This window comes from Streptomyces sp. NPDC001100, assembly GCF_053598575.1.
Window position 1 is genome coordinate 1 of record NZ_JBSFKO010000044.1, and the last position, 57,671, is coordinate 57,671.

44 protein-coding genes, 1 pseudogene and 1 riboswitch (1 of these 46 running past the window's edge) are annotated in these 57,671 nt (G+C 70.3%); of the genes and pseudogenes, 28 read left to right on the plus strand and 17 right to left on the minus strand.

Features of this window, described 5'->3' with window-relative positions:
• The coding region (locus ACWDEW_RS41345) for an SDR family NAD(P)-dependent oxidoreductase (RefSeq protein WP_450520362.1) at window positions 1-5,168 on the plus strand (5,168 nt) is incomplete at its 5' end.
• Between the two features lie 119 nt (window positions 5,169-5,287).
• Here the strand turns inward: ACWDEW_RS41345 and ACWDEW_RS41350 are convergent.
• From ACWDEW_RS41350 to ACWDEW_RS41385, 8 genes are all read right to left on the minus strand, one after another.
• On the minus strand, window positions 5,288-9,955 hold the full coding sequence (locus tag ACWDEW_RS41350) for a type I polyketide synthase (RefSeq protein WP_450520476.1): 4,668 nt from the start codon (window positions 9,953-9,955) through the stop codon (window positions 5,288-5,290).
• A 144-nt stretch (window positions 9,956-10,099) separates the two neighbouring features.
• Entirely contained in the window at window positions 10,100-10,873 is a 774-nt protein-coding gene (locus ACWDEW_RS41355; protein ID WP_450520364.1) for a thioesterase II family protein, read from the minus strand.
• Window positions 10,870-11,103 (minus strand): phosphopantetheine-binding protein, encoded by a 234-nt coding sequence (locus ACWDEW_RS41360; protein ID WP_450520366.1) that lies wholly within the window; start codon window positions 11,101-11,103, stop codon window positions 10,870-10,872. Before ACWDEW_RS41360 ends, ACWDEW_RS41355 begins: the two co-directional genes overlap by 4 nt.
• A complete protein-coding gene (locus ACWDEW_RS41365) occupies window positions 11,100-13,070 on the minus strand; it encodes an HAD-IIIC family phosphatase (RefSeq protein ID WP_450520368.1) in 1,971 nt (656 codons plus the stop codon). Before ACWDEW_RS41365 ends, ACWDEW_RS41360 begins: the two co-directional genes overlap by 4 nt.
• A gap of 5 nt (window positions 13,071-13,075) precedes the next feature.
• The gene (locus ACWDEW_RS41370) at window positions 13,076-14,101 is read right to left on the minus strand and encodes a 3-oxoacyl-ACP synthase III family protein (RefSeq protein WP_450520370.1); all 1,026 of its coding nucleotides are present in this window, start codon (window positions 14,099-14,101) and stop codon (window positions 13,076-13,078) included.
• Window positions 14,102-14,127: 26 nt separating this feature from the next.
• Window positions 14,128-15,180 carry an alpha/beta hydrolase gene (locus ACWDEW_RS41375; protein ID WP_450520372.1) on the minus strand — a complete coding sequence of 351 codons (1,053 nt, stop codon included), beginning with the start codon at window positions 15,178-15,180 and terminating at the stop codon, window positions 14,128-14,130.
• A complete protein-coding gene (locus ACWDEW_RS41380; RefSeq protein WP_450520374.1) occupies window positions 15,177-16,022 on the minus strand; it encodes a 2-oxo acid dehydrogenase subunit E2 in 846 nt (281 codons plus the stop codon). The genes ACWDEW_RS41375 and ACWDEW_RS41380 overlap by 4 nt, the downstream gene beginning before the upstream one ends.
• A 967-nt stretch (window positions 16,023-16,989) precedes the next feature.
• The gene (locus tag ACWDEW_RS41385) at window positions 16,990-17,649 is read right to left on the minus strand and encodes a double zinc ribbon domain-containing protein (RefSeq protein WP_450520376.1); all 660 of its coding nucleotides are present in this window, start codon (window positions 17,647-17,649) and stop codon (window positions 16,990-16,992) included.
• Between the two features lie 162 nt (window positions 17,650-17,811).
• On the opposite strand from ACWDEW_RS41385, the gene ACWDEW_RS41390 reads away from it, so the two are divergent.
• The 7 genes from ACWDEW_RS41390 (at window position 17,812) to ACWDEW_RS41420 (ending at window position 27,633) form a co-directional block, all read left to right on the plus strand.
• Window positions 17,812-18,477 (plus strand): lytic transglycosylase domain-containing protein, encoded by a 666-nt coding sequence (locus ACWDEW_RS41390; RefSeq protein ID WP_450520378.1) that lies wholly within the window; start codon window positions 17,812-17,814, stop codon window positions 18,475-18,477.
• Window positions 18,478-18,708: 231 nt separating this feature from the next.
• The gene (locus ACWDEW_RS41395; RefSeq protein ID WP_450520380.1) at window positions 18,709-20,418 is read left to right on the plus strand and encodes an LCP family protein; all 1,710 of its coding nucleotides are present in this window, start codon (window positions 18,709-18,711) and stop codon (window positions 20,416-20,418) included.
• A 64-nt stretch (window positions 20,419-20,482) separates the two neighbouring features.
• Window positions 20,483-20,749, plus strand: a complete 267-nt coding sequence (locus ACWDEW_RS41400) for a hypothetical protein (protein ID WP_450520382.1) — start codon at window positions 20,483-20,485, stop codon at window positions 20,747-20,749.
• Window positions 20,750-20,915: 166 nt separating this feature from the next.
• Complete coding sequence (locus ACWDEW_RS41405; protein WP_450520384.1) at window positions 20,916-21,638, plus strand: hypothetical protein; 723 nt, start codon at window positions 20,916-20,918, stop codon at window positions 21,636-21,638.
• An 8-nt stretch (window positions 21,639-21,646) separates the two neighbouring features.
• Window positions 21,647-21,793, plus strand: a complete 147-nt coding sequence (locus ACWDEW_RS41410; protein WP_450520385.1) for a hypothetical protein — start codon at window positions 21,647-21,649, stop codon at window positions 21,791-21,793.
• A 243-nt stretch (window positions 21,794-22,036) separates the two neighbouring features.
• On the plus strand, window positions 22,037-25,597 hold the full coding sequence (locus tag ACWDEW_RS41415; protein ID WP_450520387.1) for a choice-of-anchor D domain-containing protein: 3,561 nt from the start codon (window positions 22,037-22,039) through the stop codon (window positions 25,595-25,597).
• A gap of 71 nt (window positions 25,598-25,668) precedes the next feature.
• Window positions 25,669-27,633 (plus strand): galactose-binding domain-containing protein, encoded by a 1,965-nt coding sequence (locus ACWDEW_RS41420; RefSeq protein WP_450520389.1) that lies wholly within the window; start codon window positions 25,669-25,671, stop codon window positions 27,631-27,633.
• A gap of 22 nt (window positions 27,634-27,655) precedes the next feature.
• On the opposite strand, the gene ACWDEW_RS41425 is transcribed toward ACWDEW_RS41420, so the two are convergent.
• Together ACWDEW_RS41425 and ACWDEW_RS41430 are read right to left on the minus strand one after the other, a co-directional pair.
• Window positions 27,656-27,970 carry an ArsR/SmtB family transcription factor gene (locus ACWDEW_RS41425; protein WP_450520478.1) on the minus strand — a complete coding sequence of 105 codons (315 nt, stop codon included), beginning with the start codon at window positions 27,968-27,970 and terminating at the stop codon, window positions 27,656-27,658.
• A pseudogene (locus tag ACWDEW_RS41430) lies at window positions 27,962-28,069 on the minus strand (DUF5937 family protein); the annotation flags it as partial. The pseudogene ACWDEW_RS41430 and the gene ACWDEW_RS41425, both read right to left, overlap by 9 nt.
• A gap of 181 nt (window positions 28,070-28,250) precedes the next feature.
• Here ACWDEW_RS41430 and ACWDEW_RS41435 point away from each other — a divergent pair.
• Window positions 28,251-29,120, plus strand: coding sequence for a CapA family protein (locus tag ACWDEW_RS41435; protein ID WP_450520391.1), 870 nt, complete (start codon window positions 28,251-28,253; stop codon window positions 29,118-29,120).
• 24 nt (window positions 29,121-29,144) lie between these two features.
• On the opposite strand, the gene ACWDEW_RS41440 is transcribed toward ACWDEW_RS41435, so the two are convergent.
• Window positions 29,145-30,170, minus strand: coding sequence for a glycoside hydrolase family 43 protein (locus ACWDEW_RS41440; RefSeq protein ID WP_450520393.1), 1,026 nt, complete (start codon window positions 30,168-30,170; stop codon window positions 29,145-29,147).
• Window positions 30,171-30,313: 143 nt separating this feature from the next.
• Here ACWDEW_RS41440 and ACWDEW_RS41445 point away from each other — a divergent pair, with 143 nt between their 5' ends.
• The 18 genes from ACWDEW_RS41445 (at window position 30,314) to ACWDEW_RS41530 (ending at window position 52,257) form a co-directional block, all read left to right on the plus strand.
• Window positions 30,314-32,131, plus strand: coding sequence for an ABC transporter ATP-binding protein (locus tag ACWDEW_RS41445; protein WP_450520395.1), 1,818 nt, complete (start codon window positions 30,314-30,316; stop codon window positions 32,129-32,131).
• 201 nt (window positions 32,132-32,332) lie between these two features.
• On the plus strand, window positions 32,333-33,682 hold the full coding sequence (locus ACWDEW_RS41450; protein WP_450520397.1) for an extracellular solute-binding protein: 1,350 nt from the start codon (window positions 32,333-32,335) through the stop codon (window positions 33,680-33,682).
• Window positions 33,679-34,680 carry a carbohydrate ABC transporter permease gene (locus ACWDEW_RS41455; protein ID WP_450520399.1) on the plus strand — a complete coding sequence of 334 codons (1,002 nt, stop codon included), beginning with the start codon at window positions 33,679-33,681 and terminating at the stop codon, window positions 34,678-34,680. The genes ACWDEW_RS41450 and ACWDEW_RS41455 overlap by 4 nt, the downstream gene beginning before the upstream one ends.
• Window positions 34,677-35,540: a carbohydrate ABC transporter permease gene (locus ACWDEW_RS41460; protein WP_450520401.1), complete on the plus strand. Its 864-nt coding sequence runs from the start codon at window positions 34,677-34,679 to the stop codon at window positions 35,538-35,540. Before ACWDEW_RS41455 ends, ACWDEW_RS41460 begins: the two co-directional genes overlap by 4 nt.
• 32 nt (window positions 35,541-35,572) lie before the next feature.
• On the plus strand, window positions 35,573-37,102 hold the full coding sequence (locus ACWDEW_RS41465) for a glycosyl hydrolase family 28 protein (protein WP_450520403.1): 1,530 nt from the start codon (window positions 35,573-35,575) through the stop codon (window positions 37,100-37,102).
• Between the two features lie 122 nt (window positions 37,103-37,224).
• On the plus strand, window positions 37,225-40,557 hold the full coding sequence (locus tag ACWDEW_RS41470) for an alginate lyase family protein (RefSeq protein ID WP_450520404.1): 3,333 nt from the start codon (window positions 37,225-37,227) through the stop codon (window positions 40,555-40,557).
• Window positions 40,558-40,584: 27 nt separating this feature from the next.
• The gene (locus ACWDEW_RS41475; protein WP_450520406.1) at window positions 40,585-41,835 is read left to right on the plus strand and encodes an alginate lyase family protein; all 1,251 of its coding nucleotides are present in this window, start codon (window positions 40,585-40,587) and stop codon (window positions 41,833-41,835) included.
• Between the two features lie 115 nt (window positions 41,836-41,950).
• A complete protein-coding gene (locus tag ACWDEW_RS41480; protein ID WP_317880146.1) occupies window positions 41,951-42,064 on the plus strand; it encodes a putative leader peptide in 114 nt (37 codons plus the stop codon).
• Window positions 42,065-42,130: 66 nt separating this feature from the next.
• Complete coding sequence (locus tag ACWDEW_RS41485) at window positions 42,131-43,015, plus strand: glutathione S-transferase C-terminal domain-containing protein (protein WP_450520409.1); 885 nt, start codon at window positions 42,131-42,133, stop codon at window positions 43,013-43,015.
• Window positions 43,016-43,091: 76 nt separating this feature from the next.
• A riboswitch (SAM riboswitch) is annotated at window positions 43,092-43,200 on the plus strand.
• 334 nt (window positions 43,201-43,534) lie between these two features.
• On the plus strand, window positions 43,535-44,515 hold the full coding sequence (locus ACWDEW_RS41490) for an amino acid ABC transporter permease (RefSeq protein ID WP_450520411.1): 981 nt from the start codon (window positions 43,535-43,537) through the stop codon (window positions 44,513-44,515).
• The gene (locus tag ACWDEW_RS41495; RefSeq protein ID WP_450520413.1) at window positions 44,512-45,309 is read left to right on the plus strand and encodes an amino acid ABC transporter ATP-binding protein; all 798 of its coding nucleotides are present in this window, start codon (window positions 44,512-44,514) and stop codon (window positions 45,307-45,309) included. The genes ACWDEW_RS41490 and ACWDEW_RS41495 overlap by 4 nt, the downstream gene beginning before the upstream one ends.
• A 58-nt stretch (window positions 45,310-45,367) precedes the next feature.
• The gene (locus ACWDEW_RS41500; protein WP_450520415.1) at window positions 45,368-46,396 is read left to right on the plus strand and encodes an ABC transporter substrate-binding protein; all 1,029 of its coding nucleotides are present in this window, start codon (window positions 45,368-45,370) and stop codon (window positions 46,394-46,396) included.
• 80 nt (window positions 46,397-46,476) lie between these two features.
• A complete protein-coding gene (locus ACWDEW_RS41505) occupies window positions 46,477-47,214 on the plus strand; it encodes a GNAT family N-acetyltransferase (RefSeq protein WP_450520417.1) in 738 nt (245 codons plus the stop codon).
• Window positions 47,215-47,261: 47 nt separating this feature from the next.
• On the plus strand, window positions 47,262-47,351 hold the full coding sequence (locus tag ACWDEW_RS41510) for a putative leader peptide (RefSeq protein WP_353963778.1): 90 nt from the start codon (window positions 47,262-47,264) through the stop codon (window positions 47,349-47,351).
• A gap of 75 nt (window positions 47,352-47,426) precedes the next feature.
• Window positions 47,427-48,647, plus strand: a complete 1,221-nt coding sequence (locus ACWDEW_RS41515) for an LLM class flavin-dependent oxidoreductase (RefSeq protein WP_450520419.1) — start codon at window positions 47,427-47,429, stop codon at window positions 48,645-48,647.
• Between the two features lie 19 nt (window positions 48,648-48,666).
• On the plus strand, window positions 48,667-50,040 hold the full coding sequence (locus ACWDEW_RS41520) for an NtaA/DmoA family FMN-dependent monooxygenase (protein ID WP_450520421.1): 1,374 nt from the start codon (window positions 48,667-48,669) through the stop codon (window positions 50,038-50,040).
• On the plus strand, window positions 50,037-51,128 hold the full coding sequence (locus ACWDEW_RS41525; protein ID WP_450520423.1) for an LLM class flavin-dependent oxidoreductase: 1,092 nt from the start codon (window positions 50,037-50,039) through the stop codon (window positions 51,126-51,128). Before ACWDEW_RS41520 ends, ACWDEW_RS41525 begins: the two co-directional genes overlap by 4 nt.
• Window positions 51,121-52,257 (plus strand): LLM class flavin-dependent oxidoreductase, encoded by a 1,137-nt coding sequence (locus ACWDEW_RS41530; RefSeq protein ID WP_450520425.1) that lies wholly within the window; start codon window positions 51,121-51,123, stop codon window positions 52,255-52,257. Before ACWDEW_RS41525 ends, ACWDEW_RS41530 begins: the two co-directional genes overlap by 8 nt.
• On the opposite strand, the gene ACWDEW_RS41535 is transcribed toward ACWDEW_RS41530, so the two are convergent.
• Complete coding sequence (locus tag ACWDEW_RS41535) at window positions 52,236-52,610, minus strand: hypothetical protein (protein ID WP_450520427.1); 375 nt, start codon at window positions 52,608-52,610, stop codon at window positions 52,236-52,238. The genes ACWDEW_RS41530 and ACWDEW_RS41535 overlap by 22 nt on opposite strands.
• 49 nt (window positions 52,611-52,659) lie before the next feature.
• On the opposite strand from ACWDEW_RS41535, the gene ACWDEW_RS41540 reads away from it, so the two are divergent.
• Window positions 52,660-53,109, plus strand: coding sequence for an N-acetyltransferase family protein (locus ACWDEW_RS41540; protein WP_450520480.1), 450 nt, complete (start codon window positions 52,660-52,662; stop codon window positions 53,107-53,109).
• Here the strand turns inward: ACWDEW_RS41540 and ACWDEW_RS41545 are convergent.
• The 5 genes from ACWDEW_RS41545 to ACWDEW_RS41565 form a co-directional block, all read right to left on the minus strand.
• Window positions 53,084-54,169, minus strand: a complete 1,086-nt coding sequence (locus tag ACWDEW_RS41545) for a phosphotransferase enzyme family protein (RefSeq protein ID WP_450520429.1) — start codon at window positions 54,167-54,169, stop codon at window positions 53,084-53,086. The two genes, ACWDEW_RS41540 and ACWDEW_RS41545, sit on opposite strands and share 26 nt — an antisense overlap.
• Window positions 54,166-54,927, minus strand: coding sequence for an ABC transporter ATP-binding protein (locus tag ACWDEW_RS41550; protein WP_450520431.1), 762 nt, complete (start codon window positions 54,925-54,927; stop codon window positions 54,166-54,168). The genes ACWDEW_RS41545 and ACWDEW_RS41550 overlap by 4 nt, the downstream gene beginning before the upstream one ends.
• Window positions 54,924-55,697 carry an ABC transporter permease gene (locus ACWDEW_RS41555; protein WP_450520433.1) on the minus strand — a complete coding sequence of 258 codons (774 nt, stop codon included), beginning with the start codon at window positions 55,695-55,697 and terminating at the stop codon, window positions 54,924-54,926. The genes ACWDEW_RS41550 and ACWDEW_RS41555 overlap by 4 nt, the downstream gene beginning before the upstream one ends.
• On the minus strand, window positions 55,694-56,722 hold the full coding sequence (locus ACWDEW_RS41560) for an ABC transporter substrate-binding protein (RefSeq protein WP_450520435.1): 1,029 nt from the start codon (window positions 56,720-56,722) through the stop codon (window positions 55,694-55,696). Before ACWDEW_RS41560 ends, ACWDEW_RS41555 begins: the two co-directional genes overlap by 4 nt.
• Window positions 56,723-56,851: 129 nt before the next feature.
• Window positions 56,852-57,671, minus strand: partial view of an ABC transporter substrate-binding protein gene (locus ACWDEW_RS41565; protein ID WP_450520437.1) — the 3' portion only. Its footprint extends 101 nt past the window's final position; the window shows 820 of its 921 coding nt (coding positions 102-921); its start codon lies off the right edge, out of view; its stop codon occupies window positions 56,852-56,854.

Consider the following 57,671-nt stretch of genomic DNA (forward strand, 5'->3'; position numbering starts at 1 on the left):
TGATGTACGACGACTACGCCTCCCGGCTCCACCAGGCCCCCGAAGGCCTTGAGGGCTACATGATCAACGGCAGTGCGGGCAGTGTCGCGTCCGGTCGGATGGCTTACACCTTCGGTTTTGAGGGTCCGGCGGTGACGGTGGATACGGCGTGCTCGTCGTCGTTGGTCGCGTTGCATCTCGCGGCGCAGGCGTTGCGGCAGGGCGAGTGCTCGTTGGCGTTGGCGGGTGGGGTCACGGTGATGGCGACTCCGGGGATCTTCGTGGAGTTCAGCAGGCAGCGAGGTATGGCGCCCGACGGCCGGTGCAAGGCGTTCTCCGCTGCGGCCGACGGCGCCGGCTGGGCCGAGGGCGTCGGCATGCTTCTGCTGGAGCGGCTCTCCGACGCCCGGCGCAATGGCCATCCGGTGCTCGCCGTGCTGCGCGGTTCCGCCGTCAATCAGGACGGTGCCAGCAACGGGCTCACCGCGCCGAACGGTCCGTCGCAGCAGCGGGTGATCCGCCAGGCGCTGTCCAACGCCGGGCTGAGTGCCGCCGAGGTGGACGCGGTCGAGGCGCACGGGACCGGCACCAGGCTGGGCGACCCGATCGAGGCGCAGGCGCTGCTGGCCACCTACGGTCAGGAGCACTCGCCCGAACAGCCCGTATGGCTGGGCTCGCTGAAGTCCAACATCGGACATGCCCAGGCGGCGGCCGGAGTCGGCGGCGTCATCAAGATGGTCATGGCGATGCGCGAGGGTGTGCTGCCGCGTACGTTGCACGCCGATGAGCCGTCGCCGCACGTCGACTGGTCGTCGGGTGCGGTGTCGCTGCTCAACGAGGAACGTTCGTGGCCCGAGGCGGATCGTCCGCGCCGTGCTGCCGTCTCCTCGTTCGGGATCAGCGGTACCAACGCGCACGTCATCCTCGAACAGCCCGAGCCCGAAGGGGAGACGGCCACCGACGACATCGTTGAGCCGGTCGGTCCGGTCGCCTGGCCGCTTTCCGCCCGCACTCCGGCGGCCTTGCGGGAGCAGGCCGAACGGCTGCTGGCCCAGGTCGAGGAAGCGGAGCAGTCACCGATCACCGACATCGCCGCCGTACTCGCCGCGAACCGGGCTTCCTTCGACCACAGGGCCGTCGTCATCGGCGCCGACCGCGCTGATCTCGTCACGGGTCTGTCGGCCCTGGCCCATGGGGACAGCGTGCCCGGGGTCGTACGGGGCACGGCCGTGAACGCGGGTGGCACAGCGGTGCTGTTCACGGGGCAGGGGAGCCAACGCCCCGGTATGGGACGGGAGTTGTACGAGACCTACCCTGTCTTCGCGGCGGCGTTCGACGCGGTGTGCGAGCAACTGGACCCGCACCTGGGACGGTCGTTGCGCGAGACAGTGTTCTCCGCGCCGGACAGCCCGGAGTCGGAGTTGCTGGACCGTACGGTCTTCACCCAGGCGGCGATGTTCGCCGTCGAAACGGCCCTGTTCCGGCTGGCCGAGTCCTTCGGCGTCACTCCCGACTACCTGATGGGGCACTCCATCGGCGAGCTGACCGCCGCACATGTCGCCGGGGTGCTGTCACTGGCGGACGCGTGCGCGTTGGTCGCGGCGCGGGGCCGGCTGATGCAGAGCGCCCCCGAGGGCGGCGCGATGGTCGCCGTCGCGGCGGCCGAGGACGAAGTGCTGCCCCACCTGGAGGAGTTCGCGGACCTGGTGAGTCTGGCCGCGGTCAACGGACCGCACGCCGTGGTCGTCTCCGGCGACGCCGGGGCGGCGTCCACCGTCGCGGACCGGTTCCGGGAGCTGGGGGTCAAGACCAAGCGGCTACGGGTCAGCCATGCCTTCCACTCCCCGCACATGGACGGAGTACTGGAGGAGTTCCGACGCGTGGCGGAGACGCTGGAGTTCCACGCGCCGGTCATTCCGGTGATCTCGAACGTGACCGGGCAGGTGGCCACCGCCGAGGAGCTGATGTCGCCCGACTACTGGACCCGCCACATCCGCGCGGGCGTGCGGTTCCACGACGGCGTACGGGCGCTGCGTGAGCGATCCGTCACCACGTTCCTCGAACTCGGCCCCGACCCGGTGCTCACCGCCATGGTCCACAACGCGCTGGGCGACACCGCCGAAGACCTGACGGTCGCCGCGGTCCTGCGGGCGGGCCGTCCTGAAGGGATGACGCTGACCACCGCGCTCGCCGCCGCGTACACGGGCGGAGCAGCTGTCACCTGGCCCGTTGTCGGTGGCGTGCGTCCCGAGACCTTCGCCCTGCTCCCGACCTACGCGTTCCAGCGCACCCGTTACTGGCTCGACGCCCCGGCCCCCGTGGCCGACGCCCTGTCCGCCGGGCAGGACGTCGCCGGTCACCCCCTGCTGGGGGCGGTCGTCGAAATGGCCGACGAGGGCGGTGTCCTGCTCACCGGCCGGCTCGGCATCACGGCCCAGCCCTGGCTCGCCGACCATGTCGTCGCGGGCAGTGTGCTGATGCCCGGCGCCGCGCTGCTCGACCTGGCGCTGCGGGCCGGCGACAGCGTGGGCCGTGACCGGGTGGACGAACTTACCCTGCACACCCCGTTGGTACTGCCCGAGCGCGGCGCGCTGCGGCTGCAGGTGGCGGTGAAGGCGGACGACGGCACCGGCCGCCGCCCCTTCACCGTGCACACCCGGCCGGAGGGCGGCGAACCGGGCGACGAGACGCCGTGGACCCGGCACGCGAGCGGTCTGCTGGCGTCCCGCGAGCCGGGCGCGCCGGACCCGGCGGACGATCTTCTGGTCTGGCCGCCGGCCGGCGCGGACCCCGTGGACATCGGCGAGCTGGACGAGCGGCTCACCGGGGCGGGGCTTGAGTACGGCCCCGCCTTCCAGGGGCTGCGGGCCGCCTGGCGGCAGGGACAGGTGATCTACGCCGACGTGAGCATGCCGGAGGAGACCGCCGCCGAGGCCGGCGCGTACCTCATCCACCCGGCGTTGCTCGACAGCGCGATGCGTCCCATCGCGCTCCTCAGCGCCGAGGACCGGCCCACGCTCCCGTTCTCCTGGAGCGGAGTCACCCTGTACGCGAGCGGGGCGGCGGCGGCCCGGGTTCGCATCACGCCCACCGGCGACAGTACGTACCGTCTCCGGATCACCGACGCGGGTGGCGGACTCGTCGCGGACGTCGACGAGTTGACAGTTCGTGAGCTGCCCGACGAACAGCTCCGCGCGGCCCGGCTCGCGATCTCCGGGGGTGGGCTCCACCGGGTCGACTGGACCGAGCCGCCCGCCGGTGTACCGGTCCAGCCCGATGGGCAGCTCTGGGCGGTGATCGGCGCGTCATTGTCGACGTACGAGCGGTACTGGCCCCGGTACACCGACCTCGCCGACCTGACCTCGGGCCTTGTCGCCGGGCACGCGGTGCCCGACATCCTGGCGATCGACACGGCCCAGCTGCCGGACGTCGCGCACACTACGAATCAGGGGGTGAGTCAGGGAAGCGACCCGCTCGCCGAGGTGCGCAGCGCCACCGGCGGTGTGCTGAGGCTGCTGCAAGGCTGGCTCGGTGACACGGCGTTGGCCGACACGCACCTGGTCGTCCTCACCCACGGCGGCGCCGCCGTGCTCCCGGACGACGTACCCCACCTCGCGGCCTCCGCCGTGCGGGGGCTGGTGCGCAGCGCCCAGGCGGAGCACCCGGGCCGGATCACGCTGGTCGATCTCGACGGCGAGGAGACGTCCGGGCGTTCCCTGTACGCCGCGGTGGCGCTCGGCGAGCCCGAGGTCGCCCTCCGGGAGGGCACCGCGTATGTGCCCAGGCTGGAGACCGTGCCCCGGGACATCGGCCCAACGGCCGCCGCTCCGTCGCTCGACCCGGCCGGCACCGTCCTTGTCACGGGTGCCACCGGACTGCTGGGCGCGCTCGTCGCCCGGCACCTGGTCGCCGAGCACGGTGCACGGCGTCTGCTGCTGACCAGCCGCCGTGGGCCCGACGCACCCGGAGCGGGCGCGCTGACCGCCGAACTGGCGGCGGCGGGGGCCGAAGTGACGCTGCTGGCCTGCGACGCGGCGGACCCCGACGCGCTCGCCGCACTGCTCGCGACCGTGCCCGCCGACCGTCCGCTGACAGCCGTCGTGCATGTCGCGGGCGCACTTGACGACGGCGTCGTCACCCGGCTCGGCCCCGAACAGTTCGACACGGTGCTGCGTCCGAAGGCCGATGCCGCGTGGCATCTGCACGAACTCACCCGGGACCTGGATCTGTCGGCCTTCGTGCTCTTCTCCTCCGTCGCGGCCACCGTCGGCGCCCCCGGACAGGCCAACTACGCGGCGGCGAACGCCTTCCTCGACGCACTCGCACAGCGAAGGAGTGCCGAGGGACTGCCGGCCGTATCGCTCGGCTGGGGCCTGTGGGGCGAGAACAGCGGCATGACCGGCGCCCTGCGGGACGCCGACCGTGCCCGCTTCGCCCGCTCGGGCATCGCGCCGATGGCCACCGCGGACGCCCTGGCGCTGCTCGACGCCGCACTCGGCGCCGGAGAGCCGGCCCTCGTACCGGTCCGGCTGGACACCGCCGCGCTCCGGGCCCGGGCGGCCGACGGATCGCTGCCGCCGCTGCTGCGCGCGCTGGTGCGCACCCCGGTCCGTACGACCGTCTCCGGGGCCCTGGGACTGTCCGGGAACGCCGCGGAGACGCTGGCGGACCGGCTCGCCGGGCTCGCGGCCGACGCACGGGAGGAGGTACTGCTCGACCTGGTCAGGACCGCCGTGGCAGGCGTGCTCGGCCACCCGGACGCCCGGGCCGTCGAGGTCCACCGGGGCCTCCAGGACATGGGGTTCGACTCCCTGACCGCTGTCGAGCTGCGCAACCGTCTGGGCGGGGAGGTCGGCCTGCGGCTGCCGACGACGCTCGCCTTCGACTATCCGACGGCTGCCGCGCTCGCCGCGTACCTCGGGGAGCGGCTGGCGCCGAAGGACGACCGGCCCGTCGCCGGGGCCATGGCCTCGGAACTCGACCGGCTGGCGGCGGTGCTCGCGGCCGGGGCCACCGGGCCCGAGCAGCACGCGGAGGTCGGGGCACGGCTCACGGAACTGCTGCGGACATGGCGGGACGCGGGACGCGGCGACGGCTACGGCGACCCGGAGGACGATCTGGAATCGGCCACCGACGAGGAGCTCTTCGACGCTCTGGACGACGAATTGGGCATGTCGCCGGTGGAGTGAGACCTGTGCGGGTGCAGCCCGCACAGCAGCACAAGGAGAAGGGCCCCACGGTGACGGTGGGGCCCTTCTCGGGTTTTCCGGGTCCGAGTCCGGATTCGGACTCGGACCCGGGTATCGCGCTAGCGGGACAGTTCGGCGGTGAGTTCGGTGAGGAGCAGCCGGGCGAGATCCGCCGGCGTGGGGTGGTCGAAGACCGCGGTGACCGGAAGGTCGAGCCCGGTCACCGTGCTCAGCTCGTTGCGCAGCTGCAGCGCGGTGAAGGAGGAGAACCCCATGTCGAGGAAGCGTTCGCCGACACCGACGGCCTCGTCCGCCGCCAGCGCGAGGATGGTCGCGGTCCGGTCGCGGACCAGGTGCAGCAGAAGCCCCTCGTGATCGGCGACGGGCGTTTCTGCCAGGTGCCGTCGCAGCGCCGACGGGTCGAGGCCCGGGGCGGACAGCGACGGGCCCTGCGTGTCGGCGCCCCCGCCCGTACCGGCCGGGCGGCCGGTGACGAACGGCTCGGCCTCGGGCAGCCGCCGCAGCAGCGCCGCCTGGCCGGCCGCCGTGAGACGCCGGGCGACCGGCGCCCAGTCCGCGTCCACGGCGATGAGCGCCGGAGCGTCATGGGCGGCCGTCCGGCCGAGTGCGCCCGTGACGAGCGGCAGGTCGAGCGGGCGGGCACCCGTCGTCTCCGGCGACGCGGGGGTGTCGTCCCCGCCCGTCCACGGACCGATGGTGACGGAGCTGCCGGGCAGGCCGTCGGCGCGACGTCGTTGGACGAGGGCGTCGAAGAAGGCCGCCGCGGCGGCGTCGACGGCGCGGCCCGCCGCCCCGGGTCCCGTGGGCGCGGGGGACAGCAGGAACAGTGTGGCGACGGTGCCGTCCTGGGCGGGCCGCCCGGAGAGTTCGTGGAGTACGAGGGCCGCCGCGCCGTCCTCGTCGAGAACACGGGCGGTCGCCACCGGGTCGATCGAGTCCACCGGAACGGGAGCCCGGCTGCTCGTCCCCCTGGCGTGGACGATCGCGGTGAGCGGCCGGTCCGGCGGCAGCCCTGCCACGAGCGCGGTCAGCGCGCCGAGATCGTGGACGTCGTGCTCGGCCACCGTCACATCCACGCCCAGGGCGAGCAGTTCGGCCTCCGCCTGGGTCGCGGCGACGAGATCCGCGCTCGGCGCACAGAGCAGGACGAGGTGCTGGGCACCGCCGCGTGCCAGACTGCGTGCCGCCTCCAGGGCAAGGGTCCCGGCCGCGCCGGTGCCGAGGGTGACCAGCACGGTGCCGGTCGCCTGCCGGGGGCCCGGGTCGGGGGCCGGGGCGAGGGCCGTGTGCAGCAGCCGCCGTGCGTGCCTGCCGGACGAACGGACCGCGACCTGGTTCTCGCCGTCGTTCCCGGTGAGCGCGGCGGCGAACCTGTCGGCGCAGCGTGCGTCGAGGGCACGCGGCACCCCGGGGCCCGGCAGGTCGATCAAACCGCCCCAGCGCAGGGGGTGTTCCTCCGCGACGGCTTGGCCCAGTCCCCACAGCCGGGCCTGCGCCGGATCGGCGCCCGGGTCGGAACCGTCCACGCACACGGCGCCCCTGGTCACGATCCACAGCTTCGCCGAGGGGGCCGCTTCTCCTGTCGCCCGCAGGAGCGCGAGGGTGGGGCCGATGTCGGGCAGCAGCGACAGTACGGCGTCGAAGCCGCCCTCCCCGAGGGTCTCGACGACCTCGGCCCCGCCGCCCTCGACGACCGAGGCCTTGGCACCGGCCCGTTCCAGGGCCGCGGCGGCCCAGGCGGCGGTGTCCGTCTGCCCGGGCGCGCCGACCACCAGCCAACTGCCGGTCAGTGCGGGTGCCCCGGAGTCCGGCAGCGGTTCCCAGCCGGTGCGGTACCACCAGCGTGTGCTGCGCCGCCAGGCGGACAGCCTGGGCAGCACGGCCCGCAGCGCGGGGCTCGCGTCGGCGTCCAGCGCGAGCGTTTCCGTCAGGGTGTCGAGGTCGGCTTCCGCGATCGCTTCCCAGAAGGCGTCCTCGGCCGTTCCCCCCGCAGGGCGGGCGCCATTGCCCGGGGTCGAGGGGGAGTCCAGCCAGTGGCGGCGCCGTTGGAACGGGTAGGTGGGCAGTTCGACATGGCCGGCGGGCGCGCCGTCGAGTACGGACTCCCAGTCGACGGCCGTGCCGGCCGTGTGCAGGTGGGCGACGGCGGTCAGCAGGACCTCGGGTTCCGTCCGGTCGCGCCGCAGCGCGGGGACGAACACACCCGGCGTCGTGGCGGATCCGTCGGCCGCCGCGCTCTGCGCGAGCGGGGTGAGCACGGCGTCGGGTCCGAGTTCCAGGTGGACGCCGACGCCCTCCGCGGCCAGGGTCCTTACGCCGTCCAGGAAGCGGACCGTACCCCGCACGTGCCGTACCCAGTAGTCGGGGTCGGTCAGTTCGCCGGGCCCGGCCAGCGAGCCGCTGAGGTTGGAGACGACGGGAAGGTCCGGCTCGCGGTAGGAGACCGAGGCGGCGACCCGCCGGAAGTCCTCCAGCATCGGGTCCATCAACGGTGAGTGGAAGGCGTGACTGACTTGGAGCCGCTTGGTCTTGCGGCCCTGCTTGCGCAGCAGCCCGGTGAGCCGCCGCAGTGCGTCGGCGTCCCCGGACAGCACGGTCGCGGTGGGCCCGTTCACCGCCGCGACATCGATCTCCCCGTCGTGCTTCTCCAGCAGGGGCAGCAGTTCGTCCTCCGGCGCCTGCACGGCGAGCATGGTTCCGCCCGGCGGGAGTTCGCGCATGAGCCGGCCACGGGCCGCGACGAGGGCGGCGGCGTCGGGGAGGGAGAAGACCCCGGCGACGTGGGCGGCGGCGATCTCGCCGATGGAGTGCCCGATGAGGTGGCTCGGGCGGATCCCCCATCCGTCCACCACGAGCCGGTACAGGGCGACTTCCAGCGCGAAGAGAGCGGGCTGGGTCCAGGCGGTGTCGTGCAGCAGCTCCGCTTCGGGGGTGCCGGGAGCGGCGAACATGATGTCGCGCAGCGGGCGTTCCAGATGTGGATCGAGGGCGGCGAACGTCTCGTCGAGGGCACGGGCGAAGCGCGGCACCCCCTCGTAGAGCCCGCGGCCCATGCCGGGCCGCTGCGAGCCCTGGCCGGTGAAGAGGATCGCGGGGCGGGCCGCGTCGGCGGGCCCCGCGGTGCCCCGTACGACGCCCGCGGCGTTCTCGCCGGAGGCGAGTGCCGCCAGTCCGGCCCGGAGCGCGTCCAGGTCCTGGCCGACGACAACGGCGCGGTGGTCGAAGGCGGTTCGCGTCGTGGCCAGCGCCCGGGCGACGGCGGCCGGGTGCGCCGGCTCGACACCGTCCTCGCGTTCGCCGGTACGTTCCAGCAGCCGGGCCGCCTGTGCGCGCACCGCCTCCGGGGACCGGCCCGACAGCAGCCAGGGCAGCGTGCCCGGCGGCCCGGCGGGCAGAGCGGCGGGCGGTTCGGGGGCCTGCTCCAGGATGACGTGCGCGTTGGTGCCGCTGATCCCGAACGACGAGACCCCGGCCCGGCGAGGCCGGTCACCGTCGCGTTCCCACGGCCGGGCCTCGGCCAGCAGCACCACGTTCCCGGCCGACCAGTCGACGTGCGGCGACGGATCGGCGGCGTAGAGGCTGCGTGGCAGCACACCGTGGCGCATGGCCATCACCGTCTTGATCACACCGCCCACACCGGCGGCGGCCTGCGCGTGCCCGATGTTCGACTTGAGCGAGCCGAGCCACAACGGCCGGTCGGCCGGGCGGTCCTGGCCGTAGGTGGCGATGAGCGCCTGCGCCTCGATCGGGTCACCGAGCGTGGTGCCCGTACCGTGTCCCTCGACGGCGTCGATCCGGTCGGCGGTGAGCCCGCTGTCCGCGAGAGCCTGCCGGATGACACGTTCCTGGGAGGGGCCGTTGGGCGCGGTGAGCCCGTTGCTGGCACCGTCCTGGTTGACGGCGGTGCCGCGTACGACGGCCAGCACCGGGTGGCCCAGCCGCTGGGCGTCCGAGAGCCGCTCGACGAGCAGCATGCCCGCGCCCTCGCTCCAGCCCGCGCCGTCCGCCTCGGCGGAGAACGCCTTGCAGCGCCCGTCCGGTGACATGCCCCGCTGTCGGCTGAACTCGACGAAGATGCCCGGCGTGGACATCACGCAGACCCCGCCCGCCAGGGCCAGCGAGCACTCGCCCGCGCGCAGCGCGCCCACCGCCAGGTGCAGCGCGGTCAGCGAGGACGAGCAGGCGGTGTCGACGGAGACGGCGGGGCCTTCGAGACCGAGGGTGTACGAGATACGGCCGGAGGCCACGCTGCCCGCGCTGCCGCTGCCGAGGTAGCCCTCGTAGCCGTCGGGGGCGGGGTTCAGCCGGGACGCGTAGTCGTCGTACATGATGCCGGCGTAGACGCCCGTCGCGGTCGAGCGCAGCGCGGCCGGGGTGAGCCCGGCGCTCTCGATGGCCTCCCAGGCCGTTTCCAGGAGCAGCCGCTGCTGCGGATCGGTGGCCGCCGCCTCGCGCGGGCTGAGGCCGAAGAAGGTGCTGTCGAAGTCGGCGGCGTCGTAGAGGAATCCACCCTGTCGTGTGTACGACTTGCCGACCGCGTCGGGGTCGGGGTCGTAGAGCTCCGTGACGTCCCAGCCGCGGTCGGTGGGGAACGGGCCGACCGCGTCGACTCCGCCCGCGACGAGCTTCCACAGCTCCTCGGGAGTGTCGGCACCGCCGGGGAAGCGGCAGGCCATACCGATGATGGCGATCGGTTCCCGGCGCCGGTTCTCGGCCTCGCCCAGCCGTCGGCGGGTCTCGTGCAGATCGACCGTCACCCGCTTCAGATAGTCGACGAGCTTGGCCTCGTTCGCGGCGTGGTCGGTGTGCGCGGCGGCCGCCTCGTTCGCGGTGCTCGCGGGGTGCGTGACGTTCTGGGCGTTCCGGTTCACAGGTGGTGTCAACTCCTTGGCTATGGCCGCTCGGGCTGATCAGGGGCGGCCCGAGAGGAGCCCGCCGAGGAGCCCGGTCACCGTCCCGCTGTTCTCCCTGGTGAAGAAATGTCCGCCGTTGATCACATGCACCCGGCAACCGGCGCTGGTGTGCCGGTCCCAGTCGGCCGCCCGCTCGACGCTGAGCAGTGGGTCGCTGGAACCGGTGAGGACATGGATGGGGCACGGTAGGCGCTCCCCGGTCCGGGGTCGGTGGCTGTCGGCGAGCACCAGGTCGTCGCGGAGCAGAGCGGCGGCCTTGGCGACCCAGTCGGGGTAGCGCAGGACGAGCTCCGGCACGCCGCCGACGCTGATCATCCAGTGGATCAGCTCGTCGTCGGGCACGTCGTGGAACGGCAGGGGCGGCCGGGGAGCATGCGGCGCGGCGACGGCCCCGACGATCAACTGCTCGGGCGGGCGCAGCCCGAGAGCGTGACGGTGCGCGGCCAGGGCGTGCGCGATCAGGCCGCCCATGCTGTGCCCGTAGAAGGAGTGCGGCAGGTCCAGCAGCGCGCCGAGCCGGTCGTTGAGATCGGCGACGAGCGGGTCCAGCTCGCGGAAGCGGGGTTCACGGGCCCGGTGTTCCCGGCCGGGCAACTGCACCGGCACCACTGCCACGTCGGGCGGCAGCGCCTGCTGCCAGGTGGCGAAGGACGAGCCCGCGCCGCCCGCGTGGTGGAAGCACAGCAGCCGGATCCGGGCCGCGGCCGGATCCGGCTGTCCCGGCATCAGATAGGCGGTGCCGTGGGGGGCGTACGCGGTGGGACCGGTCATGTCTCCGTCACCGCGACCAGATCGTAGATGTCCCTGAGCGTGGTGGCCTCCAGCACGTCAGGCATGGAGACGCTGCGGCCGGTCTCCCGCTCAAGGGCGGTGAGCAGGGTCAGCAGGTGCAGGGAGTCCCACCCGGGGACGCTGTCGAGGCCCTCGCCGATCTGCTCGGCGGTCACCGGCAGGCCGATCTCGTGCTGGATGAGCAGAACGAAGTCGTCGATGGTCTTCACTGCCGGTTCCCTTCGGTGGTGACGGTGCCAGAAGGCCCGAAGGCCCCGACGGCCCCGGTGAGGCGGAGATGCGCGGGCGGGGCGGCGATGTCGGCGAGGTCGTGCCGGAAGGTGAGCGTGCCGGCGCCGTCCGTGCCGTCCGCGCTGTCAGGGGGATGCGCCGTGAAGCCGTTGCGCGGATAGAAGTCCTTGACCTTGCCGTTCTTCGGGGACGGGCGGTAGCGGCCGAGGACCTCCCGCGCACCCTGCTCGCGGGCGTGCTCCAACACCGCGGACAGGCAGGCCTGTTCGATGCCCCGGGAGAACACCCGGCAGCTGAGCAGAAAGTTGTCGATGTGCCAGACCTGTCCCTCGCCGCGGACGAACACCACCCCGACGATGCCGTGTTCGCCGAACCGGTCGGAGGAACGGATCGTCAGCACCACCGATTCGGCGGAGTCGGCACGTTGCTCCACCTCCGACTGCTGCAACCGCTCGGTGGTCAGGTTGAACTGATTGGTGCGCAAGGTGATCTGGGACACCCGGCCCAGGTCGCCCCGGGCCGCCGGGGCCAGTTCCACCCGGACGTCCAGCTCCCGCAGATAGTCGTCGAGGGAGGTGAAGCTGTCCAGGAAGTCCTTGCGGACCAGCTCGTCCCGGTAGCGCCCGGGGCGCAGCCGGTCGTCGGCCGTGATGTCGAGGACGTCGAACCACCCGTCCGCCAGCAGCCGTCCGGCGTGCAGCGCGGGATCCCCGTCGAGGTGCAGGACGGTGACTTCGGGCAGCTCGTGGCGGACCAGGCCGCACTCGTACGGGCTGTCGTCGGCGAAGACGAAGCTGTCGATGCCGAGATTGAGATCCTCGGCGAGGGCCCGCAGATTCTCGTGCTTGGGCGCCCAGTTGGCGACGACCCGGACGAAGTCGTCCTCGCGCAGCGTCATGTCGGGGTGCTCGCGCAGCACTTGGAGGACCGGCTCGATGTCGTTCTTGCTGACGGCGGCGAGCACGACGCCCTGTGAGGCGAGTTGCTTGGCGGTCCGCTGGAACGCGCCGAACGCCTCGCCCCGGTAGCTCCCGGCGACCTCGATGCCGTCGATGCCGTCGTCGCCCAGGATGCCGCCCCACACGGTCTCGTCCAGGTCGAGCACCAGGCACTTCTTGGACCGCCCCGACAACCCCCGGGCCAGATGGGCGACTTCGCGGGCGTAGCGGGCGGTGAGCCCGGGTGAGAACCGGGTCTTGGTGTACGCGGCCAGCCGCGCGTCGCGCAGCGGCACCCCGTCCCCGTCCCCGACCAGCGGTTCGAGGTCCAGGACGACGACCGAGGGGTGGTCGTCGACGAGCCGCAGCAGCCGGGCGTTCGCTTCCCGCCACAGGGCCCCGAGCCGGGCACGGGACCGGTGGCCGGTGAGTTCGGCCGCCCGCTCGCGGGGCAGCGGCATGGTGTTGAGCACCAGGGTGCCCTTGCCCGCCGACGCGAAGGTCGTGGCGATCCCGGCGAGCAGCCGGAGTTTGTCGGCCAGCACCCGCTCGACGTCCGCCGGTTCCCACGGCACGGGCACCTCGTCGAAGACGACATCGGCGTCGAGCAGACACACCACCAGGTCGGACCCGCTCGCGTACAGCTCGCTGCCGAGGTCGGAGAGGTCGAAGACGTAGCTGTCGAAGTCACCGACCTGGGGCCGCAACAGCAGCCCGTGGCGGGCGAGTTCGGCGGTCAGCGGGGCGACGAGCCCGGAGACGGTGCTGTGGCCGGTGACGGTCACCGACACGACGGGGGTCTCCGGGTGGGTGCGCAGCACCTCGTCGGGGTCGACGCGGGACAGCAACTGCCCGGCACGCCGCAGCTCGTCGTCCCCGAGCCCGGCCAGCAGTCGGCGCAGCCGGGGATACTCGGCCGCGACCCGCCCCCGGCCGTACAGTTCGAAGACGTCCCGCGCCTCGACGGACGCCGGTTCCGTGGACGTCGTTCCGTTGGTCGGGCACATCTCCGTCAGAGCCTTTCCAGCGCGTATCCGGAACCGATCCACTTGCTCGACTCGATCGCGATGCCGACGGCCCGGTCGCCCGGCCCCATCTCGGCCAGCGCGCGGGCGAGTTGGAGATACGGCAGTCCGTTGCCGGTATTGCCGGTCTCGGCCACGCAGCTGATCTCGCGCGCGGGGCTGTCGCCCAGCCGCTTCATGATCGTCTCGGTCATCCTGCCCGACAGCTGCGGCGGCATCAGATGGGTGAGGTCGCCGGGCTCCCAGCCGAGGTCGTCCAGGAGCTCTTCGAGCACATCGGCCGCCATCGCCGGCACGTACTTCTCGATGGCCTTGTAGTCCTCGACCGCGAACGGCCGGTCGCGCGCGTCGTTCGGACCGAACCACTCCAGCGCCTGCCCGGGGGCGCGGCCCAGCCCGGTGAACCGGCTGAAGACCGACCTCAGCACGGCGCTGCCGGGCGTCGGGTCGGTGCTGAGCACCACGGCGCCCGCGCCGTCGCCGAAGAGCACCATGTTCACCAGCTCACCGGGCGGCAGGGAGTTGAGGTCGGTCTTGGCGTCGAAGAAGCGGGCACACAGGTCGCCACCGATGACCAGCGCCGTCTGATGGCCGCTCGCGAGAAGCAGCCGGCCCAGCTCGATGGCCTGCACCGCGCCCGAACAGCCGGACTGTATCTGGAAGGTGGGGATGTTGTTGATGCCCAGCCGGTCCGCGATCGTGTTGGCGGTGGTCGGCATGAGCTGGTCGGGGGTGGCGGTGTTGAGCACGATGACGTCGATGTCGATCGGCTGCAGCCCGGCCCGGTCGAGCGCCTGACGCGCGGCGGTCTCGCCGAGATCGGCCAGCGAGTAGTGGACCTGCCCGGTGCCGAGGTCGACCGCGAGATGCCGTGTACGCGTGCCGACGAACGCGTCGATCCACTGCTCCCAGATCGTGCCCATCCCGAAGTGACGTGCCAGCGTGGCGTTGTCCACCGGGAGGTCAGGGAGCGCGGTGCCGGCCGAGAGTATGTGGATGTCTGCGACGTCCATCCTGTCGCCTCTCCTGTTTCTTGGGTTCACTGAATGGGCTGGGGAGTGGGCGGGGCGGGCGGCGGCGCGAACATGGCGAACAGCGACTCGACGGTCCACCGCATCGTTTCCTCGACATGCGCGGGCGAGGCGTGGACGTCGTCGAACTCGTTGACGGTCAGGGCGCGTACGTGTTTGCGCAGCATCTCGGTGTCGCCCGCCGGGATGATCTCGTCCCGGAGGCTCGCCGTGTAGGCGACCGGAATGTCCAGGCCGGCCAACTGCGCTTCGGTCAGCGCCCATTCACGCAGCACGCCGTGGAGTTCGGCGGCCGGCGTCGCGGTCAGCCGGGCCAGCGTGTCGACCGTGATCGTGGGCAACTGCCGCTGCCACGCGGCGTCCGTGAAGAACTCCGTGACGGGGGCGCCGGTCGTCACGATGCCCCGGATCCGCGGATCCTCGCAGGCGCAGCGCAGCGCGAGATGCCCGCTGAAGCTGTTCGCCACGGCGTACGTCCGGGTGACGTCCGCCCGCTCGGCGACCGCGTCGAGCACGGCCGACAGCATCCGCCAACTCCCGGCGTCGTAGGGCAGCGTGTTCTCGCCCACGCCCGGCAGTTCGGCGACGAGCATCGCCATTCCGAGGGCCTCGGCCTGGAGCAGGATCGGCGCCCACTGCTCCTTGAGACTGACGATGCCGCCCATGACCAGTACCAGCGGCTTGGGATCGGTGGCCGACAGACCGGCCGCCCAGCAGCGGAACCGGCCCTCGGCGAGTTCGACGTCCACCGGTTCGATGGCGGGGTGGTCCTGCCGCCACCGGTCGAAGACCCTGAGGCAGTTGTCGTACGCGGCCTGCCGGGTGACCCCGTCGACGAAGGGGAAACGGGCCATGCCGTAGCAGAGGTAGGACTGTTGGAGTTCGGAGCGGGTGATCTCCAACTCCCTTGCCGCCGCCGACCAGGCGCCGGACCAGGAGCCCTTCCCGCCGTCCTGGTCGGTGTGGATGTACGCGAGAATGGCCTCGTAGAGTTCCGGCGGAAGGTTCTGCGCCTTCGCGTGCACCATCGCGAACTGCTTGAGTTCCGCTACATCGTTCATCGTTCCTCGCTCCCTACGAGATCCTCGGTGGCGTCCGTCCGCTCCGCCCCGTCGTCCGCCCCGTCCTCCGGCGTGGACCCGAAGCCCTCAAGCCCGGCCTTGACCTCGGCGAGCACATCGGCCGCCTCCGCGCCGTCGATCACCCGGTGGTCGAAGGAGAGGCTCAGCCGCATGACGGGAGCGACGGTGACAACGCCGTCCCGGACCACGGGCCGGTCGGTGATCCGGCCCAGGCCCAGCGTGATCGTGGTGCCGCCCACGGAGTGGAAGCCGTCCACCGGACGGTGGCCGAGCGAGGTCACCGAGAAGGTCCCCAGCCGCTCGGCCCGCGCGGACAGCGGCCCCACGGTGTGCCGGAAGGCCCGGCGGCCCAGCCACCGGGGCAGCTTGTGCAGGGTTCTCACGCCCGCGAACTCGGGCATCTCGTCCGGCACCCCGTCGCGGTAGTGGTCCACCTGCCGCTGGATCTCCTCCAGACCGGCCCGTTCCAGCGAGGGGAGGACCGCGGACAGCACGACCCGCCGGCCCGACACCGTGGCGTCGAGGGTGAGTTTGCCGTTGACCGTCGGGTACTCGGCCACCCGGGGCCTGAACCGCCCGTGCAGGGCCGCGTTCGCGTGCGGATGCGTGTCGAGCACCCGGGCCGCGGTGTGCAGGACGTACGTGACGACGGAGTACCGGCGCCCCTCCTGCCGCTCCCGAGCCCGGTGCGCCCGCACGTGGGCCATGTCCACCTCGGTGTCCAGGAAGACGGGGGCGAACGCCCGGATCCCCTCCAGGAAGTAGAGGGTGTGCAGGCGTTCCCGGGCCGGCCGCGCCGCAGCTGTGTACCGACTGCTCACAGAGGGATTCCTCTCGGGCTCTCGACGGGGCGAGCGGGCCTGGCCCGACCCGGGCCTGCCCGACCGATGGGTGCAAGCAGAGTCTGCGGAGACCGGCTAAAGCGGGTCTAAGAAGGTGCTTACGGCCACTGGGTCCGGAACGGCCCGTCCCCCGCGCCGGGCCTCCTCAGCCGGTGCGGGAGGACGTCCGGCCGTTCCAGGTGGGGACCTTGATGCCAGTTCAGGGCCGGACGACTCCGGTGAAAGAGCTGGCTGAACCTGTCGAGACAGCAGGCCGGGGCCCCGGCCACATGGCCCCTCCACCAGGTGCCGACAGCCGACGGGGCCGTTCGCGCACCGGGCCTGCTCCGGCGGAACGGAGGGCACGTGCCGGACACGGACTCAGAGGGGGCGGACCTCCGCAGGTTCCGTCGTCCGGTCACAGACGCCCGCAGAACCGACCGGGACGGTGCGGAGCGGGTGACGATGCTCCCCGAGGCTCTCGACCCGTGACACGGGGAGCGGCTCACCGGACTGCCCGGGGAATCGGCGCCGACGGCGACTTCGACGCCACCGAGCGGGGAGTTGTACCTCTAGAACGGCGTCGCCGCGTGCGGCAGGAGCAGCAGGAGTAACAGGGGCAGCCGAGTTCGCCGAGTCCACCGAGAACGTCGCGGACAGGGCCGCACCCGCCGCGGCGCTCCGGAGCGCCGGGCCCACGGTGGTGAACAGTGGCGGTCAGGTGCGTGCCGGAGGCGGCGGCGCCGGCAGCGCGGCGGGGGAGCGGGCGCGGCGCCGCGAGCCCGCGGGCGTCGGCCCGACCCGCGGCAGGCCGCACCTTCCAGGATCCGCTGCCCGCCCATCCACGACCGCTCCCGACCCGTGCCGAGCGGCACGGGTCGGGAATCGGGAGCGTCGGCCGCGCTTCGCCCCCGTGAACTGCCGCGCTTCGGCACGGACTTGGGCGTCCTCAACGGCGCCGACCGCACTACCGCCGTGTTCCGCACCCCGGGCAGAACGCCGCGCCGTCCGGTACGACGGCGGAGCAGGACGCGCACGGGGTGGACTGGGCGAGGTGGTAGCCGCAACCGGAGCAGAAGGCGGCGCCGTGGGTCTCGGTCCGGCACTGTGGGCACACCAACTGTCGTGGTGTGGTGGGGTCGTAGTTCTGTCCGGCCTGCTGGCCCGCGCTGTACGCGCGCTGGGACGCCATGTCGTTGAGACCGCGTTGCTGGGCCGCCATGGCCTCGGCTGCGGTGTCGGGCGCGCAGCGCAGACACAGGCCCTGCGCCGCGTTCCAGCAGCGTCCGCAGACGTAGTCGGTGCAGCGCGCGCAGCGGTTGAAGTGCCCCTGGGCGTTGTCGATCGCCTGCTGGAAGGCGTGGTCGCGGGCCTGTCCCCAGCCGGCTCCCGCGAGCCCGTCGGCCGCGGACGACATTCCCCGGCCCGCGCTGCCCAGCAGGCTCCAGGCCACATCGACGCCCTTGCCGAGCCAGGTGGCGGCCCGCTCACCGACGTAGGCCTCGAACGGTGAACGCCAGGTGTCGTAGCAGCGGGCGCACGAGAACTCGAACTGGAAACCGGCCCCCGTCCCGTTGCGCACGCACAGGTCACGGTAGTTGTTGCTGAAGTAGATCTCACCGCTCACGTGGTCCCCCCACAGTTCAGGCCATCGGCACACTGCCCTAGGACGCGAGCGGCAGAGTACTGGTTCTCGCCAAATTCCCGACGATGGGGGACATCTGCCCAGTGGAAGGGCTTGCGGTACGTTCGGGTTCGGATGTGTACGTCCTCCTGAGAGAGGCGGGAGATGGCCGAATCCCGGACCCGGCGAAAATGGCTGGCGCTCGCGGTCTTCGCGGTCGTCGTCTACGTCCTCGTACGCGCGGCCGACACTCCGCAGGCGGCGACTCCGCACCCTTCGACCGGGGCGACGGAACCGGCCCCGTCGAGGAGCTCGGCCAGTCCTTCACCCCGGGTCACCACCTCGTCCTACGACCCCGCCAGCTACGCGCCCCAAGTCCGCACCCGGGCCCAACAGGCCGGGGTGAGCGCCCAGTTGGTGATGGCGATCCTCTACAACGAGGCGTACAAGCCGCACGACGCGGCCTTCGAGCGGGCCTGGCAGCGGTACAAGCCGGACGCGGCCTTCGGTATCGCCGACATGCACCGCGCCACCTTCGACGAGGTCAAGCGGGGCAGGGACTTCGCCGACCGCAGCTGGGACGAACTCCCCGACGACCGCGACCTCGCCGTCGAGGCCGAGGCCTGGTACCTGCACGACCTGGCAGCGCACCTGCCCGCGGCCCGGCACACCTCCCTCAGTGAGGACGACCTCCTCGCCCTCGGCTACAACACCGGCGCGGGCAACATGCTCGCCTTCGCCCGTGGCACGGCACCGGGCAGCCAGGCGCAGTCGTACCTGGACCGCTTGCACGCCAACTGGGCCAAGGCAGGCAAAGCCGTCGCGGGCTGAGGCGGGCTGAGGCGGGCGAGAGGGGCGAGAGGCCGCGCGACCGAACAGGGCCTCGCCCGCTCCGAGTTGGGACCGCGGAAGGGGGAGCCCAGAGGCGCAAGTGACGACAGTTGCTATATTGCGCAATCATCCGGCCCGAGGGGTGGGCCCTGACGTGCGGGTCGACCCGTCGACGCCGCCCGTCGGGGCGGCGGTCCGTGCCGGTGCCGAGGACAGCGTAGGGAGTGGTGGATGAGCGACCCCCGGGGCGAGAGGTCCGGCCGTGCGGCCACGCGGGATCGCTCCGGCATGCCACGCCCGCGCAGAGCGGACCAAGGGTCCGCCCATCGGCCACCGGCCGGCAGGGCCGCCGCGCGGCAGGCGGCGAGGGGCGGCGGCCATCGCTCGCGCCGCCGGGCCAAACCGGTGGCCCGCCGCCGAAGGGTCGCCCGCATAGCCCTGATCACGGTCTCGGCGCTGATCCTCGTCACGGCCGGAGTCGGCACCTGGCTCTGGCAGCACCTGAACGGCAACATCAACAGCGTCGCGCTCGACGACGGCGCGGGCGGCAAGGAGAAGGCCGACGCCTTCGGCCGTACGCCGATCAACCTCCTGGTGATCGGTTCGGACGGCCGGAACAACGCGGCCGACTGCAAACTGGGCGGCGGCTGCGGCTCCGGGAGTTCGACCGTCGGCCACAACGCGGACGTGGAGATGGTGGTGCACGTCTCCGCCGATCGCTCCAACGCCACCGTGATGAGCGTGCCGCGCGACACCATGACCCAGGTGCCCGCCTGCAAGGACCCGGACAGCAGTCAGGCGACGGCCGGTTACTACGGCCAGATCAACAGCGCGCTGCAGTACGGCCCGGCGTGCCAGGTGAAGACCGTGCACCAGCTCACCGGCATCACGATCGACCACTTCGTGATGCTCGACTTCGCCGGCGTGGTGAAGATGTCCGACGCGGTCGGCGGTGTCTCGGTCTGCGTCAGCGACAACGTCTACGACACCTACTCCCACCTGAAGCTCGCCAAGGGCACCCACACCCTCAAGGGCACCGCGGCGCTGGAGTTCGTCCGTTCCCGGCACGGCTTCGGCGACGGCAGCGACCTCGGCCGTACCGTCTCCCAGCACCTCTTCCTCAGCGCGATGATCCGCAAGTTCAAGAGTGCGGGCACGCTGGCCAATCCCGCCAAGGTGTACTCCCTGGCCGACGCCGCCACCAAGGCCCTGACCGTCGACACCGGACTGGGCAGCGTGAGCAAACTCGTGGACCTGGCGACCGACCTGGACAAGGTCCCGTCGAAGCGGATGACCTTCACCACCATGCAGACCGGGGCCGACCCGGCCAACGCCGACCGGGTCGTCCCGGCGGCCGGTGCCAAGTCGCTGTTCGCGACCATCGCCAACGACCAGTCACTGAGTTCGGGCAGCGGCAAGAAGAAAGCATCCTCCTCGCCCTCCACCACCGCGCCGGCCGCGGTGCCGGCCGCCGAGGTCGCCGTAAAGGTGGAGAACGGCACCACCATCGGCGGACGTGCCTCCGTGATCGCCAACGCCCTCATCACCAAGGGCTTCAGCCCCGGTACCAGCACCGGCAACGCACCCGAACAGGCGGCGACCACCCGACTCACCTACGGCCCCGGCGAGAAGGCCGAGGCACAGACGGTGGCCTCCGCCCTGGGCCTGTCCGCCTCGCATCTCACCCAGAGCAGCGCGAGCGGACTGACTCTCGTCGTCGGCGCCGACTGGCCCACCGGTACGACGCTCTCGGGCGGTTCCTCGTCCGCCGCCCCCGCCGACACCCACGCGGCCGTCTCCAACGCCAACGCCTCGACCGCCGACGAGTCCAAGACCTGCGCCAAGGTCAGCCCGTACAAGACCGTGTCCCTGAACGGTGTGCCGATGACACCGGCCCAGGCCTACGCGGCGGCGAGCAGCAGGAAGGACTCGGCGTCGTAGCCGACGAAGACCGTCGTGAAAATCCCGGCGGAGGTCTTCCCCACGTCCGTATGATCCTGCCGCGATGAAGAGACGTGTGCAGTTCACCGAGCAGGTCGCGCGGTTCCGCGACTACATGCCGGCCTCGGACCGGGAGAAGTTCGAGCGCCTCGTCGACCGGATCGTGGCCGATCCCGAGGGCGACGGCAGTCACCTCGCCTTCACGACCGACACCGTGACGCGTTCGGCCTGGGAGGACCGCGTGATGGTCCACTTCGTCGTGACGAGTTTCTTCGTGGTCGTCATCGAGCTGGACATCTACGACGCGAAGCGCGGCTTCAACGAGGTGTAGCCCTCGCAGTGTGCGCAGCGCGCCATATTTGTGAATTGCATGACAGTGCAAGAAACTTGCATCTACTTGCGCAATTCATTCTTCACTTCGTCGGAATCTAGCGGGGTCGATGCATGCTCTGTACGGTCGGGGCGCCGGTTCCCCCCACTCCGTGAAGGAGCATCAGATGCTGACGGGCCTCAGACCCCGGCGACTGGCGGTGGCCGTCGTCGCCACAGTCGGCGCGTTGTGCGTATCCGCCTTACCGGCCGCCGCCACCCAGCAGTCGCCGCCGACCGAGGTGGCAGCGCACCCGGCGACAGCAAGTCCAAGGACGGGCGCGACAACCCCGTTCGAGGTCTACGAAGCCGAGGCCGGAACCCTCACCGCCGGCGCGGTCGTCCGCTCGCTGACCTCGGCCCCGACCACGCAGTACTCCAGTGCCGCCCTCGAAGCCTCCGGCCATTCCTATGTCCACCTGGACGGCACCGGCCAGTCGGTGCAGTGGACGAACACCACCGGCCGGCCGATCTCCTTCCTCGACGTCCGCGCCGGCATTCCGGATTCGGCGTCCGGCGGTGGAATCGCCGCGACCCCGAACCTGTACGTCAACGGCGTGTTCCGGCAGGCGCTGAACCTCAACTCGCTGCAGAGCTGGGTGTACGAGGGCAAGGGGAACTGCAACGCGAGCGACAACCGGAACCCGGCCGACGGCGACCCGAGGGTCTTCTGGGACGAGTCGCACACCTTCGTCACCGGGGCGCCGATCCCGGCCGGCACCGCGGGCGCAGTCGGCGAACTCGATCTCGATCACGAGTTGCGGTGCTGTGGCGGACGACAGTCCCACCAACGGCGCGGCCGACAGCCGGACCGCCATTTACCGGCGACTGGCAGACCTGGTCCACCGTGACCGCCCGGGTGACGCTGCCCGCCGGCCGACGGGTTCTGACGATTGATCAGGACACCGGCGGTTGGAACGTCAACTACCTTGCCTTCGCCGCGAGTTCAGACACCCACAGCACCAACGCCACTGCCTCCACCACCCTGAAGTCGTCGGCCGCCTGACCCCTTGCCCCACCCTCCCCACGTGCCGCCGGACCCTACGTCCAGCGACACCTGCATATGGGCGGCCCGCCTGAGATCTTGCGGGCCGTGTTTTTATTTGTTGCAGAGGTCTGTCTAGTTATTGCGTGATCATGTCTATGACATTACGGTCCCCCATGCATCGTCACCAACCCCCTGTCTCCCTCCTCTCCCTGGCGATGTCCGCGGAACAGTTGCGGCATTTCGTGATCAAAGGAGTGGCACGTGTTCCATTCCATCCGAGATCTCAGACGAGCCCTCGTCTGGGCGGTCAGTACCGTGATGCTGGCCGCCGTAGGCGTCTTCACTCTGGCGGCAGCACCCGCCTCGGCCGCGTCCACCGCCACCGGCGGCAGCGGCGCGAGCCTGCCCTTCGTCGAGGTGCAGGCGGAGAACTCCGACACCAACGGCACGAACATCGGCCCGAGTTACACCGCGGGCCAGCTCGCCGACGAGGCGTCCTACCGCAAGGCGACGACGCTCCAGGGCACCGGCAAGTACGTCACGTTCACCACGCCGGTGGCGACCAACTCGATCAACTTCCGCTACAGCATCCCCGACACCTCGAACGGCTCGGTCTACACCGCCGCGCTGTCGCTGTACGTCAACGGCGTCAAGCAGCCCGACTTCACGCTGACCAACGCCTACAACTGGTACTACGGCAGCTACCCCTTCACCAACACGCCGGGCAGCAACCCGCACCACTTCTACGACGAGGCCCACCGCCTGTTCTCCACCAGGTATCCGGCGGGCACGACCTTCAAGTTCCAGGTCGACGCGGGCGACACCGCCTCCTCGTACACGATCGACTTCGCCGACTTCGAGCAGGTCGGCGCCGCCCTGACCGCCCCCTCCGGCTCGGTGTCGGTGACCAGCAAGGGCGCCGACGCGACCGGCGTGGCCGACGCGACCAGCGCCTTCAACGCCGCGATCAGCTCGGCGGGCCCCGGCGGCACCGTGTGGATCCCGCCGGGCACCTTCAACATCCCCGGCCACATCAGCGTCAACAACGTCACGATCGCCGGCGCCGGCATGTGGTACTCCACCGTCACCGGCACGGCCCCCGGCTTCTACGGCAACTCGGCGCCCAACGCGAGCACCGGTGTCCGCCTCCAGAACTTCGCGATCTTCGGCAATGTGCAGGAACGCGACGACAGCGCACAGGTCAACGGCATCGGCGGCGCGATGAGCAACTCCACCGTCTCCAACCTGTGGATCGACCACATGAAGGTCGGCGCCTGGATGGACGGACCGATGGACGGGCTGACGTTCACCGGCATGCGCATCCGGGACACCACCGCCGACGGCATCAACTTCCACGGCGGTGTCACCAACTCGAAGGTGACCAACAGCGACATCCGCAACACCGGCGACGACGGCATCGCCACCTGGGCCGACTCCGCCATCGGCGCCGACGCCAACGACACGATCTCCAACAACACCGTGTCCCTGCAGATCCTCGCCAACGCCATCGCGATCTACGGCGGCCACGACAACACCGTCAGCGGCAACCGTGTGGTCGACACCGGCATCGCCCAGGGCGGCGGCATCCACGTGGGTCAGCGCTTCACCTCGACGCCGGTCGGCACCACCACGATCTCCGACAACACCATGGTCCGGGCCGGCAGCCTCGACCCCAACTGGCAGTTCGGCGTGGGCGCGTTGTGGTTCGACGGCAGCCAGGGCGCGATCACCGGCCCCATCAACGTGACCAACGCCCTGATCCAGCAGAGCCCCTACGAAGCGGTCCAGTGGGTCGAGGGCACCATCAGCGGGGTCAACCTCAACAACGTGACCATCGCCGGCACCGGCACCTTTGCCCTCCAGGAACAGACCGGCGGCGCCGCCAAGTTCACCAACGTCACGGCCACCGGCGTCGGTTACTCGAACCCGGTGTACAGCTGCTCGGGCGGCAGCTTCGTCGTCACCGACGGCGGCGGCAACTCCGGTATCAGCGGCACGCCCTACTGCGGCACCTGGCCGGCCCCGGTGTATCCGCCCTATCCGCCCGAAGGCGTGACGGCCACCCCCGGCGCGCTCAACTTCGGTTCGGTGGCGACCGGTTCGACGAGCGACGCGCAGACCGTGACGGTCTCCAACCCGACCAACAGCGCCGCGTCCGTCTCCTCCATCTCCACCAGCGGCGACTACTCCCAGACCAACACCTGCGGCTCCTCGATCGCGGCGAACGGCACCTGCACGGTCAGTGTGAAGTTCGCGCCGACCGCGACGGGCAGCCGTAGCGGATCGCTGACCGTCAACGCGGGCGGGGTCACCAACACGGTCACCCTCTCCGGTACCGGCACCGCGCCGGGGCCGGTGCTCAACACCGACCCGGCGAGTCTCTCCTTCGACGGTACGGTGGTCGGCTCCTCGGCCACCGCGCAGACGGTGAAGGTGACGAACTCGGGCACCGCGTCCGCAGCCGTCTCCGCCGTCGCCACGACCGGTGACTTCAGCCAGACCAACAACTGCTCCACCCTCGCGGTCGGCGCCTCCTGCACGGTGACCGTCGGCTTCAAGCCCACCACGGGCGGAGCGCGCACGGGCAACCTGACCGTCACCAGCAACGCCAACAACAGCCCGACTGTCGTATCCCTGACCGGAACCGGCATCGACAGCACCACCAACATCGCCGCCGGACGGCCGGCCTCGGCGAGTTCGAGCAACAGCCCCTACGTCGCCTCGAACCTGACCGACCCGGACGCGTCGACGTACTGGGAGGGCACGAACGGCTCGTTCCCGCAGTGGGCGCAGGTCGACCTCGGCCAGAACTACGGCGTCGGCAAGGTCGTCCTCAAACTCCCGCCGGCCACGGCCTGGTCGGCCCGCACCGAGACCCTGTCGGTTCAGGGATCCACGGACGGCTCCAGCTTCTCCACCATCAAGGCCTCGGCCGGGTACACCTTCGACCCGAACGCCAACGGCAACACGGCGACCATCACCTTCACCGCAGCCACCGCGCGCTACGTGCGGGTCGACATCAGCGCCAACACGGGCTGGAACGCTGCCCAGTTGTCGGACTTCGAGGTGTTCCCGAGCAGCGGGGGCTCCTCCCCGGCCACCCTGTCCGCCAGCCCGACGTCATTGACGTATCCCACCCAGGCGCTCAACACCGCGAGCAGCGCTCAGTCGGTCACGGTGACCAACACCGGGACCGCCGCCGCGACCGTCTCCGGCGTCACCACCAAGGGCGACTTCGCGCAGAGCAACACCTGCGGGACGTCGATCGCGGCGGGCGCCTCCTGCACCGTGGCCGTCACCTTCACACCCACCGCGTCCGGCACCCGCACCGGCGAACTCGACATCGCCAGCAACGCGTCGAACGGCACGACCACGGTCGCGCTGACCGGTACCGGCGCCGGCACGGTGAGCCGGAACCTGGCGGCGGGCGCGGCCACCACCGAGTCCAGCCACACCGACGTCTACGCCTCGTCGAACGTGACGGACGGCAACCAGGGCACCTACTGGGAGAGTGCCAACAACGCCTTCCCGCAGTGGGTCCAGGTCGACCTAGGTTCCGCGCAGAGCGCGAGCCGCGTCGTCCTGCAACTCCCCGCGACCTGGGGTGCCCGCAACCAGACGCTGTCCCTGTCGGGCAGCACCGACGGTGCCGCCTTCACCACCCTCAAGGCGTCGGCCACCTACACCTTCGACCCCACCACCAACAACACGGTCACCCTCACGTTCGCCGCGACCAGCGAGCGATACCTCCGGGTGAACATCACGGCGAACAACGGCTGGCCGGCCGGTCAGATCTCCGAGTTCCAGGTCTGGAACACCTGACCTGACGCGACGGTGCCGCCGGGCGCGGGCGCACCCGCGCCCGGCGGTCCCCACCACCGAAAGGAGTCGAGATGGGTGTCACCCGCAGAGTCTTCCTGAGGGCCGCGATCGCGGCCACCGCGGTGGGAGCGACGGAGGTCGTTCTCCCCCCGACCGCGTCAGCCGCGAGCTCACCCGGCGACGTGGTCGGCAAGGTCACCGTCGGCTACCAGGGCTGGTTCGCCTGTATCGGCGACGGCGCGCCCATCAACGGCTGGTGGCACTGGAGCCAGGACTGGGGTCAGCCGCCGTCCCGGAACAACACCAACATCAAGTGCTGGCCGGATGTGCGCGAGTACACGAACACCTACCAGACCTCGTACGCCGCCCTGGGCAACGGCCAACCCGCCAAGCTGTTCTCGTCGTACGACCAGCAGACGGTCAACACCCACTTCCTGTGGCTGCAGCAGAACGGCATCGACACGGCAGCCCTCCAACGCTTCAACCCCACCGGCGGCGAGGGCCCCACGCGTGACGCCATGGCGACCAAGGTGCGCAGCGCCGCCGAGTCGTACGGTCGGAAGTTCTACATCATGTACGACGTCTCCAACTGGACGAACATGCAGTCCGAGATCAAGACGGACTGGACGAACAAGATGTCCGCGCACACGGCGAGTTCGGCCTACGCGGAGCAGAACGGCAAGCCGGTGGTGTGCATTTGGGGCTTCGGCTTCAACGACCCCAATCATCCCTTCACCCCCGACGCCTGCCTCGACGTCGTCAACTGGTTCAAGGGGCAGGGGTGTTACGTCATCGGAGGCGTCCCGCGCGAATGGCGGACCGGGACCGGGGGCTCGCAGTCCGGCTTCCTGGGTGTCTACCACGCCTTCAACATGATCTCGCCGTGGATGGTCGGCGCCATCGGCAATGTCACCGAGGCCGACAACGCCTACTCCACCTACACCGTCCCCGACCAGGCCGACTGCAACGCCAACGGCATTGACTACCAGCCCTGCGTCCTGCCCGGCGACGTCTCCGGACGGCAGCGCGCGCACGGCGACTTCATGTGGCGGCAGTTCTACAACGTGGTGCGGGCCGGGGTGCAGGGCATCTACATCTCCATGTTCGACGAGTACAACGAGGGCAACCAGATCGCCAAGACCGCCGAGACCCAGGCCTGGGTGCCCACGGACTCCGGGTTCCTCGCCCTCGACGAGGACGGCACGGCCTGCTCCTCCGACTACTACCTGCGGCTGACCGGCGACGGCGGTCGCATGCTCAAGGGCCAGCTCGCGCTGACCCCAACTCGCCCCACTCAGCCCGTACTTCCCAACGGCGGCGACAGCACACCGCCCGCCGCGCCGGGTGGCCTGACCGTCACCGGACACACCAGCAACTCGGTCTCGCTGAACTGGAACGTCTCGACCGACAACGTCGGTGTCACGGGCTACCGCATCCTCAGGGTGTCCGGCACGACCAGCACCCAGGTGGGCACCACCGACTCAACGTCCTTCACCGTCACCGGACTTGGCGCATCCACCGCCTACACCTTCGACGTCGTCGCCCTCGACGCGGCCGGCAACGTGTCCCAGCCCTCCAGCCAGGTCACCGTCACCACCGACGCCCCGTCCTCCACCACCAACCTCGCCCTCCACCGCCCCACTTCGGAGAGCAGCCACACCCAGGTCTACGCCTCGGCCAACGCGACCGACGGCGACACCGGCACCTACTGGGAGTCCGCCAACAACGCCTTCCCGCAGTGGATCCAGGTCGACCTGGGCGCCGCGACCGGCGTCCGACGGATCGTCCTCGACCTCCCGCCGGCGACGGCCTGGTCCACCCGTACCCAGACCATCTCCGTCCAGGGCGGCACGGACGCCGGCACCTCCCCCCAACTCCTCGCCGCGGCGGCCTACACCTTCGACCCGGCGACCGGCAACACCGCGACCCTCACCCTCCCGTCCACGGTCACCGTCCGCTACGTACGCCTCACCATCTCCGCCAACAACGGCTGGCCGGCCGCGCAGGTCTCGGAGTTCCAGGTCTTCGGCGCCTGAGGAGGGGACGGCTTCCCGGCGGTCAGCGGATGATCGACGTCAGGACGTCCACGCCCAGCCGCATCAGACAGTCCGTGTCCAGGCGGTGGTGGATCTGCCGGCCGTCCCGGCGGGAGGTCAGCAGACCCGCCTCCCACAGCCGGCCGAGGTGGCGGGAGACCTGGGGGAGGGTCATCCCCGTGCGCACGGCGAGGTCGGACGTGGTGATCGGCTCGTTCACCAGATGCCGGCACAGGGACAGGCGGGCGGGATCGGACAGGATCGACAGCCGGAGCCGTACCTGTGCCAGCGTGGCCCGCTCCGACTGCTGACCGGTGTTCTCGACGGGGAAGTGCACGACGATCGGATACGGCGGATCATCCTTGACGATCAGATGCGGCCGGGCGTGCGCGGACGGCACGAGCAGACAGCGGCGACCGCGCAACTCGGCTCTGAGCGACTGGAGTTTGGGGCGTGGCCGGCATGCGCTCCACCGACCGGCTGCTCACCGAGGCGGGGCATCGTCCACGCCGGTACCGGTGACACCCTCGCCGACGCCCGGGCCCCGCGTTTCCTCACCACTCCGGCGGACCGCGTCTCCCTGGTCTCGGCCGCCTCCCGCTTCGAGCCCATGTCCCGTGCCGCCGACCCGCTCGGCCGCGTCCCCGGCCGCCCCGGCGTCAACGCCCTGCGCACCACCCGGCAGGTACTCGTGCCCGCCCCCACGCCTGCGCGAACTCGCCCTGGTCCGCGACGCGTTGCCACCCGGATCGGTCCGTACCTCCGTCCTCGACGCCGACCGCAGAGACGGCACGGTCACCCTCTTCGGCACCCGCTACGCCGCGAAGCCCGGCCCCGAGCCGCACGCCGACGCCGTCGAATTCCGTTTCTCCGTCCACGAGTCGGACCGCCGCGAGGTGCTGCACGCCGTCCGGCAGGCCAAACAGACCTCCGACTTCACGATCGCCACCATGCACACCCACGAGCCCGGCAACCACAGCGAGGAACCCCCCGACTTCCTCCCGCTCATCGCCCGCGAGGCGATCGACAACGGCGCCGACGCGTTCCTCGGTCACGGCCTCCACCAGCTCCGCGGCATCGAGGTCTACCGGGGCCGCCCGGTCTTCTACTCCCTCGGCAACTTCTTCTTCATGGAGAACACCCAACAGCCGCTCACCCGGGGCGCGTACGAGAAGGACGCCCTTCAAGAGCACGAGACCGCAGCCGAGTTCCTCGAACGCAAACGCGTCCACGGCGTCTTCGACGAACAGATCTGGTACGAGTCGGTGGTCGCCGTCAGCCGCTTCGGCGCGAACGGCGCCCTGAACGCCCTGGATCTGCATCCGGTCGAACTGCACTGGGACGGCCCGCGCGACGCCGACCGGGGCATCCCGCGACTGGCCGGGCTCACCGCCGCGGAGCGGATCCTGTCGCGACTGCGGCGGCTGTCCGAGCCGTTCGGCACCGAGATCGCCATCAGGGACGGGGTCGGGCATCTCCACCTGTGATCCGTGGCAGAGCCGCCCGTCGGGTCAGCCGCCGCCGTCCAGGTCGGTGCGCTGCCGCAGCACCCGCAGCTCATGACCGTGGAACTCCATGTCGTACAGCTTGCCGCGCGCGTTCTCGAACGGCCGGTGGAGGATCATCGTCAACTGCCCCTCGAACGTGCGGAACAGCATGCCGTGACCGCTGTCCTCCCGTACCAGCGGCCGGTGTTGACGCCACGGCCCGGTGAGATCGCCCGATTCCGAGACGGCGTAGGTCTGGACGTAACCGCCGCTCAGGGTGCCGTCCGGGTCGGCACGGTTCTTCTCGTACGTCGACCACAGCATGAGCAGGGAACCGTCGGGAGTGCGGTACAGCTGCGGTCCGTCCGTGACGTAGGGCGGGAGTTGGTGCGGGACGCCGGCCGGGATCTCCTCGCCGATCCAGGACGCGTCCGAGGCCTTGAACAGGAAGACCGGGTCGCCGATCGTCCCGGTCAGGTCCTGGGCCAGCCGGATCGCCTCCATGGTGCCGTCGACGGTCTGCAGCCACTCGTGCGCGTACACCATCCACGGCTGTCCGGACGGGTCGACGTACAGCGTGCCGTCCAGGGTCATGAGGTGTCCGGGCGGGGTGGGGCGTAGGGGGTCGACCGCGGTGAAGGGCCCCAGCAGGGAATCGGACACGGCCGTGACCGTGCCGCGCCGGTGGTTCGCGAGGGCGAACGGCGTGCCCCATCTGCCAGTTGGCGGCACCGGGAGCGGGCTCTTCTCGTCGTGCAGCGTGGTGAACAGGTAGTACCTGCCGTTCCAGCGGTGCACCTCCGGCGCCCAACCGCCTTCGCCCGCCCAGAGGTCGGGCTGCTCCGCCGCCAGGAACACCACGTCCGGACGCGTCCAGTCGCGCAGGTCGGGACTGCGGTAGACCATCGTGCCGACGCCCTCCACACCTGACACGGACGCGTCGTTGGACGTGTAGAGGTGATAGGTACGGGTCCCCTCGTCGACGACGACGAACGGATCGTGCAACGGCATGTCGGGGAGCCGCATGGGCTCACTCACCTGGGTCGCCATGATCTCACCGTAGGGCCCACAACCCCCTCGCGCACCACCGCTGTTGAGGGAAAAACGCTTGGACCGCACGGGCGCCCGCGCGGGACACTGCCATTCCTGGCCAGCGCCGATGCCGGGCGCCGTACTACAACATGGGGTGGGGGATGGGAACGCCTGAAACGCGCGAGGCCGGGTCGCGCCGGGGCTCGGTGCTTCTCGCGCTGCGTTACTACGGCCGGGAGTTGACCCGGCTGCGCCGGTGGACCGCGCCCGCCACACTGCTGCCCGCCCTGGGCAACATCGGCATCAACTACGTCGCACCGCTGATCGTCGCGAAGCTCGTCGGCCGCATCGCCGGCGACACGGGCATCGGCGTCGGCTCGACCCTGCCGTACGTCCTCGGGTTCGCGGGTGTGCTGCTGTTCGCCGAGGTGCTGTGGCGGCTCGGACTGCACTGTCTGAACCGGCTGGACGCGCTCGGCATCGAGCACCTGTATGTGATCGGCATGGACGAACTGTTCGCCAAGGACGCCGCGTTCTTCCACGAGAACTTCGCCGGGTCGCTCACCAAGCGGGTGCTGAGCTTCGCCTCCCGCTTCGAGGAGTTCGTCGACACGATGACCTTCCAGGTCGTCGGCAGCCTGGTGCCGCTGCTGTTCGGCTCGGTCGTGCTGTGGCGCTACGAACCGCTGCTCGTCGTAGGGCTGTTGGTGATGATCGCGCTCACCGCCCTGGTCGTGGCACCCCTCATCCGGCGCCGCCAGGCACTCGTCGACCAGCGCGAGGAGGCCATCGCCCGGGTCTCCGGCCATGTCGCCGACAGCCTCATGAACATGGACACGGTCCGCGCGTTCGCCGCCGAGGAACGCGAGGCGGCCGAACACCGCTCCCGCGTCGCCCAGTCACGCCGGCTGACCCTGCGCTCCTGGGACTACGGCAACCTGCGCATCGACACCATCGTCGCGCCGCTCTCCGTACTCACCAACGCACTTGGCCTGCTGCTCGCGGTCGCGCTCGGCGGCGGCGAGCACGGTGTCGAGGCCGTCGTGGTCGCCTTCACGTACTACTCCAACGCGACCCGGATCATGTTCGAGTTCAACCAGATCTACCGGCGACTGGAAAGCTCGATGACCGAGGCCGCCCAGTTCACCGAACTGCTGCTGGCCTCGCCCACCGTGCTCGACCCGGACACGCCGGAACCGCTGCTCTCCCGCGCCGCCGACGTCCGCTTCGAGAACGTGACCTTCGCCCACGCGGGCGCCGACACCCTCTTCGACGGCCTCGACCTGGCCGTCCCCAGCGGGACGAAGATCGGACTTGTGGGCCGGTCCGGCGGCGGCAAGACCACGCTCAGCCGGCTGCTGCTGCGGATGACGGACATCGACTCCGGCCGCATCCTGATCGGCGGTCAGGACATCAGCCGACTGCGCCAGGCCGACCTCCGCGGCCTGATCGCCTACGTGCCGCAGGACCCGGCGATGTTCCACCGCACTCTGCGGGAGAACATCGCGTTCGCCCGGCCCGACGCCACCGAGGCCGAGGTCCGCCGGGCGGGCGAGGCGGCGCACGTCACCGAGTTCGCCGACGCGCTGCCGGACGGCTTCGACACCATGGTGGGGGAGCGCGGGATCAAGCTCTCCGGAGGACAGCGCCAGCGCGTGGCCCTGGCCCGGGCGATCCTGCGCGACGCGCCGATCCTGCTGCTCGACGAGGCCACCAGCGCCCTCGACTCCGAGAGCGAGGTCCTCGTCCAGGAGGCGCTGTGGCGGCTCATGGAAGGGCGGACCGCACTGGTCGTCGCACACCGGCTGAGCACGGTCGCCGGCATGGACCGGCTCGTCGTGCTCGACCGCGGCCGGATCGTCGAACAGGGCACGCACCATGAGCTGTTGGCGGCCGAGGGCGCCTACGCGAAGCTCTGGCAGCACCAGTCGGGTGGCTTCCTCGACGAGAGCCCGGAGCGCGCCGCCGACCTGCACTGACGTCCCGGACACCGGCCCGGTGTCCGGGACTTCCGGCACGCTCGGGGACAACCGGTTTCTAGCAAACGGTGTTCCAGGACTGTGTCGTCGAGGTCACCCAGTCTTTTCGAAAGTTCGCCCAAGGTCTTGACGCCGTTTCCAAGCCGGAAGAAGCTCTGCCCCAACGCGTGACAACCGGTTTCTATTGGAGGTGGTGCGGTCATGCACCCACGTGGTGGTGCTCCCCTGAGCCGCCGGCGATTTCTCGCCCTCTCGGCGACCGGTGCCGCGGCCGGCGCAGCGGCGCTGAACGGCTGCGCCCTCCAGGTGTCGACCGGGGTGGGCGGAGGGGACGAGACCATCACGGTGATGGCGAAGGCCGACGACCTGGGCCCCGACCTCGTCAAGCAGGCCAAGCAGGACACCGGCATCGCCATCAAGCGGGTCGACTACGACATCACCAAACTGATCGCGATGCTCACCAGCGGGAACCCGCCGGACCTGGTGCGCGGGGTCGGCGCCGTGGACGCCGCGTTCTACGCCGCGCGGGACGTGATGCAGGAACTGGACTCCTACTTCGCCACCAGCAGCGTCCTGCGGCCCGACGACCTCGATCCCGTCAACGACCTCTGGCGCTACGACGGCAAGGTGCAGGGCAGGGGCCCCCGTTACGGCATGGCCAAGGACTTCTCCCAGGACTCCATGTTCTGGTTCAACGCCGCGGCCTTCGACAAGAAGGGTGTCGACTACCCGTCGGAGGACACCCCCATCACCTTCGACGAGTGGCTGGACCATGCCCAACACCTCGTACAGCGTTCGAAGGGTCAGACAACGGTCTTCGGCGGCAGCTACAACGGCCTGGTCAAGCTCACGCTCATGGCGACCATGACCGCCTCCGCCGGCGGCAGCCTCTTCGCCGACGACTTCTCCAAGGTCGACTTCACCACCCCCGAGGCCCGTAAGGCGCTCGCCTGGTACCTGGACTACTGCAAGCTCAAGGTCGGCCCCAGCCCGGTCCTGCCGGACCCGAACGGCTGGGACGGCCCCACCTACCAGGCCGGCCGGATGGCCATGTCGAACAACGGCTACTGGATGGGCGGCATGGTCGGCACCGACAAGAAGCTCGCGGAGGTCTCCCGGCTCGCCCCCGCCCCCGTCTTCGCCGGCGGCCCCCGGATCAGCGCCTGCCAGGGCGGCACCGGCATGTGGATGCCCCGCAAGTCGAAGAACAAGGACGCCGCCTGGCGGGTCTTCGAGTGGTTCTTCGGTGAGGCACCGGCCAAGGCCCGCGCCGCCAGCGGCTGGGGCATCCCCACCCTGAAGTCCCTGCGACCTCTGATGCCCCATCAGGAGGACTTCCAGAAAAGGACGTTGAGCGCACAGCAGAACGAACTGAGGCACTTCTCGGTGGTCGCCCTCTCGCCGTACATCTCGGGCGACGCCTTCGAATCCCTCTTCAACCAGACGGCCACGCCCGCGATGAACGGCCAGATGTCCGTCGACCGCCTCGCCGGACGCCTCAACTCGGTCGTCAACGAACAGATCAAACGCGGGAAGGAGCAGGTGGGATGACGGTCGATCAGGCATCCTCGCCGGCCGTCGGACGGCCGCGCCCGATCGCGAAGGCCGGCCGCCCCCGGCCCGCCGCGCGTACCGGGCCATCCATGACCACGCGCAAGCACCGCGCGTTCTACATGTTCGCCTCACCGTGGATCATCGGCTTCTCGCTGCTGACCATCGCCCCCATGACGTACGCGCTGTGGCTGAGCTTCACCACGTACGACGGCATCTCCCCGCACTGGCACTACGTCGGCCTCGGCAACTACCGCGAGCTGATGGGCGATTCGGTCACCTGGGACGCCCTGGGCCGGGCCGGACTGTTCGCGCTGCTCTCCGTGCCGCTGTCGATCATCGCGGGACTGGCACTCGCCGTCCTCGTCAACCGCCCCATGAAGGGACGCGGCCTCTTCCGCACCCTGCTCTACCTGCCCGCCGTGGTACCGCCGGTGGGCGCGGGCATCGCCTTCAAGAACCTCTTCGACCAGAACTCCGGTGCCGCCAACGGCGCGTTGACCTTCTTCGGCTTCGACGCGATCGGCTGGCTGGCCGACCCCTACGCCCGCTACGTCCTCGTCATGACGGTGCTCTGGGCCGCGGGCAACATCATGATCATCTCGCTGGCGGGGCTCCAGGACGTCCCCCGCGAACTCCATGAGGCGGCCCGCATCGACGGCGCGAGCGCCTGGCGCACCTTCCGCAGCATCACCGTGCCGCTGCTGTCACCGGTCCTGCTCTTCCAGACCGTGACCGGGGTGATCGCCTCGGTGCAGACCATCATGCCGATGCTGCTCGCCCCCATCGCCGGTACGGGCGGCCTCACTTCGATCCCGCAGTCCAACTACACCTACATGATCCACGTGTTCTCGGAGTACTTCGCGCTCGGCCGCTACGGCTACGCCTCCGCGCTGCTGTGGGTGCTCTTCGTCCTGATCCTCGTCGCGACCGGACTCATCTTCAGGTTCACCTCCGGCGTGGTCTTCTACAACGTCGGCCCGGAGGCGCAGAAGTGACCGCCACCAGCGTGAACCCCAAGTCCCCTGCCCGTGCGCGGATACGCGTCAACCGGCTCGTCCTCTACACGGCGCTCGTCGTCATCACCGGCCTGTTCCTGGGCCCGTTCGGCTGGCTGGTCCTCACCGGCCTCAAGGCTCCCGCCGAACTGGCCGCCGCCCCCGTGCACTGGCTGCCGACCCGCTTCGAGTGGCACAACTTCGTCGACGCCTACAAGGTCATCGACTTCCTCGACTACGCCCGCAACTCCCTGATCATCGCGACCATTTACGCCACGCTCGTCACCCTCAGCTCCGCCTGGGTCGGCTTCGGCTTCGCCAGGCTCACCGCGCCCGGCAAGAAGGTCCTGTTCGGCATCCTCATCGGCTCGATGATGCTGCCCCAGATGATCACCCTGCTGCCGACCTACCTGATCTTCGCCAAGTTCGGCATGGTGGACACCTATTGGCCGTGGGTGCTGTGGGGCCTGTCCTCGGCGCCCTACCTGGTCTTCCTCTTCCGCCAGTTCTTCGCGGGCCTGCCCCGCGAGCTGGAGGAGGCGGCCGTCGTCGACGGCTGCGGCTACGGCGGCATCTTCTGGCGGATCTTCCTCCCGCAGTCCTGGCCGGTCCTCTCGGCGAGCTTCGTCATCGCCTTCACCTGGACCTGGGGCGACTACATAGCGCCCCAACTCCTCCTCTCCACCGACCACTCCACGCTCGCCGTCGCGGTGATGACCACCTACGTCTCGGCGGCCGGCACCCCCAGCACCAACCTCCAGGCCGCGGCCTCCGTGATGTACGTCGTCCCGATCCTGCTGATCTTCCTGGTCGCCCAGCGCGGGTTCGTCGCCGGGATGTCCACGAGCGGCCTCAAGTAAGGCCTCTTCGCCACCTGTTGCAAGGAGTACATATGAACACGCCCCTTTCCCGTCGTACGGCCCTCCAGGCCGCCGGTGCCACCGCGCTCGCCGCCGGTCTGTCCGGGCTCACCGCCACGGCGGCGCACGCCGGCGACGGCCACAACTTCCCTCCCAAGCTGGTGACGTACTCGCGTCCCGCGACCATGCCGACCAACACCAGCTTCCAGGTGCGGGTCCGTACCGCCCCCGACGGCGCCTGGCAGACCCTCGACATCTACCGGCCGCAGTTCGAGGAGATCAACGCCACCACCGGGTCGGGCAAGGTCTACAACTCGTCGATGGCGTACTTCGACTTCAACGGCTCGGTCGAGATCGAGGTGACGTACCTCAAGGGCGGCACCACCAAGGCGCGGGTGAGACCGGACGCGCTGGGCATCAAGCCCGAACTCCTCGGCGACACCCTGCGGTTCACCCTCGACGAGCCCAAGGACGTCGTCGTCCAGATCAACGACGAGATCTTCGACGCCCTGCACCTCATCACCAACCGCGTCGAGCACCACGCCCCGTCCGCCGACGACCCGGGCGTCATCTACTTCGGCCCCGGCGTCCACACCGTCACCGGCAACGTCCTCACCGTCCCCAGCGGCAAGACCGTCTACCTCGCCGGCGGCGCCGTCCTGACCGCGCAGGTCTACTTCAAGGACGTGGAACGGTCCAGACTCATCGGCCACGGAGTGCTCTACAACAACCCTGGCGGCGCCATCCTCTGTGAGGGCAGCAAGAACATCCGGGTCGAGGACGTCATCATCCTCAACCCGGCCGGCTACGCGGGCACGTTCGGCGAGAGCGACAACGTCCACATCAAGAAGGCGCGCGCGTTCAGTTCGAAGGGCAACGGCGACGGCTTCGACGTCTTCTCCTCGACCCGGATCACCTTCGACGGCTGCTTCATGCGCAACTCCGACGACTGCATCGCCATCTACTGCCACCGCTGGAACTACTACGGCGACACCCGCGACATCACCGTCAAGAACTGCACCCTGTGGGCCGATGTCGCCCACCCGATCAACGTCGGCACGCACGGCAACACGGACGCGCCCGAGACGATCGAGAACCTCGTCATCAAGAACATCGACATCCTCGACCACCGCGAACCCCAGATGAACTACCAGGGCTGCATCGCCCTCAACCCCGGCGACTCCAACCTCATCAAGAACGTCCGTATCGAGGACGTACGGATCGAGGACTTCCGCTGGGGCCAGGTCATCTACATGAAGGTGATGTTCAACACGAAGTACAACACCTCGGTCGGCCGCGGCATCGACGGCGTCTACGTCAAGAACCTCAGCTACACCGGCACCCACGCCAACCCGTCGCTCTTCCTCGGCTACGACGCCGAACACGCCATCACCAACGTCACGTTCGAGAACCTGGTGATCAACGGGCTGGTCGTCGCCGACTCGATGAAGAAGCCGAGCTGGTACTACACCACCGACGCGATCCAGTGGTTCTACAACGAGCACGTCACCAACTTGAAGTTCCTCACGACCGCCGAGGCCGAGGCGGCCGCCGCATCATGACGAGCCCTGCACCCTGGTGGGATCGTCGGTCGGCTGCGGCTCCGTCGTGGCTGGTCGCGCCCCGCGGCGGAGCCGCTGATGAATGCAGCCCCGCGCCCCTTCAGGGCGCTGTCGAGCCGCAGTTGACCAGTCCCGGTCCGCTTGGCCGCCGGGGATTTCTCGGCGGCACCGCCGCCCTGCTGCTGGCCTCGGGCGCGAGCGGACTGCTCGTGCCCGGGCGGGCGGCGGCGGCTCCGGACGACACCGAGGTGCCCTTCTCCCACCCCGGTCTCCTGCACACCGCCGACGACCTCGCCCGCATGAAAGCGGCGGTCGCCGCCAAGCAATCCCCGGTCTACGACGGCTACTTGGCGCTCGCGGCCCACGCCCGCTCCTCGTCCTCGTACGCCGTCCAGAACACGGGCCAGATCACCACCTGGGGCCGCGGCCCCGCCAACTACCAGAACCAGGCCGTCGCCGACTCGGCCGCCGCCTACCAGAACGCCCTCATCTGGTCCGTCACCGGCGACACAGCGCACGCCGACAAGGCCCGCGACATCCTCAATGTCTGGTCCGCCTCGCTCACCGGCATCACGGGTGCCGACGGCCCCCTCGGCGCGGGCCTCCAGGCCTTCAAGTTCGTCAACGCGGCCGAACTACTGCGCCACACCGGCTACGACGGCTGGAGCGCCGCCGACATCGCCCGCTGCGAGGACTCCTTCCTCCGCGTCTGGTACCCGGCGCTCTCCGGCTACACCCTCTACGCCAACGGCAACTGGGACCTGACGTCCCTTCAATCCCTGCTGGCCATAGGCGTGTTCACCGAACAACCCACCCTCTTCTACGACGCGCTCCGCTTCGCCGCGGCCGGCGCCGGCAACGGCAGCGTCCTCCACCGCATCGTCACCGCCGCCGGCCAGGGCCAGGAGAGCGGCCGGGACCAGGGCCACGAACAACTCGCGGTCGGCCTGCTCGCCGACGCCGCCCAGGTCGCCTGGAACCAGGGCGTCGACCTCTGGGGCTTCGACGACAACCGCATCCTCGCCAACGTCGAGTACGCCGCCCGCTACAACCTCGGCGGCGACGTTCCCTTCGTCCCCGACCTCGACCGCACCGGCAAGTACATCAAGCCGTCCGTGTCGGCCGCTTCGCGCGGCAGCCTCCCGCCCATCTACGAGATGGCGTACGCGCACTACGCGGGCGTGCGAGGCCTCGACACCCCGAACACGAAGAACGCCGTCTTCCGAGGTACCGGTGGCACCCGGGTCGTCGAGGGCAGCAACGACGACCTGCCGAGCTGGGGCACTTTCGCCTACGCCGGTGCCACGGCAACCACGCCGACCGTGCCGACACCACCGGCCGGAGTCACGGCCGTCGGCAACGACCGTTCCGTGCAGGTGAGTTGGCTGCCCTCGACCTGGGCCGACTCCTACACGGTCCTGCGGGCGAACGACGTGGACGGTCACTACGAGAGGATCGCGTCCGGGGTCGGAGGACCGACGTACACCGACCGGAACGTGCACGCCGGACGGACGTACTACTACACGGTCGCTGCCTCCAACACCCTTGGGGCAAGTGGTAGTTCGGCATGGGCAGCAGCCTCCGCGGGTCTCCCCGGGCCCTGGTCGACCCAGGACGTCGGGGACGTGAGGATCTCCGGCTCCGCCGTCTTCGACGGTGAGCGCTTCGTCCTGGAGGCGAGCGGCACCGCCGACACCTACCGTCTCGTCCACCTCCCGCTGCGCGGCGACGGCACGGTCGCCGCGCGGATCGTGTGGCCGCTCAGCTCGCAGTACTCCAAGATCGGCGTCACCGTCCGCGCTTCCCTCGGCGCGGACGCTCCGCACGCCTCGATGCTGATCCAGGGGCTGCCGCTGCACACCTGGAGCGGGGTGTTCTCCACCCGGCCCGCTACCGGTGCCGAGATCTCGGCGACCGGCAGTACGCCCGTGCCGCCCGCGCAGCAACAGGCGATCACGACGTCTGCCGCCTTCCCGATCTCCAACCTCGGCACGCTGCCCGAATCGGCGACCCCGCTGGAGGCGCCGTACGTCGAGGGCGCCGGCGACGGCTACCGACTGCGCAAGCCCTATTGGGTGCGGGTGACCCGGGAGGGCGCGCGCTGTACCGGAGCCATCTCACCGGACGGCATCCACTGGACCGAAGTCGGTTCCACCGAGGTCGAGTTGGGGCGCACCGGGTACGCGGGGCTCGTCCTCACCTCCTGCCTCGGTGTCGACCAGGACTACGCCGAGACCGGCACCGGTGCCTTCGACAACGTCAGCGTGACGTCCGCGAGCGGCCCGGTCTGGCACGTGCCCCGCCCGGCCCGCACCGCCACCGACCTGCGGGCCGAAACCGGCGCCGACGCAGTCGAGTTGGCCTGGAGCGACCCGGACCTCTCCGCCGAGTACACGGTCCTCCGCGCCACCCGCGCCACCGGACCGTACAAGACCCTCGCCACTCGCGTCGGCGCGGTCGGCTTCGGCACGCGCATCCGGTACGTGGACGCGACGGGGACGCCCGGAACGACGTACCACTACACGGTCGCGAAGACCAACGCCGGTGGACGCGGGCCGCGTTCGACACCGGTGTGGGCCGTGATGCCGACCCCTTCCGCGCCCCAACTCACCTCCGCGAACGCCGTGTTCACGAACGAAGGAGCTGACTTCCGATATCTGCTGCGGGCCTCGAACCAGCCCGTGCGGTTCACCGCGGACGGCCTGCCCGCCGGTCTGCGCATCGGCCGGCGTACCGGGCTCATCTCCGGTATCCCCACGGAGACAGGGGAGTTCACGGTCGCGACCACCGCCGCCAACGCCTCAGGTACCGCCACCGGCACCCTCGCCCTCACGGTCGGCGCCGCGCCGCCCGCGCCGTGGACGTACGGCGATCTCGGCGACACCGTGCTCGACGACCGTGCCTTCGGGACGCTGGGCGTGGTGGCGATCACCACGCCGGGCAGTACGTCGTACGACGGCGGGACCTTCACAGTGCGGGGCGCGGGCCTGGATCTGAACGCCAACGGCCAAGGAATGACAGGGCAGTTCGTGCGGCAGGCGGTGAGCGGTGACTGTCAGGTCGTCGCCCGCCTCGTCTCCCGGACCGGTGCCACGGCCGACCGGGTGGGGCTGCTCATGGCGAAGTCGTTGTCGCCGTTCGACCAGGCGGCGGGCGTGATCGTCAGCGGTGGGACGACCGCGCAGCTCATGCTCCGCAAGACCGTGGCCGGTGCCTCCGCCTTCACCGGTGGTGCCGCCGTCACCCTCCCCGCCCTGCTGCGGCTGAAGCGCGCCGGGACCGCCTTCAGCGCGACGCTGTCCACCGATGACGGTGTCACCTGGACCCCCCTCGCCGACGGAGAGATCCCCGGCTTCGGCGACGCCCCCTACTACGTCGGCCTGGTGGTCTGCTCGCGCAGCCAACCGGTCCGCTGCACCACGGAGTTCGACGAGGTGAGCATCGCGCCCACCTGATCCTCCACGGATTGGAGATGCACCGCAATGAGCCGCACTTCCCCCCACGAGCACCTCCGCAGAACAGAGTTGAGCCGCCGCGGTCTGCTGAAGTCCGCGGGCGGCCTCACCGCAGCCGTCGCCCTCGGCGGCGCCACGGTGGCCACGACCGCGCACGCGGCCCCGGCCGCCTTCACCCACCCCGGCATGCTGCACAACGCCGGTGACATCAACCGGGCCAAGGTCAGGGTCGCGGCGGGAACCGACCCCTGGCTCTCCGGCTGGAACAAGCTGACCGCCAACTCCCATTCACAGTCGACCTGGACGAACCGGGCGACGGCGACGATCATCCGGGGCGGCGACGGCCAGAACTACAGCCTGCTCTACAACGACATCGCCGCCGCCTACCAGAACGCCCTGCGCTGGAAGGTCGGCGGCACCGAGGCGAACGCCGTGTGCGCCGCGAACATTCTCAACGCCTGGTCGACCACGCTGACGTCGGTCACGGGGAACGCCGACCGGTTCCTCGCGGCCGGTCTGTACGGCTGGCAGTTCGCCAACGCCTGCGAACTCATGCGGGACTACAGCGGGTTCAATCTCGCCGCCGCTCAGCAGATGCTGGCGAACGTCTTCTACCCGCTCAACAACAGCTTCCTCACCAACCACAACGACGCCTGCATCACCAACTACTGGGCCAACTGGGACCTGTGCAACATGGCGTCGATCCTGGCCATCGGGATCCTCAACGAGGACAGCGCCAAGTACGACCAGGCCGTCACCTACTTCAAGTCGGGTGCGGGCAACGGCTCGATCGCGCACGCCGTGCCGTACCTGTACACCGACTCCGACGGCTACGCGCTCGGCCAGTGGCAGGAGTCCGGCCGCGACCAGGGCCACACCGTCATGGGCATGGGGCAGATGGGCGCCGTGTGCGAGATGGCCTGGAACCAGGGCGACGACCTGTACTCGTACGACAGCCGCCGCTTCATGAAGGCCGCCCAGTACGTCGCCAAGTACAACGCGGGCAGTGACGTGCCCTTCACCACCTACACCTGGGGCACCGGGCAGAGCTGCGCCTCGTCGTCCCAGACGGTGATCTCCGCCTCCTCGCGCGGCCAGATACGGCCGGTGTGGGCGATGCTCCACTTCCACTACAACCGCCGGATCGGCCTCGACGACAAGTACATCTCGGCCATGTACTACAACCTCGTCGCACCCGAGGGCGGGGGAGGTGACTACGGCACCGACAGCGGCGGCTACGACCAGCTCGGCTTCGGGACCCTGATGTACGCGAAGTAGTGGCCCGAACTGTCCACGGGTCGGGACCTGTGCCCGACCCGTGGACGCCCTCTTGACCCCGGGCGACGGTGGATCGACACTCCAGTAGGGAATCCTAGTGAACAGGTAGGGAAACATGGGGCGCCTTGAGCCGGTCACCACCAGCCGAGTGGACCGTTCGCCCCTTCTGACCTCCCGCCGTCACATCGATCTGCTGCGGGTCTGCAGCGCCATGAGCCCACTGCGCTGACCCCCTCCACCGTTCGACGACGCTTCCGCCGCGCGTAGGTCCACGCGCCCGTACCCGGGGAGTCCCATGTCCGTCACGCCTCTCGCCGCCGTCCCCTCACCCCGCCCTGCCCCCCTGTTCAGGGGCCGGATCGGGAGCGACGCGCGCAGCGGGCACTACGCCGTGCCGCGCCGCTACCGCCTCCATCTCTCCACCGCCTGCGCCGACGGCCTGCGCATCGCCGTCACCCACAGCCTGCTCGGTCTCGACGAGAGCTGTCCGGCCGTGTTCCTGTCCGCCGTGCCCGACTGTCCGAGCGGTGGACACTCCGCGCTGCGCCTCCTCTATGAGGCGAGTGCCCACCGCTACTCCGGACCCGCCGCCGCGCCCGTGCTCAGCGACGACTGGTCCGGCCGCATCGTCAGCACCCACGCCCCCGACATCACCCGCGACCTCGCCCGGCACTTCGGCGCCGGCGGGCCCGAGCTCTACCCGTGCGGCGCCGAGTCGGAGATCGAGGCCGTCGAGCGGCTCTGCGCGCAGGGCATCGAGGGCGCGGCGCAGCGCGCCGGCGCGGCCGGTGGCGAACAGGCGGAACGCGAGGAGGCGCTCGGCCGGCTGCTGGAGACGCTGGGCTCGCTCGACCGCTGGCTGGAGGGTCGCGAGCACCTGATCCGCGACGAACTCACCTTCGCCGACGTCGAGTTGTGGGTGACGCTGGTGCAACTCGACACCGTGCACCGCTACCACCTGGACGCCGCCGCCGTGCAGCGCATCGCCGACCACCCCCACCTGTGGGCCTACGCCCGCCGGCTGGCCGCCCACCCGGCCTTCGGCACCCATCTGGACCTCGACGGCATCGCCCGCCGCCACCACGCCCACTGCCAGGGCCTGGAGGCCGCCGGTGCCGCCGTCCAGATCCTGGACTGGGCAGCCCATGCCGCGGACGAAACGGGAGCTTGCCGCAGTTGAGCGGCGTCTCCACCGTCCACTTCGTGGACGGCCGTTGACATTCGTTCGGGCAATTGTCTTAACTTGCGGCCAGAACGGTCATGAGCGTCAGCGACAAGCCCTGGCTTGCTGACCGGCAACCCTCGCACGCGGTGGGGTGCCCCAGGTGACGACCGGACCGGATGACGTTTCGGTAAGCGCGAGGCCCTGCGGGGCCGGAACAGTGACAGGTGACGCCATGTACGCAGCTCCCAGGACGGCCACATGCCGCCCGCAGGGCTGCGTACGGTCGTACGCCAACCTGTTCGTCGCCGACCGCGCTGTCGATCTGCTCCGGGTCAGCAGCGCACTGTGTACCGCACCGGGCCGCGCCCGCTGTCGGGCCTGACGACCAGTCGGCCCACGCACCTCTGACGCACACCCGCCTCCGCCGGTGTGCCCGTCCCTTCCCCGCCCCCGGTCCCGTGCACCCGCGCGTGCCGTCCGCCGTCGCGCGTCCGCCGCCACGGACCGGAGTCTGTGAACCCGCCGGAGCCCACCATGAGTGAACCCCCAGGCACCACCATGTCCCTGGCCGACGCCCCCTCGGCCGACGCACCGTCAAAACCACTGACAGCGCAGCGAGTTCAGCCGCTGCGTCGGCCCGGCCGGTGGATCGTCACGCTGGTCGTGCTGGTGCTGATCGCCCAGTTCGTCCACGGACTGGTCACCAACTCCTTCTACCAGTGGGACCGCTTCGGCTACTGGTTCCTGCGCCCGACCATCCTCGACGGACTCGTCATCACCCTCGAAGTGGCCGCACTCAGCGCGGTGTTGGGCCTCCTCGGCGGCATCCTGCTCGCCCTGGCCCGGCTGTCGAAGAGCCCCGTGCTGCGCGCCGCGAGCTGGAGCTATGTGTGGGCGCTGCGCTCCATCCCGCTCATCGTGGTGCTGATCTTCCTCTACAACTTCAGTGCCCTCTACCAGACGCTCAGCATCGGCGTCCCCTTCGGCCCCGCCTTCTTCTCCTTCGACGAGTCGAAGCTGGCCACCGACATGGTCGTCGCCGTCGTCGGACTCAGCCTCAACGAGGCGGCGTACGCGGCCGAAGTGGTCCGCGGCGGCATCCTCTCCGTCGACCAGGGCCAGCACGAGGCGGCCTCCGCCCTCGGCCTCCCCAAGGGCTACCAGTTCCGCAGAATCGTCTTCCCGCAGGCGCTGCGCTCCATCACCCCGAACTACGTCAACCAGCTGATCGGCCTGATCAAGAGCACCTCGCTGGTCTTCTACGTCTCGCTGCTCGACCTGTTCGGCTCCGCGCAGACGATGGGCTCCACCTACCCCGGCGACATCGTGCCGCTGCTCCTGGTCGTCACCGTCTGGTACCTGATCCTGACCAGCGTCGTGTCCGTCATCCAGTTCTACGTCGAGCGCCACTACGCCCGGGGTGCAACCCGCTCCCTGCCGCCCACCCCGATCCAGAAACTCCGCACCGGTGTCACCGATCTGCGGGCCCGCATCCGCAGGGAGACCGCCGTATGACCACGAACACCGTCGAACCGCTGGCGGAGATCACGCCTGCCGCCGTAGAGGTGCACGACGTGCACAAGTGGTACGGCGCGCACCGGGTGCTGGACGGCGTCGACCTGACGGTGCGGCCCGGCGAGGTCACCGTGATCCTCGGCCCGTCCGGTTCCGGCAAGTCCACGCTGCTGCGGGTGATCAACCACCTGGAGAAGCCCGAGATCGGCTACGTCAGCGTCAACGGCGAGCTGATCGGAGTGAAGCAACAGGGCGGACGGCTCAAGGAGTTGAGCGAACGCGCCATCCTCGCGCAGCGCAGCCGGATCGGGTTCGTCTTCCAGAACCTCAACCTCTTCCCGCACCTGACCGTGCTGGACAACGTGGCCGCGGCCCCCGTCGCCACCGGCAGGCTCGGCAAGCCCGAAGCCCTGGAACTGGCAAGGGAGTTGCTCGGCCGCGTCGGTCTCGCCGAGAAGACCGGCGCCTACCCGAGACAGCTCTCCGGCGGCCAGCAGCAGCGCGTGGCCATCGCACGGGCCCTCGCCCTGCGGCCCGGCGTCATCCTCTTCGACGAGCCGACCTCCGCCCTCGACCCGGAACTCGTCGGTGAAGTCCTTTCCGTCATCAAGGACTTGGCGACCAGCGGCACCACCCTCGTCATCGTCACCCACGAGATCGGCTTCGCCCGCGAGGTCGCCGACCGGGTCGTCTTCATCGACGGCGGAAAGATCGTCGAACAGGGCCCGCCCCACGAGGTCCTCGACAAGCCACAGCACGAACGCACCAGGGACTTCCTCAGCAAGGTCCTCTGAGCCACCCGCTCTTCACCTTCACCTTCAACAGCCCTCAACACCGAGCCTAGGAACAGCCATGCCCACTCTCAGCCTGCGCAGCAGAATCACTCGCGGACTCACCGCGGGAACCGTCCTCGCTTCCCTCGCCGGTGGTCTCGCGGCCTGCGGCGGCGACAGTGACGCGGCCACCACGTCCGGCAGTGCCGCCTCCGGCACGGTCACCGTGGGCGCCTTCTCCCTCGGTGCCGCCAAGGAAGCGACGCTCAAGGTCGCCGAAGTGAAGTCGATCAGCGCCGAGTTGCCCAAGGCGATAGCGAAGAGCGGCAAGCTGGAGGTCGGCGTCGGCTTCCTGCCCGCCGGCTCCCCGCCGCTCGGCTACGTCGGCTCGGACCAGAGGACCCTCACCGGTTCCGAGACCGACATCGCCCGCCTGGTCGCCGCCGTCCTCGGCCTCAAGCCGGAGCTGAAGAACTCCACTTGGGAGAACCTCTTCATCGGTCTCGACAGCGGCAAGGTCGATGTCGCCTTCTCCAACGTCACCGACACCGAGGAGCGCAAGGCGAAGTACGAGTTCGCCTCCTACCGCGAGGACAACCTCGGCTTCGCGGTGAAGGCCGACAACTCCTGGAACTTCGACGGCAATTACGAGAACCTCGCCGGCAAGACCGTCGCCGTGGGCGCTGGCACCAACCAGGAGCGGATCCTCCTGGAGTGGAAGAAGAAGCTGGCCGCCGAGGGCAAGAAGGCGCTCACCGTCAAGTACTTCCAGGACAACAACAGCACCTACCTCGCGCTGGCCTCCGGGAAGATCGACGCCTATCTCGCCCCCAACCCCTCGGTCGCCTACCAGGTCTCCTCGACCAAGGGCACGGCCAAGGCGGTCCGCAACGCGGGCACGTACTCCGGCGCCGGATCCACCCTCCAGGGCCTGATCGCGGCCACCGCGAAGAAGAACAGCGGGCTCGCCAAGCCGCTCGCGGACGCCATCAACTACCTGATCAAGAACGGCCAGTACGCCAAGTGGCTGGCCGCCTGGAACCTCTCCAACGAGGCGGTCGCCAAGTCCGAGATCAACCCGCCCGGACTGCCGAAGACCGACTCCTGACCCACCCTCCCAGCAAGGGGACCCCGCCACGCCCCGGCGGGGTCCCCGCCCCGTGCGACCAGTACCGGAGCCGTCACCCGATGTCTTCCACCGCCAGTATCGAAAAGACCACCTCCCACGTCCTGGACAACCCGGCCTGGGCCGCGCTCACCGGTCCGCACACCCACCTCGCCGAACGCGTCGGCCGCGCCGCCCGCTACCCCGTCGACGTGGCCGGCTTCCACGCCGTCACCGACAACGACGACCCGCGCGCCTGGGCCGACCTGGCCACGCTCGTCGGCCACGGCGGAACCGCCGCGGTGCGCGGAGTGAGCGAGACCCCGGACGGCTGGGAGATCGTCCGTTCCGGACAGGGTGTCCAGCTGGTGGACACCGGCCTGCGGGCCGAGCCGGACCCGGAGGCCGTGCGCCTCGGCTCCGACGACGTGCCCGAGATCCTCGACCTGGTGGCCCGCACCGAACCCGGCCCCTACCTGCCCCGCACCGTCGAGATGGGCACCTACCTCGGCATCCGCCACGGAGGCAGGCTCGTCGCCCTGGCCGGGGAACGCCTCCACCCGCCCGGCTGGACCGAGATCAGCGCCGTGTGCACCGACCCCGACCACCGCGGCCGTGGCCTGGCCACTCGCCTGGTCCGCGCCGTCGCCGCCGGCATCAAGGAACGCGGCGACCACCCCTTCCTGCACGCCGCGGCCACCAACTCCAACGCCATCCGGCTGTACGAGTCGATCGGCTTCACGCTGCGCGCCCGTACGGTCTTCTCGCTCGTACGGTTCACCGGCCCGACTTCCGCCGCCGATCCGGAAGAAACGGCATAGGCATGCGGTTGCCCCTTATGCAGCCGGATTCCGTGGAGGTGGAGCACATGTGTGGCGCCGCTGTCCTCCACGTGCGACTCACCACCCGACAGCACATAGACCTGCTGCGCGTGGCCGGCGCGCTCTGTCGCCCCTGACCCCGTTGCCCCAGCCGCCGTGCGCCCGCATTCAGGGCCGGCGATCTCGTACGGACCTCCAGGAAGGCACCACTCGTGTCATCGACCTCCCCTTCTCCCCTGCATCTCGCCGTCGCCCTCGACGGCACCGGCTGGCACCCCGCCTCCTGGCGCGAGCCGGTGGCCCGGCCCCGCGACCTGTTCACCGCCGCCTACTGGGCCGACCAGGTCGCCGAGGCCGAGCGCGGACTGCTCGACTTCGTGACCTTCGAGGACGGCCTAGGCCTCCAGTCCTCGTACTACGGCGAGTTGGACGGCCGCACCGACCAGGTCCGCGGACGCCTCGACGCCGTACTGATCGCGGCCCGCATCGCACCGCTCACCAGCCACATAGGCCTGGTCCCGACGGTGGTGTCCACGCACACGGAGCCGTTCCACATATCCAAGGCGATCGCCACCCTCGACTACGTCAGCACCGGCCGCGCCGGTGTGCGGGTGCAGCTCTCCGCCCGGCCGCACGAGGCCGACCACTTCGGACGCCGCACCTTCGAGCCGATCAGCCTGGAGAGTCTGCGGACCGAGGCCGGACAACAGCGGCTCGCCGAGCACTTCGACGAGGCCGCCGACTACATCGAGGTCGTGCGCCGCCTCTGGGACAGCTGGGAGGACGACGCCGAGATCCGGGACGTCGCCACCGGCCGCTTCGTCGACCGCGACAAGCTGCACTACATCGACTTCGAGGGCCGCCACTTCAGCGTCAAGGGCCCCTCCATCACACCCCGGCCCCCGCAGGGCCAGCCGGTCGTCAGCTCCCTGGCCCACCAGACCGTCCCGTACCGACTGGTGGCCCGTGCCACCGACATCGGCTACGTCACCCCGCACGACACCGACGACGCCCGGGCGATCGTCGCGGAGATCCGCGCCGAACAGCAGGTCGCCGGACGTGCCGACGAACCGCTGCACATCTTCGGCGACCTCGTCGTCTTCCTCGACGAGGACGAGGCCACGGCGGTCGCCCGCCGCGAGCGCCTCGACGCCCTGGCCGGGGAGTCGTACACCAGCGACGCCCGGATCTTCGCCGGTACGCCCGCCCAACTCACCGATCTGCTCCAGGAGTTGCAGTCCGCGGGGCTGACCGGATTCCGGCTGCGGCCCGCCGTCGCCGGACACGACCTGCCGGCGATCACCCAGGGGCTGGTCCCCGAACTCCAGCGCCGGAACGCCTTCCGCCGCGCCTACGAGGCCGACACCCTGCGCGGCCTGCTGGGGCTCGCCCGCCCCGCCAACCGCTACGCCGCCGCCGCGGCCACCGCCTGAGCCGGAGGGACCGTACGACATGAGCAAGCCCCTGAAGCAGATCCACCTGGCCGCCCACTTCCCCGGTGTCAACAACACCACCGTGTGGAGCGATCCCGCGGCCGGCAGCCACATCGAGTTCAGCTCCTTCGCACACTTCGCGAAGACCGCCGAGCGCGCCAAGTTCGACTTCCTCTTCCTCGCCGAGGGCCTGCGGCTGCGCGAACAGGGCGGCAAGATCTACGACTTGGACGTGGTAGGCCGCCCCGACACCTTCACGATCCTCGCTGCGCTCGCCGCCGTCACCGAACACCTCGGCCTGACCGGCACCATCAACTCCACCTTCAACGAGCCCTACGAGGTGGCCCGCCAGTTCGCCAGCCTCGACCACCTCTCCGACGGCCGCGCCGCCTGGAACGTGGTCACCTCCTGGGACGCGTTCACCGGCGAGAACTTCCGCCGCGGCGGCTTCCTGCCGCAGGACGAGCGCTACTCCCGGGCCAAGGAGTTCCTCGCCACCACCAACGAACTCTTCGACTCCTGGCACGGCGACGAGATCGTGGCCGACCAGGCCACCGGCACCTTCCTGAGCGACGCCAAGGCCGGAGCCTTCGTCCACCAGGGCCAACACTTCGACATCCACGGCCAGTTCAACGTCCCGCGCTCCCCGCAGGGCCGGCCGGTCATCTTCCAGGCCGGCGACTCCGACGAGGGCCGAGAGTTCGCGGCCTCCTCCGCCGACGCCATCTTCAGCCGGTACAGCACCCTCACCGAGGGCCAGGCCTTCTACACCGACGTCAAGTCCCGCCTCGCCAAGTACGGCCGCAGGTCGGACCAGTTGCTGATCCTCCCGGCCGCGACCTTCGTACTCGGCGACACCGACGCCGAGGCCGAGGACCTCGCGAAGGAGGTGCGCCGCCAGCAGGTCAGCGGCGCCACCGCCATCAAGCATCTGGAGTTCGTCTGGAACCGGGACCTCTCCTCCTACGACCCCGACGGCCCGCTCCCCGACATCGACCCGGACGTCAGCGACAACCACATCTCCAAGGGCCGTGCCCAAGTCCGCATGTACCGCGACCCGTTGGCCACCGCCCGCGAGTGGCGCGAGCGGGCCGCCGCCAACAACTGGTCCATCCGCGACCTGGTCATCGAGACCGGCAACCGCCAGGCCTTCATCGGCTCCCCGGCCACCGTCGCGAAGACCATCAACGACTTCGTGCAGGCCGACGCCAGCGACGGCTTCATCCTCGTCCCGCACATCACCCCGACCGGCCTCGACCCCTTCGCCGACAAGGTGGTCCCGCTCCTCCAGGAACAGGGCGTCTTCCGCGCCGACTACGAGGGTCCGACCCTCCGCGACCACCTCGGCCTCGCCCACCCCGACGAGGTGCGCGAGGACCGGGCGGCGTCGTGAAGTTCCTCGCGATCACCCTCATCGTCCACCGCCCCGACCCGGTCACCGGCATCCAGAAGCCGACCCACGAGCGATTCCGTGAGGTCCTCGAAAACGCGCTGCTGGCCGAGGAGTTGGGCCTCGACGGCTTCGGCGTGGGGGAGCGGCACGAGCGGCCCTTCATCTCCTCCTCGCCGACCGTGGTCCTCAGCCACGTCGCCGCGCTCACCCGCCGCATCCGCCTCTTCACGGCGGTCACCACGCTGAGCCTCCTCGACCCGGTCCGGGCCTACGAGGACTACGCGACGCTGGACCATCTCTCCAACGGACGCCTGGACCTGATCATCGGCAAGGGCAACGGCACCGCCCAGCGTGAGCTGTTCCACGTCACGCCCGAGGACCAGTGGGAGCGCAACGCCGAGAGCTACGAGGTGTTCCGGCAGCTCTGGCGGCAGGACAAGGTGACGGCGAAGACCCGGTTCCGCCCGGAGTTGAAGGACGCGGAGGTGTGGCCGCGGCCCTACCAGCAGCCGATCCGGGTCTGGCACGGCAGCGCCATCAGCAAGGAGAGCGTCGACCTGGCCGCCCGCTACGGCGATCCGCTGTTCTCCGCGAACGTCACCAACCCCATGGAGCCGTATGCCGAGTTGATCCGCCACTACCGGGAGCGGTGGGAGCACTACGGCCACGACCCGGCGGACATCGCGGTGGGCGCCGGAACCGCAGGCCTCTACGTGGCACCCACCACCCAGGAGGCGCTGGCCGTCTACCGTCCGATCTTCGAGAGCAACCTGGCCTTCCAGAAGCAGGTGGGCCTGCCCATCGTCTTCGAGACCCTGGAGGACTTCGTCGAGCGCAGCTCCGCGCTGATCGGCAGCCCCCAGCAGGTCATCGACAAGGTGCACCGCCACCACGAGCAGTTCGGGCACACCGTGCTCCATCTGCACGCGGACGCAAGCGGCTTGACAGACCGTCAGCACCGTGACTCGCTGGAGCTGTTCGGGTCGGCGGTGGCTCCCGTGCTGCGCAAGGACATCCCGGACCCGCCGTTCGACTGGGGCCCGGTACTTCCGGAGGCGTCCACCACCGAGGAGCCCGCGCATGCCTGACATTCCTCTCGGCGTCCTCGACCTGGTCCCGATCTCCTCCGGCTCCACCGCACCCGAGGCCCTGCGCAACTCCATCGAACTCGCGCGCAGAGCCGAGGAGTTCGGGTACGCCCGCTACTGGTTCGCCGAGCACCACCTCAACCCCGGGGTCGCGGGCACGTCCCCCGCGGTGGTCCTGGCGCTGACGGCGTCCGCGACCTCCACCATCCGGCTCGGCTCCGGCGCCGTCCAGCTCGGCCACCGCACCGCGCTGTCCACGGTCGAGGAGTTCGGCCTGCTCGACGCGCTGCACCCGGGCCGCTTCGACCTGGGCCTGGGCCGCTCGGGCGGCCGACCGTCACCCCCGCTGCCCTCGTCGACCCCGATCGTCGACGGCCGGGCCCCCAACGGCCTGCACATCCCGCCCCGTTTCTCCTTCGAGTTCCTCCTCGGCTCACCCCGGATCGCGCTCCAGCGCAAACTGCTCCTGCTGCCCAAGGCCGAGTCCCAGGAGTACGGCGAGCAGATCGACGACGTCCTCGCACTGCTGGCCGGCACCTACCACTCCCCGGAGGGCGTCGAGGCCCACGTCGTTCCGGGCGAGGGCGCCGACCTGGAGCTGTGGATCCTGGGCAGCAGCGGGGGCACCAGCGCAGAGGTCGCGGGCCGCAACGGCCTCCGCTTCGCGGCGAATTACCACGTCAGCCCCGCCAGCGTCCTTGAGGCGGCGGACGGATACCGCGCCGCCTTCCAGCCCTCCGACGTCCTCGACAAGCCGTACCTCAGCGTCTCCGCCGACGTCGTCGTCGCCGAGGACGACGACACGGCACGCGAACTCGCCACCGGCTACGGCCTGTGGGTGCGCTCCATCCGTACGGCGGAGGGCGCCATCAAGTTCCCGACCCCCGACGAGGCCCGCGCCCACGTCTGGACCGACGAGGACCGCGAACTCGTCCAGGATCGCATCGATACCCAGTTCGTCGGCTCACCCGCCCGGGTCGCCGACCGACTGGAACAACTCCAAGAGGCGGTCGGTGCCGACGAGTTGCTCATCACCACCATCACCCACGACCACACGGACCGGGTGCGCTCGTACGAACTCCTCGCGGAAGAATGGCGCCGCCGGGGTCACTCCTCCCAGTCGAGCTGATGCTCCGGGGTCCCCACCGAACGCCCGTACGCGACCGCTTCGGCGCGGCCCGCTTCGTCGCCGCGCCGATAGCGGAACACTTTCCCCGCGAAGACGACGACCCGTTCATCGCCGACAGTGAAGTCGGCGTACCAGCCATTGGCCGGCTCCAGCGCGGCGGCAAGGCCTTCCGCGATCGGACCCGAGGCGCTGTCGTCGTCGGTCTCCCACTCGATGAACGTCCAGGCGTCGGGCTGCCCGGCCGTCGCACTCGCCGAGTTGTCGACCCGCTCGACCTTCCGGATACGCAGCCCGTGCGGTGCGAACACGGCACCGGGGCGCAGGCTCTCGCCGAGAACGTAACCCGTGATCATGACCTGTCTCCTTCTCGACTCCGTACGGCTCTCTGTCATGATCGATGCCATGGACGTCCGTATCGAACCTGCCGATGTCACCGACCTCCACCAGGTCTTGGAGGACCACGCACGCTACTGGGGAGAGCGTGACCTTCGCGCGCTCCATCTCACCGCGCTGGTGCAGGAGTTCGGGTCCACCTGTCTGGTCGCCAGGGCCGACGACGGCATCCGTGGGTACCTCTTCGGGTTCGTCACGCCGGACCACACCGGATACGTGCACCTGATCGCGACCCGGGACGACGCCCGCGGCACCGGTCTCGGCCGCAGCCTCTACACCGCGTTCACAGAGGCCGCCGAACGGCAGGGCGCGGTCCGCCTCAAGGCCATCACCTCGGTCACCAACGAGGGTTCGATCGCCTTCCACCGCACCCTCGGCTTCGACGCGCGGGTGGTCGAGGACTACGACGGGCCGGGCCGCCCCCGTGTCGTCTTCACCCGTGAGCCGGCGTCCCGCTAGCGCCGCACCGGTCCAGCAGCCGCCGTCCGCCCTCCCCGGCGAACCACTCCGCGTGCCCCACGTAGTACTCGTACGCCAGCCGGGTGTTCTCGGCCGATCGCGTCACACCGTGGAAGTAGCCCAGCTCGGAGAGCGCGAACTCGGCGTGGACCAGGGGGAGTAGCGCGGGGAGCGCCTTCGACTCGGTGGGGCTGAGCGGGCGTACGGACCGGTAGCCGTCCAGGAGCGCGAGCGCGTCCTGCTCACGGACCGGGAAGCCGGGCTGGAGCCACTGGACCGTGTTGCGTTCGATGGCGGTGGCCAGGTCGTGCACGGCCGTAGTGCGGTCGCTCATGCCGAAGTCCAGCGCTGTGGCGACCGAACCGTCCTCGTTCCAGAGGAGGTTGGAGGCGTGCCAGTCGTTGTGGGTCCACAAGGGATCCAACCCCTGAAGGTGCGGGGCCAGTTCCTCGTGCAGTGGGAGCAGGACCCGTCGGGTGTCCTCGCGCCACGGGAACTCAGCCAGCCCCTTTGCCAGGTGGGGGCGCTCCTCCACATGGCGCTCCAGCTCCGTCTGCGGGTCTGCCGAGGCGAACACCGTGAACGACGCGACCAGCGGCTGCGCTTGGCGGCGCGGTGCGTCGAAGCCCTCGGCCGCGAGGTGCAGGCGGGCCAGCGCCTCACCCGCCGCGCGCGCGTGGGCGGAGGTGTTGAACGGGGACCAGGACAGGGCATCGCGGTAGAGGTCCGTGCCGGTGCCGGTCGAGTGCACCTCGTACGTCCACTCGCCGCGCGCCGCCGCGTCCAGCACCTCGACCACGGGTGCGCCGCGCCGCCGTAGATGCCGTAGGAAGGCGTGTTCCTCGGTCAGGCCCTCGACCGTGCGGACGGTGACATGGTGGCGTTTCACGAACACGCGGCGTCCGTCCTGTTCCACCACGGCCGCCGCCGACAGGGGGCGTGGGCTGCGCCAGATCACCTGGGCCGGGCCCACGATGTCGGTCACCTCGGTGTCCGTCAGGGGCGGCCAGTCGGGGGCGACCGGGTCGGTGCCCAGGCCGTGGGCGAGGTGTGAACTCACGCTGTTCTCACCGCCGTTGTGCCGCGCAGGGCGTCCAGGACGCGGCGCTCGGTCGCGGCGAAGTCCGGGTTGGTGAAGTCGTCGGCGCCGCGCGGGCGGGTGAGCGGGACCTCGACGTGGTCGACGATCGTGGCCGGGCGCGGGGACAGGACGTGGACCGTGTCCGCGAGGAGGACCGCCTCGCGGATGTCGTGGGTGACCAGGACGACCGTCCAGCGGTGGCGCTGCCACATGCCGGCCAGCCACAGTTGCATGTCGGTGCGGGTGAGGGAGTCGAGCGCTCCGAAGGGTTCGTCGAGCAGGAGGACCGGTCGTTCCAGGACGACCGTGCGCAGCAGGGCCGCGCGTTGCCGCATACCGCCGCTGAGTTGGGACGGGTACGCCTTCTGGAAGCCGTCGAGGCCGAAGTCCGCGAACAGGGCGTCGGCCCGGCGCCGGGCTTCCTTCTTCCCGACTCCCTGCGCCTCAAGGCCCAGTGCCGTGTTGTCGAGCACGGTCCTCCAGGGGAAGAGGAGGTCCTTCTGCGGCATGTAGGCGACCTTGCCGGACTCCACTCCGGCCGGTTCGCCCTCCACCAGCACCTGGCCCGACGTGGGGCGGTCAAGGCCGGAGACCAGGTTGAACAACGTGCTCTTGCCGCTGCCGCTCGGGCCGATGACGGCCGCGAACTCGCCCTGTTCCACGGAGAGTTCGAGATCCCGCAGGACCTCCAGGGAGCCGAAGGACTTTCCGACGCCCTCGATACGCAGACTGCTCATGACGACCTGTCCTCCTTCAACGCCCGTTCCCACGGGAGTACCAGCCGTTGCAGCAGGTAGGTCGCACCGAACAGGGCGATGCTCAGCGCGGCCGTCACCGCGACCGCCGCGAACACCAGGTCCGTACGGAACGCGCTCTTCTGCGCCTGCATGTAGATCCCGAGACCCGCCTCCGCACCCGCGTACTCGGCGAAGACGGCGCCGACGACGGCGTAGGTGATGCTCACGCGGAGCCCGGCGAAGAAGTACGGCATCGCGCTCGGCACCCGGACCAGCCGGAACGTCCGCCACCGGCCCGCGCCCAGCGAGCGCAGCAGCCGCATCGCCTCGCGGTCGGTCGCCGCGAAGCCCGCCGCGAGGTTGGCGGCGAGCGGGAAGAACGTCGTCAGCGTCACCACCAGCATCTTCGGCAGCAGCCCGAAGCCGAACCAGATGATCAGCAGCGGCGCGACGGCCACGACCGGGATGGTCTGCGAGGCGACGAGCAGCGGGTACAGGCCCCTGCGAGCGGCCGAGGAGAAGTCGAGGAGGACGGCCACCAGCCAGGCCGCCGCGAACGACAGCGCGAAACCGAGCAGCGTCTCCTGGAGGGTGGGCAGCGTCTGGTCCCACAGGTCCTGGCGGTTCAGCCAGCCCTGCTCCACGACCCTGGTGGGGGAGGGGAGCGTCGTCGGATCGACGCCGGCGGCGGCGACGTAGAGCTGCCAGCCGCCGAGGAGCACGGCCAGGACGAGGAGCGGCGGCCACAACGACCGCAGGAGCGGCCTCACTTGGCGTCCGGGAGGTAGGCGTTGGTGAAGAACGCCGAGGCCTTCGGGGCGGAGGTGAGCTTCTTGCCGTTGGCGTCCACGAGCAGGCCCGCCTTGTACTCGAAGTCCGCGAATGCCTGCCAGCGCTCCGCGCTCTGTGTGCCGATCGAGCCGTTCGTGCCCTTGTAGTACTCCTTGGCGAGCAGCGCCTCGCTCTCCTGGACCAGCTTGGTGTTGGTGAGCACGCTCTTGTTCGCCGAGATGAGCAAGTCGGCTGCCTGGGAAGGGTGTTCGGCGGCGTAGCGGTAGCCCTTGTCGACGGCCGCGAGGAACTTCTTCGCGAGCTCGGGGTTCTTCGTCAGGAACTGGTCCGAGGACGCGACGAGCGTCGAGTAGACGGCCGGGAAGCCGTAGTCGGAGAGCTGGAAGTTCTTGAGCGGCTTGCCGTTCAGCTCCGCCTCCAGGCCCTCCCAGGTCGGCATCGGCATCGCGAAGTCCGCCTTGCCCGCGTAGAGCGCCTGGTACGCCGAGGTGTTGAGGGTGACCTGCTTGAAGTCGCCCTTGCCGCCCGCGTTCTGGATCACCTTCCGCAGCAGCGGCTTCTCGTACGGGGCGCCGAAACCGGCGTAGGTCTTGCCGTCCAGGCCCTTCGGCGAGGTGATGTCGCTGCGGTCGGCGCGCACGGCGATCGTCACGTCGGTCTTCTGCGTCACGGCATAGACGGAGGTGATGTCCTGGCCGGCGGCCCGGGCGGTGGTGATGCCCTCCTGGTAGGAGATGCCGAAGTCCGCCTTGTGGTTGGCGATCAGGGTCTCGGGCGCGGTCGAGCCGTACGGCACGATCTTCAGGTTGATCCCGGCGGCCTTGAACCAGCCCTTGGCCTGGGCGACGTAGACGCCGGTGTGGTTCGTGTTGGGTGTCCAGTCCAGGGCGAGGGTGACGGTCGTGGTGCCGTCCTTCGCGGCGGCCGTGGAGTCGGCGGAGCAGCCGGTGACGGCGAGGAGGGCGGTCGCGGCCATGACGGACAGGGCGGTACGGCGATGCATGTCGGGTCCTTCGAGGGGTGGGAGGGCTGGCGGGTCGGTCCGGTCAGGGCCGACACAGCGCGCTGCCCACCCGCATGAAGTCGACGGCCAGCCGCCGGGTCAGCGACCGTGCCTGGCAGGCCAGGGCTCTCATGTGGCCACGTCCAGCAGGCCGTTGGTGAAGGACTTCGCCCAGTCCCGGTCGTCCGGTATCGCGCCGTTCTCGGCGAGCCAGTGCGCGTACGGGCCCATGCGTCCCTCGTCGATCACGCCCCAACGGCCGTCGGCGTCCGTCCAGGTGGGCGCTATCAGGGCCAAGGAGCGGGCGATCAGCGGGCGCGGGAAGTACGGGATGACGTGCTCCAGCAACTCCAGTGTGGCGTCCGGCTCTTGGGCCGCCGAAGCGTAGCCGCGGGCCGTGACGGCGAGGAAGTTCCGTACCAGGGAGGGGTGTTCGGCGAGCAGCGCCTCGTTCGTGCCGAGCAGATAGCTGTGGTAGCGCGGGGCGCCGATCTCGTCGACCGGCCAGGTCAGCCGCTGCTCCTCGGGCAGATCGCCGCGCAGGGCGTCCCAGGACCAGTAGTTCCCGAAGGTGGCGTCGGCCTCGCCCGCCGCGATGTCGTCCACGGTCAGCTCGCGCGCACCGGCGTCGATCCCGATCACGGCGTCCGGGTCGCCGCCGTCGGCTGCCACCAGATGGCGCACCATGGCCCGGCCGCGCGGGGTCGGGTTGTAGGCGATACGGCGGCCGGCGAGGTCGCGGGGGCGGGTGATGCCTGTCGAGGTGGTGGTCTGGACGGCCTCCAGGCCCCGGTGGTTGATCGCGGACACGGCGATCAGCGGCTGGCCGTGCTCCGCCCGCCGGGCCAGGAGGCGGTTCGGCGGGAAGATCCCGAAGTCCACCTCGCCCCGGGCCAGATATTCGAGGGTGTCCCCGCGTCCCGGATCCTGGACCACCAGCTCGACGTCC

Bases quoted from the DNA above. Each gene is read 5' to 3' on its own strand.
- ACWDEW_RS41365 (WP_450520368.1), bottom strand. From the start codon at position 13,070: ATGTGCCCGACCAACGGAACGACGTCCACGGAACCGGCGTCCGTCGAG.
- ACWDEW_RS41540 (WP_450520480.1), top strand. From the start codon at position 52,660: ATGGACGTCCGTATCGAACCTGCCGATGTCACCGACCTCCACCAGGTC.
- ACWDEW_RS41400 (WP_450520382.1), top strand. From the start codon at position 20,483: ATGAAGAGACGTGTGCAGTTCACCGAGCAGGTCGCGCGGTTCCGCGAC.
- ACWDEW_RS41550 (WP_450520431.1), bottom strand. From the start codon at position 54,927: ATGAGCAGTCTGCGTATCGAGGGCGTCGGAAAGTCCTTCGGCTCCCTG.
- ACWDEW_RS41405 (WP_450520384.1), top strand. From the start codon at position 20,916: ATGCTGACGGGCCTCAGACCCCGGCGACTGGCGGTGGCCGTCGTCGCC.
- ACWDEW_RS41445 (WP_450520395.1), top strand. From the start codon at position 30,314: ATGGGAACGCCTGAAACGCGCGAGGCCGGGTCGCGCCGGGGCTCGGTG.
- ACWDEW_RS41535 (WP_450520427.1), bottom strand. From the start codon at position 52,610: ATGATCACGGGTTACGTTCTCGGCGAGAGCCTGCGCCCCGGTGCCGTG.
- ACWDEW_RS41480 (WP_317880146.1), top strand. From the start codon at position 41,951: ATGGGGCGCCTTGAGCCGGTCACCACCAGCCGAGTGGACCGTTCGCCC.
- ACWDEW_RS41560 (WP_450520435.1), bottom strand. From the start codon at position 56,722: ATGCATCGCCGTACCGCCCTGTCCGTCATGGCCGCGACCGCCCTCCTC.
- ACWDEW_RS41505 (WP_450520417.1), top strand. From the start codon at position 46,477: ATGTCTTCCACCGCCAGTATCGAAAAGACCACCTCCCACGTCCTGGAC.
- ACWDEW_RS41500 (WP_450520415.1), top strand. From the start codon at position 45,368: ATGCCCACTCTCAGCCTGCGCAGCAGAATCACTCGCGGACTCACCGCG.
- ACWDEW_RS41485 (WP_450520409.1), top strand. From the start codon at position 42,131: ATGTCCGTCACGCCTCTCGCCGCCGTCCCCTCACCCCGCCCTGCCCCC.
- ACWDEW_RS41495 (WP_450520413.1), top strand. From the start codon at position 44,512: ATGACCACGAACACCGTCGAACCGCTGGCGGAGATCACGCCTGCCGCC.
- ACWDEW_RS41465 (WP_450520403.1), top strand. From the start codon at position 35,573: ATGAACACGCCCCTTTCCCGTCGTACGGCCCTCCAGGCCGCCGGTGCC.
- ACWDEW_RS41370 (WP_450520370.1), bottom strand. From the start codon at position 14,101: ATGGACGTCGCAGACATCCACATACTCTCGGCCGGCACCGCGCTCCCT.
- ACWDEW_RS41375 (WP_450520372.1), bottom strand. From the start codon at position 15,180: ATGAACGATGTAGCGGAACTCAAGCAGTTCGCGATGGTGCACGCGAAG.
- ACWDEW_RS41390 (WP_450520378.1), top strand. From the start codon at position 17,812: ATGGCCGAATCCCGGACCCGGCGAAAATGGCTGGCGCTCGCGGTCTTC.
- ACWDEW_RS41450 (WP_450520397.1), top strand. From the start codon at position 32,333: ATGCACCCACGTGGTGGTGCTCCCCTGAGCCGCCGGCGATTTCTCGCC.
- ACWDEW_RS41490 (WP_450520411.1), top strand. From the start codon at position 43,535: ATGAGTGAACCCCCAGGCACCACCATGTCCCTGGCCGACGCCCCCTCG.
- ACWDEW_RS41520 (WP_450520421.1), top strand. From the start codon at position 48,667: ATGAGCAAGCCCCTGAAGCAGATCCACCTGGCCGCCCACTTCCCCGGT.
- ACWDEW_RS41420 (WP_450520389.1), top strand. From the start codon at position 25,669: ATGGGTGTCACCCGCAGAGTCTTCCTGAGGGCCGCGATCGCGGCCACC.
- ACWDEW_RS41475 (WP_450520406.1), top strand. From the start codon at position 40,585: ATGAGCCGCACTTCCCCCCACGAGCACCTCCGCAGAACAGAGTTGAGC.
- ACWDEW_RS41510 (WP_353963778.1), top strand. From the start codon at position 47,262: ATGTGTGGCGCCGCTGTCCTCCACGTGCGACTCACCACCCGACAGCAC.
- ACWDEW_RS41355 (WP_450520364.1), bottom strand. From the start codon at position 10,873: ATGACCGGTCCCACCGCGTACGCCCCCCACGGCACCGCCTATCTGATG.
- ACWDEW_RS41440 (WP_450520393.1), bottom strand. From the start codon at position 30,170: ATGGCGACCCAGGTGAGTGAGCCCATGCGGCTCCCCGACATGCCGTTG.
- ACWDEW_RS41395 (WP_450520380.1), top strand. From the start codon at position 18,709: ATGAGCGACCCCCGGGGCGAGAGGTCCGGCCGTGCGGCCACGCGGGAT.
- ACWDEW_RS41530 (WP_450520425.1), top strand. From the start codon at position 51,121: ATGCCTGACATTCCTCTCGGCGTCCTCGACCTGGTCCCGATCTCCTCC.
- ACWDEW_RS41455 (WP_450520399.1), top strand. From the start codon at position 33,679: ATGACGGTCGATCAGGCATCCTCGCCGGCCGTCGGACGGCCGCGCCCG.